Below are 57,671 nucleotides of genomic sequence, written 5' to 3' on the forward strand. Positions count from 1 at the left end.
ATTATGATTTGAGGAGATGCATATGGAGAAAAACACACTAGGTTCATTAATATGGTTACGTCTAGTGCGCTTTACTCACCAGAGCAATCAATTATCAAATGAATTTTTGAAGCAGTTTGATCTAACGACCGCTCAATTTGATGTTCTTGTGCAAATATCGGTCTACCAACCACTGACTCAATCAGAGCTCGCTGAGAAGGTAACCGTAACACAAGGCGGTATTTCCCGCATGTTAGCAAGGCTTGAGAAAGAGCAGTATATCGAGCGTGAGCAACACTGGAAAACGAAGACGATTCGTTTAACTGAAAAAGGGGAAGAGGCACTTGCCAAAGCAATGTCACAGCAAATTGCATTCCAATCGTCCTTTTTTGATGAAGTACTAGATGAAGAAGAGAAGAAAACATTATATCGATTAATGACACGTGTTCATAAACATAGCCAAACTAAAAAATTGCCATGGCGGTAATTTTTTTAACCATCACTTGATTAGTCAATTAATAAAGGAGAGATGATTATGTATACCATTTCAGGCCATCACCATATTTCTATGCTCACAAAAGATGTGAAAGAAAATAATCAGTTTTATACAAAGGTACTAGGTTTACGCAGAGTGAAAAAGACCGTTAATCAAGATGACCCTAGTATGTATCATCTGTTTTACGGAGATGTAACAGGAAGCGCAGGAACAGAACTATCTTTTTTTGAAATGCCTCGCGTGGGCAGTACGATTCGTGGAACGAATAGCATTAGCCAGATTGGGCTGCTTGTCCCGTCCTATGCGAGCTTAGTTTTTTGGAAAAATAGATTCGAGTTACTTGATGTACAGCATGGAGAAATCACCAAATATGCGGGGAAAGATGCGCTGCATTTTGAGGATAACGAAGGTCTCCGAATGGTGCTCTTGAATAATGACGGATTAGAAACTCCTGAATACTGGTCAGCATGGAAAGATTCTATGGTGCCTGTAATGCATCGTATATTGGGGCTTGGTGCAATTGAATTAACCGTACGTTATGCAGATCGATTAGACAAAACCTTAAAGGAACTCCTCGGTTATGTAGAGGCATCTCGTTCGGAGCATGAAGTGGTGTATCAATCCGTAGCCGGGCAGTCCTTTGGAGAGATTGTTGTGAAACAGCAGGATGGCTCTGCGGAAAAACCCGGCAAAGGAAGTATTCATCATATCGCGATCCGTGTAAAGGACGAAGAAGAATTGCGTTATTGGGATAAGGTTATTAACGAACAGGGATTCCGCACTTCAGGGATCGTAGACCGCTTCTACTTCCAAAGTTTATATTTCCGTGAATCGAATGGGATTTTATTCGAAATGGCGACAGACGGTCCAGGATTTACAGCAGATGCAAGTGTGGAGTCGCTTGGAAAAGGATTAGATCTGCCTCCTTTCTTAGAAGAGAGACGTGCCGAGATTGAAGCAAACTTACAACCCATCGATTGATTGCGAAGGAGAGATATAGAGATGGAACAATACCGAATAGACACAAATAAAGGCATTGAATTTGGATTATATTCTATTGGTGAGCACTTAATTGATCCGATGACAGGAAAGCGTATTCCAGCGCAGCAACGTATTCATGAATTGATTGAAGCTAGTCAATTGGCGGATGAGGCAGGACTGGACGTTTTTGCTGTAGGTGAAAGCCACCAAACTCATTTTACGACACAGGCACATACCGTAATTTTAGGGGCGATTGCACAAGCTACGAAACATATTAAAATAGCGAGTTCAGCAACTGTACTCAGTACATCAGATCCTGTCCGCGTGTACGAAGATTTTGCAACGCTCGATTTAATATCAGGCGGACGTGCCGAGATTGTTGCAGGGCGCGGATCAAGAGTGGGAGCGTATAGTCTGCTTGGGTATGATGTTCAGGATTATGAGGAATTGTTCGAAGAGAAAATGGAACTGCTGATGCAACTGAACAAGGAAGAGTTCGTTACATGGGAAGGCCAGTTCAGAGCACCACTCAAGCATGCAGGGATACTGCCACAACCACTTCATGGTCAAATGCCGATATGGCGGGCAGTTGGTGGACCTCCAGCGAGTGCAATGAAAGCGGGGCGTGCAGGAGTCCCAATGATGCTGACGACGCTTGGGGGACCGGCGATAAACTTCAAGCATTCTGTAGATGCTTACCGTATGGCTGCAGAGCAAAGTGGTTTTGATCCTGAGACCTTACCTGTAGCAACAACAAGCTTGTTTTATACTGCTCAGGATTCACAGGATGCACTTCGTGATTATTACCCTTACCTTAATGCAGGAATGAGAACACTGAGAGGTGAAGGCTATCCAAAGCAGCAATTTACACAAGCAATAGATTACCGAGATGCGCTTATGGTGGGCAGTCCGCAGCAAATCATTGAAAAAATGCTGTATCAACATGAATTATATAATCAACAACGTTTTATGGCCGAAATTGATTTTGGTGGAATGCCAATGGATAAAGTGATGAAGAATATTGAGCTGATCGCAACCGAGATTATGCCGGCAGTTAAGAAATATACAGCAAAATGAGCAGGGACAAGAGATAGGAATTGCTGGATTGATCGTGGATTTAAAAGAAGAAGAGCCAAGTCTATTATAGACCTGACTCTTTTTTTATTGGTACTGAGCTTTCGGTTACTCTTGATGAATCAGTGAATAAACAAAAGCGTTATGAGATTCACCCTGATGGACCATGTAATCACGTAACAAACCTTCTTTTTCAAACCCAAGTTTCAATAGCAATTGACCGGACGCATCATTATTGATAAAAGTGACGGCTCCGATTCGGCTGAGTTCCATCGTATTCTGCCCGAAGGTAATCGCCTCACGAATGGCTTCCGATGCATATCCGTTTCTCCAGTGGTCTGGATGAACTTCATATCCAATCTCTGCCCTGCGATGTCTTGGAATCCATGAATGAAAGCCGACCGTACCTATGAACTGTCCAGTGTCTTTTCTTACGATCCCCCAGCGAATTCCTCGTCTTTCTCTATAATTCGTATCAAACAAAGAGACGATTTCTTCTGCTTGCTCAAGGTTCTCCAAGTTTTTTCTTCCATAATAGCGTGTGACTTCTGACATGGAGAGATATTCATAGATAGAAGCAGCATCTTGCATTGTTATCTCTCTCAGGATAAGGCGCTTGGTTTCTAGGATCGGAAACAAGGAATCACTCCTTCTGTTAAAATATGTAATGTTATCTTACCAGAAAGTGTGCCGTAGAAAATCAGTTACTAGGAATTCGAAAAGTTATATTTTAATTAAGACTGTTCTCGAATCCAGACCTGCATCTCTCCAGGAGTGCGGTTCCCCCATAATGTGTATGGAACAGCCAACAGCCGCTGGGCTTCCTGCTTCGGCGGTTCAGTAGAGTAGAGAGTGTCTTTATGTTCTGTATCTTCTTCTTGGCGGATGCCGTCTATTTCAAGGAATACAATCTCATCATTCCATATGCCGGTTACTTCGCGAATCTCAGCATCTGCCGGCAGACGAACGGACGTCAGTGGAGAGACGTTATCCATCTCTTCCAGACAATAAACGAGCGGACCGCGCTGAAGGGCTACACGGCCTGCGTTTGCTCTCACGTTTGAATGAGAATACAGACGCCGTGCTTGCATATCAAAATGAATGGACAACTGATCGCCTTGCTTCCATGTGCGTTTGAAGTAGGCGTATCCATCACGAAGTTCAGCTGTAATTTCTTCTCCATTCACGCGGAAGGAGGTATCCTGAGACCAGGATGGCACACGTACAGCTAGAGTGAATATTCCATCGCCTTCTACTTCTTGAACTTGTAAGCTCGCTAGTCCATTCCAAGGTAATTCACTTGTAAGCGCAATTGTTGCTTTACTAGAGCCAAGTGTGACCTGTGTTTCATTACCGATATATAGATGGGTATAAAGTGTATCTTCGCTTGCAGTAAAGATGTATGAGCCAAGGGAAGATAACAAACGGGCAACGTTTGGAGGACAGCAAGCACAGCCATACCATTTTTGACGAACTGCTTTCACATGATGTTTGCCTGGATTTCCTTTGCTTGCTTCCGGCCATACTTCCATCGGATTCACATAGAAGTAATGTTTTCCATCCTCAGCGATTCCGGCCGTTACCGTATTGTAGAGTGCGCGCTCCATCACATCTGCGTATTCACCTTTCATCTCCGCTTGAAGCATGCGTCTAGCAAAGAAAATAAGGCCAATGGATGCACAGGTTTCGGAGTAATTCGTATCATTAGGCAGGTCATAGTCAAAAGTAAAGGCTTCCCCGTGATGGGTTGAACCGATGCTGCCATTCACATACATTTGCTTATGGACAATGTTATTCCATAATCTTTTACAAACATTCAGCAGTTCCTGATCCCCTTTAAGAATGGCTAAATCCGCCATTGCCGTATACATGTAAACCGCACGTACCGCATGGCCTACCGCTACCTCTTGCTCCCGAACGGGTTTGTGCGCCTGCCAATATTCGAGGCTAGGGAATTGTTTCTGCACCACATCTCCCGTCCAGAATGACTTCCGTCCCCGACGTTCCCATTCTTCGTGGAAGAAACTTGGTTGTTGACCTCTTTCATCGATAAAGAAAGAGCTGAGATTCAGGTATTTTGTATCGCCAGTTACTTGGTACAGTTTAATGAGAGCAAGCTCAATCTCCTGATGACCATCATATCCTCGAATTTGACCGGGCTCCGGCCCATAGGTAAGGCAGATGAAGTCAGCGAATTTCTTTGCTACATCCAAAAGTTTGGTTTTACCTGTACCTTCGTAATAGGCCACAGCCGCTTCAATTAAATGACCAGCCGTATAAAATTCATGACAGTCATGCAGATTGGTCAGTCGTTTATCTGGTGCAGCAACCATGAAATAGGTATTGATGTAACCGTCCTCATCTTGTGCAGCGGCAATCAGGTCAATGGCTTCATCAGCGATCTTGGCAAGGTCCGGGTCTGGGGAAGCGGATAGGGAGAAGCCAACGGCTTCGAGCCATTTGTACAGGTCAGTGTCCTGAAATACAAAGCCATGGAACTCACCTTTCTCAAGTCCGGCAGCAATGCGGAAATTACGAATAGCTCTGCTTGGTTCGGCGTCAGGGATCGCATCATTTAGTGCATCCCATTGGTAAGGGATAACGGTATTTTTAACAAGTTCAACATAAGGAGTCCAATAGGAATCATTAATGGCAATATTTTTTAGCGGTAAAGGTTGAGATTGAAACGAACTGGATACTTTATTCATGGTCTCACTCTCCATTTCATGATCTTTTATTACATCATAGTCCAGAATGATGCCCTTTGTCGGTAGAAGGTAAGGTATAATAGGTGTCAAAAACTGACCTCCTAATGAGAGGGAAGGAGAAGATCGATTTGTTGTCTCTTTATTTGCATCAGCCCTATACTTTTGTGATGGGCGGGCATTTCTTATCGGATGAATCTTGGTCCCATATGGACCGGACTATCGAAGATTATGAACTGATTATTGGCGTATCCGGGGTAATCTTCCTGGAAGTGAATGGGTTGATGTATGAAGTGAAAGAAGGGGATGTTCTGCTGCTTGAACCTGGAGAAAGACACCGTGGGTACAAGCTTTCACAGCCTGGAGTTTCATTTTACTGGTTCCACTTTCTATTACCTGAACAGGCATCCTCTGCTGAAGCAGAATCATACGGACAAATTCCAAGGTATGCAAGATGTCCGAATCCAAACCGAGTGCATATTCTAGCACGTCAGCTTCTACATGCAGGGAGCGGCGGGTATCGAATAGGGAGAGCAGGAGACTATTTTCTGACCACACTTCTCATTGAACTCGCAGAACAGCTCCAAGATGCAGATGAGTATTCAGCACTAAATCCGCAGCTCCCCGAGCTTCTTGAATGGATTCGTCTACATGCACAAAGTGAAGACATTTCGGTAGAGAAAATAGCAGATCATATGGGATATAACAGAGATTATTTATCTCGTATGTTTAAGAAAAGGTTTGGTGTTGGCGTGCTAGGTTACATTCACCGATTAAAGCTGGATGCAGCCAAAGAAGCACTGACGGGTACCAACTTACATATTAAAGAGGTTGCCGCGCTCGTTGGTATAAAGGATGATAAGCAGTTTGCCAAATGGTTCAAGCGCTTGGCCGGTGTGACCCCTACATCGTACCGAAGAGAATTCCGTCTGACCAAGCTGAATAAGGAGTAAGGGAATAAAGCTGCTATCATGAATAGAAACAAATGGACCAGTAATGTGTTAGAATGAATGAAAATCTAGAGTGTTACATGGAATTGAAAGGGAAGATAAAGAATGTCATATACAGCTGAACAGGTCGCCGAATGGATGGTAGAGGAAATTCGTTTTAAGGGGAATTTATATCAAGAAGATGCCATTCGCTATGTGCGGGAACATTTTGGAGAAGAATTCGTATTTGTTAATGAGAATGGGAACGCCTCTTTGGAGAAAGAAGTGAAGAAAGCTTTCCGTAAACTACATAAGGGACGTATCGCCTGGGATCGTGACGGATTTATGTGGGGCTGGACCTAAGGGAAATAAAAACACGATCCGTGTAATGGGTCGTGTTTTTTACTTGCAGACAAGCTTTTTTTCTACTTTTGTCATTGATATAATTAAGATCGTAAGAGTACTTCATCATCAGGTCCACATCGGGATAAAAAAGTGAGGGAACATATTTAAGGGAATTACATATCACTGTTTTTAAAAACAACAGAATCGAGTCAGAAACAGGATGTAAGACCAGCAGGCTCACAGGAAAAAAGTGATAATAGGATTGTTGTTTCATTTTGAATATATAAATGGTAATGAGTTTCATAGTGTCGGTAGCACTAAATCAGGCCATAAAGATTCGGAATCCATACCGGCTTCCTTGGCATGATCTGATGAAGAAACCATTATATAATCTAATGAAGGGTTATAAGTAAGTATTATCTATTATTATAGTGTATACTTTGGGTAGGTTTCATCGCGTCGTATGAAATAGAGGTGAACTATGATCAAGGATAAATCACGTTTCTTTCAAAATTTTGAAGAGGCTGCAAGTCATATTATTGATGTTTTAAAGTCTCTGATTCAAGCGGAGACTATTTTTATAGCTACGAATGATGGTGTAACGAATAAAATATTGAAAGCTTTCAACAGAGCGGAAATCCTCGTACAGGAAGGGGTTTCGCTTCCATACAAGCAATCGTATTGTAGTTTGGTTGGCAGAGAACCTGTTGTGATCTCTAATACTTTGGAGCATCCAATAACGAAGGAACTAGATATTACAGAGCAGATCGGGGATCACTCCTTTGTTGGGGTGCCGATTAGTTATAAAAGCGGAAGATTGTTTGGAACGTTATGCGTTCTTGATAACAGCTCGGCGGTAATTAAAGATGAGGATATACAAACACTATCTTCCATGGCGATGTTCTTGTCTTACATTATTGAACTTGAAAGAATTATCGACCTTGAAGTGAAGCGGAATGAAATGCTATATCGAGATAAGAAAGAATTTGAATTGAAAGTCCAGAAATTACGTAATGAAGTACAAATGGCTGATCAGATGACACAACATAAATCGGAATTTCTGGCCATGATCACTCACGAACTTCGAAATTCAATAAATGGAACGATAGGCATGTCCGATCTACTAGAAACAACGGAGCTTTCGGAACAGCAACAGGAGTATATGGATCTATTGAAGTCTAGCAACAATTCGTTGCTGTCACTTGTAAATAATATTTTGGACTATAGTAAGATTGAAGCTGGCAAAGCTGTACTAGAAGAGGACCCGTTTGACCTTGTTTCTACGGTAGAAGATTCCATTTATACAGTCGCACCTAGGACGTTAGGTAAGCCTGTAGAAGTTATTCTTGATGTAGCTCCAGATATCCCCACTTATCTCCTCGGTGATGCTGAAAAAATACGGCAGATTCTGCTTAATTTCCTTAGTAACGCGGTGAAGTTTACGCATGAAGGTGAAATCCTTGTATGTCTGCGTCTTTTGAATTCTTCGGATGAGGATCAGGTGTATATTCAAATTACCATTCAGGATAGCGGTGTAGGTATTCCGGAAGATAAAATATCTCAGTTGTTTCAACATTATTACCAGGCGCATGAAAACGACCATATTCATCATTACGGTGGAACAGGGCTTGGTCTTGCTATTGCACAAAATTTAGTGAATATGATGGATGGATCTATTGAAGTAGAGAGTACGGTTGGAGAAGGTACGAAAATCAGTATCATTCTTGGATTTAAAGAATACGCCGGCTATGATAATCTACCATTCTCCTCATCTGTTCTTAAACAAATGAAGATCCTGATCATTGATGATAACGAAACAAGCAGGCAATCACTGGGTAGACTTTTGAAGAGCTGGGGGATTGAACAAACAGAAGTAGCTTCTACAGCCGAAGCGATGATCCAGATCCAGTTGGGGTTAACTTATGATTTGATATTAATGGATTTTAGTATCGAAGAATCATCAGATATTAGAACATATCTTGGCGAGGATGTACCGATTGGACTTCTGGCTCCCATTGGGACGACATTAAATGCGGAGCAGAAGAAGAGGTATGAGTTCTTAACATTTAAACCTTTCCGAAGATTGCAACTATATAATGCGCTTATTGCCTTCCAAACGAAAAAATTAATAGCAAACATAAAGATTAAATAGAGAAATCAATGCTCTGAGTTTTCCGTAATGGAAGGCTCGGAGTTTTTTTATATTACTAATAAAGAATAGATTGACAGTGAATAATGAGCTCTATACAATAAGATAGTCATAAAATAAGTAGACCAGTCACTATATTTTATGAGAAATGGGGTGAGAGATTGAATTCAAAGAATGATTCAAGAGATAACATCCTTGCCACAGCAACACGTCTTTTTCACTTGCAGGGTTATCATGCAACGGGTCTAAATCAGATTCTGAAAGAAAGTGGAGCACCGAAAGGTTCCTTGTACTATCATTTTCCGAATGGAAAGGAACAATTGGCTATAGAAGCTGTACATAGGATGGCTGAATTTGTAGAAGCTGATATCCTGAATAGTTTGAATAAAGAGGTCAGTGCGGTAACGGGGATTCAGAATCATATTTTAAAAATGGTAGATTGCTTTAACGAGGTAGATACACTCGAAGGGATTCCCATCGGTATCGTTGCTGCAGAAACGTCGCTGATTAGTGAACCGTTGCGACTCGCTTGTCAGTCGGCTTTTGAAAAGTGGGAAGAAACATATCGCATAAGTTTACTGAAAGAAGGATTTGATCTTGAGCATGCTACGAAGCTATCCATGCTCATTAACAGTATGATCGAAGGGGCCATTACGCGTTGTCTCACCAATAAGAATGGACAGCCGCTGCAGGTGGTCGCCGAATATATACCCATTTTGCTAAAAAAATAGAGCAGAAGTCTCTCAGTTTTTGCAGACATATTATATAGACTGGTCTAAATATAGATAAATAGTGATAAGAGGAGTGTTTTTTTGAGTCAGCATACGATGTCATCTTTAGAAAAACCGGCAATTAGGCCGGTTCCCATTACCATTGCACTGATGATTGGTGCTTTTATTGGGTTACTTAGTGAAACAGCACTCAACATGGCATTTACCGAAATCATGAGTGATTTTGGTATTGAAACCCATGCGGTACAGTGGTTAACTACAGGCTATCTGCTTGTGCTTGGAATTCTTGTTCCTGTCTCTGCTCTATTACTGCAGTGGTTCTCTACAAGACAACTGTTTAGTGCATCATTAGTATTCTCGATTCTCGGTACACTTGTGGCTGCCATGGCACCAAGTTTTGCCGTACTGCTCGTTGCTCGTGTGATTCAGGCCATCGGAACAGGATTATTGTTACCGCTGATGACTACGGTAATTCTTGTTATTTTCCCGGCGCACAAACGCGGAACCGTAATGGGAACCATGGGTCTTGTTATTACGTTTGCTCCGGCTGTAGGTCCGACATTGTCTGGTCTTGTCGTTGATAAACTCAGTTGGCACTGGATCTTCTGGTTCTGTCTGCCGCTGCTTATTTTAACTTTCTTCTTTGGCTTGAAATTCATGCAAAATGTATCTACCATTACGAAACCGAAGATTGATATCCTATCTGTGTTGCTTTCAACCATTGGATTTGGCGGAATTGTATATGGATTCAGTAATGCAGGAGAAGGGGCAGGTTCATGGGGCGATTCACTCGTCATTGTTCCGCTGCTTCTGGGAGTCATCGGACTTACCTTGTTCGCAATAAGACAATTCCGTATGGAAAAACCTATGCTTAACCTGCGTGTATTTAAATTCAAGATGTTTACCTTTGGCGTTATCATCGTATTTATCTGTATGATGCTTATACTGTCGGCTTCCATCTTGCTGCCGTTATACTTAAAAGGTGGACTATTGTTAGCTGCTTTCTCCGCCGGTCTAATGCTGCTGCCTGGGGGAATCGTAAATGGACTGATGTCACCTTTTACAGGCCGACTGTTTGATAAGTATGGACCAAGAGCACTTGTATTCCCTGGATTCATCATTACTACGATATTCACATTCTTGTTCACAAATGTAACGACTGAAACTTCGACGATTGCTGTTATTCTGATGCATACCGGTCTCTTTATCGGGGTGGCGATGATTATGATGCCTGGTCAAACCAACGGTCTTAATCAATTGCCAAAAGAATACTATCCAGATGGAGCCGCGGTAATGAATACGTTACAGCAGATTGCAGGTGCGATCGGTACAGCAATTGCCATTAGTATTATGTCTGCGGGTCAGATGACATATATCGCTGATAATGTTGGTGATGTGAACGATCCTCTCTTTATGTCAGGAGCTCTGACAGCAGGCGTACAAAATGCGTTCATGTTCGCTTTTATCGCTTCCATTATTGGACTCATCGTCTCTCTGTTTGTACGAAGAGTGAAGGTATAAATAAACTCAAGAGAACCTGTTGGCTTATAGCCAGCAGTTTTTTTTGTGCTTTAGTTAATCTAAAGGAAAACTAGTAAACTATTGACACTTACCGATTACAAGTGTAAACTTCAACCAAATACTATCGATTACAATTGTAATTAAATAGATCGGAGACGGTGATAAATGAATGAGGTTCCACGAATTTCAGAAGCGGAGTGGGAAGTGATGAAGGTCTTTTGGAAGCAATCACCTGCTACTGCAAATGATGTAATGAATGAACTGCGTAATGATAAAGAGTGGAAACCCGCTACGGTGAAATCACTGATTAATCGGCTTTTGAAGAAGAAGGCACTTGAATTTCATAAAGAAGGTAAAACGTATTTATACTCTCCACTAGTAAGCGAAGAGGAGTGTGTAAAGGCAGAAAGCAAGTCGTTTTTACGGCGGTTATATGGTGGAGCACTGAAACCGATGTTTGTACAATTCCTAAAAGATGAGAAATTAACAGAAGAAGAAATTAAGGAACTGAAATATCTATTGGATAAAAAATCAGGTGAGAAATGAGCACAGTTCATCTGCTTACGGAAGGGGTTCCTTCCTTCTTATTATGGCTTGGTAAGACGTCACTCATGGCTTCTGTGGTGGTCATTCTCATATTAGGTATAAAAACACTGCTACGGGATCGACTCCCTGTAAAATGGCAATATGCTTTATGGCTGGTTTTGATTGTGAGACTTATACTGCCATGGGCTCCAGAAAGTTCTTTTAGTTTATACAACCTATTTCCTAAGGCAACAAATTCCTCTACAGAAACCATGTTTACAGGTGTGGGTGATTACGAAATCACCTCTTCATCCTTTTTGACTGAAGTGGAAGAGATGAACGGGAATAACCATAGTACGGGAGTTACTGCTTCAGTAGAGAACAAAGTAGCTGGTAATACACAGGGTGAGGAAAATGGGGTTCCGCTCCAGCAACCTCTACTTTCATCAGAAATTCCATGGCTATATGTGAGCGTTTTTCTCGTTTGGGTGCTTGGAGTCAGTGTACTAGCGTTCCAACTATGGAAGGTGAATCGAAAATTGAATAGGGCTCACATTCAGAATGGCCTTAAAGAGGATGCACAAATGCTGCAGTACCTAAAGGAATGCAAGGAATCCATGGGTATCAAAAGAGCAATTGAGCTGAAAGTTACGGATAGGGTAGATGGACCTGCTTTGATCGGTGTTATTCGTCCTCGAATATTGCTTCCCGCTTCCATGGAAGGCACGTTTTCAGCGAAAGAACTGAAATATATTTTCCTTCATGAACTTGTGCATTACAAGCATAAGGATATTCTAGTGAACTGGGTTATGCTATTTCTACTCGTAGTGCACTGGTTTAACCCCGTTCTCTGGTATGCCTATCGCAGAATGCGGGAGGATCAGGAGCTCTCATGTGATCACAAAGCGATTTCATATGTTAAGGACAGCGAAGTGAAGGAGTATGGGTACACGATCATTAAGTTACTGACGAAGAGGTCAAATATACCAAACTCGCATTTGCTGGTTACTGCTAATTTCTCATCAGACAAACTGCAAATCAAAAGGAGAATCATGATGATAACCAAGTTTCGAAGAAAATCGCTCTTGTGGTCTGTCCTGGGATTAGTAGTCGTTTCGGCTTTTATGTTAGTAGCTCTAACGAACGCGAAAGCAGATAGTAAATATGCCGGTTTAGAGAAAGAAATCCTAGAGATGACGAAGCAAAATGCTTCTCTTTTAGATAATGTAGATTCATCCATTCGAGCTGCTGCAGAAGAATCAATCCATGAGATGATGAGACATTTGGGAAAGCCGCTACCTTTAATTGAAGTAGAGACGGTTTCAGAAACGAATCAAGTTTTCTTCAAATTCAAAGGAGACGGGACAGGTATGAATTATATATGGGTAAATGCAGATACTGGAAACCTAGAAAGAGCCATTATGAGTCTCGATATTCCCATAGAACGTCTTGAGCCAGGGATGGTTGAAAGAGCTGAACATACCTTGCAAGAAAAAGGATATGAAAGTGTTGCAGAGTTTGATGTCCCGGTACATCGTCATATAAAATACGACATTAAAGGTTTGGAACACTATACAGGAGGGGAGACATTAGGGATACAGACTGTTTTTAAACAGGGTCAATCCACTGAAGTTATTTTTACGAATGGTGAGGTCTATCGGATTTCATTTAAACTGCCTGTTAACAAGGTTTCAGACGCAAAGATAGAAGCGGCTAGGCAAGCATTATCTTTATTAAATGAGGATGTACTTCAGACCGATGTAACAGATGTTTTCTTTTCCTATGACAACTTTGGTGTAAATAAGAGTCTAACATTGAGATTTGGTGAAGCAGGAGATGTATTTATGCATCCGGATCGGAATGAAATTCAGGGAATCCGGGATGGTTCCATACCTGTTACAGGAACGGAAGGATACTCTAAGCCAAGACTTAGTTATGGTGATGAACAGTTTCGAAGAGAGTTTTCTTACCTTGCCGAACAATTATTTCATATAGACTTGCAGGGATACGATTTAAGCAGAGTAACAAAGTCTCCCGGTTCATTTACGTTTAAGAAGAGCGGGGAGCGTACTGTTCATATGGGTATCAACCCCTATGGCGAGATTATTGGTGTGAGCAGAGATGAATTCTAAGTAAACTCAATTCGTCAGATGATTCGGTTTTCCATTCAAAAAGGCACCCGCTCGGCATCCCAAGAGATGCTAAGCAGGTGCCTTTTATGTATAAAGCAGTTTATTTAGCAGGTTGTATCCATACCGGTATTAGAACGGACCAAAATCTCGTCATAACTCGTCTGATTATCTTCACTGGCTGTTTTCTTGCGAGATACGAGGGTACCAACCACACCGGCGAGAAAACCAAGCGGAATTGAGATGAGTCCAGGAGTGGAGAATGGATAGATGGGATCACCAACGAAAAAGGCTTTACCTGCTTCAGGACTTATTACATTCGGTCCGATGAGGACAAGACCTACAGAAGTGATAAGTCCAACGACCATTGCCCAGATGGCACCATTTGTATTAAATCGCTTCCAGTAGATGGTGTATAGAATGACGGGAAGATTAGCACTTGCGGCAACGGCAAAAGCCAAGGAGACTAAGAAAGCCACATTGAGGTTTTGCGCAACAAGAGCAAGTAGAATGGATAGGATAGAGATCACAATGGACGCATAACGTGCCATGTTCACTTGTTGTTTCTCAGTGGCCTGACCTTTACGCAAAATCTGGTTATAGAAATCGTGTGAGAATGCGGTTGCCGCAGTGAGCACTAGACCCGCAACAACAGCGAGAATGGTAGCAAAAGCGACTGCAGAAATAAAGGCGAACATCAGATCACCGCCAAGAGCCTGGGCAAGCAGCGGAGCTGCCATATTACCGGCTTTATCCTCAGCAATGATGTTGGCATTTCCTACAAAAGCAGCTGCTCCAAAACCAAGGAAGATGGTCATAACGTAGAAAATACCGATAACCCAAGTAGCATAGACTACCGAACTGCGAGCTGTTTTTGCATCTTTTACCGTAAAGAAACGAACAAGAATATGTGGTAATCCGGCTGTACCAAGTACAAGCCCCATCGTAAGTGACAGGGTATCGAGCCCGTCTTTGTATTTCACTCCAGGGTTTAGAAAGTTTTCATTCAGGGGGGTGGCCGTTCTCATCTGCTCGAACATGTCTGTAATACTAAAGCCGAACTTGTAGAGCACCATAATTGAGATAATAAAGGTTCCGCCCATGAGCAAAAATGCTTTTACGATCTGTACCCAACTGGTTGCATGCATTCCGCCGAAAATAACATATACGGTCATCAGAATACCAACGATGATAACCGAAGTCGTAAAATCAATGCCAAGCAGCAGTTTAATGAGCGCCCCTGCGCCTACAAGCTGTGCGATCATATAAAATATAGAAATAGCAATCGTATTAAAAGCAGCGAATCCACGAATACGTTTGGCGTTAAAGCGAACGGCGATCATATCCGCAAAGGTATATTTTCCAAGGTTTCGCAAAGGTTCTGCAACGAGAAAAAGAACGACGAGGTAAGCGACAAGAAACCCGATACTATAGAAAAAGCCGTCAAATCCAGATAGGGCGATCATGCCTGCGATCCCAAGGAAAGATGCGGCTGACATATAATCACCTGCAATGGCAAGTCCGTTCTGCCAGCCTGTCAGACCGCCGCCAGCGGTATAAAAGTCACTGGCTGATGTTGTTTTTTTGGAAGCCCAAAACGTAATAAGCAAGGTAAAAACAACGATCACAAGAAACATCGAAAAAGCAACATAGTTCATAGGCTCGTATGCTCCTTATCTACAATTTGGCGGGACAGCTCATCAAATCGGTTTGCTTTTTTGTAGTAAATCATGCAGAAGGACCATGTCATAATAAATTGCAGGAAGGCGAGTACCCAAGCCCAGGTAATACTGCCGATAAACGGCGTGTTTAGTATGGTGGAATAGGAAGTGAGAATGGGCAGGGCAAAGTAGAAGCAGAAGAAGAAGATCGTGAAGGGGATAATAAATTTTTTCTTTTCATGGAGCAGTTTCTGGAAGGAAGCTGATTTAGCGATCTCGGCATATTCTTCGGGAGATCTTTTTTGAACAAGTTCGTTCGGTGCACCTTTACTATCCATAAGCATCCCTCACATTCTCATTATTGTAAGCGCTTTTAAATAAAAGCTCCATTAAGACATCTTATCCCCACCTTTGTGTAATAGTAAGGTCCATGAGTTTATGACAGGATGCAATTAACGTCATTATACTGAGTGATTTGAGTTATGTAAATATTTAATTTTATGGAATAAATTGTTTAATATTATCGAAAGGAAGCAGTGATTCAAAGTCCGGTCTGATAGAAAAAGAGACCCCAAAGCCCCTTACTATGAAGGGGATAGGGTCTCTTTAAATCAGTTCACTTACTATGATTGATGCTCTTGAATGTAAGCATCAATTCGAGTCATAATATCACTTGTCAGGGCAGCAATTTTGCGCTGAGCATCTTCGTAAGATTCTCCTTGAACGGCGAAGTAGATTTTAATCTTCGGTTCTGTACCGGATGGGCGGAGGCAGAACCAGCTTCCGTCTTCCAGATGATATTTAAGTACGTTTTCTTTCGGTAAGTCATATAGTCCAAGGCTGAAATCTTCCGTTTGCGTTAGTGGAATACCGGCAATCTCTCCAGGAGCCTGCTCTCGCCAAGTACTCATAATTCCGGCAATCAGCTGAACTCCCTCAATTCCTTTGAGCGTACGAGTCTCCAGTTTTTCAGCAAAATAACCATAGGTTTGATAGAGTTCTTGAAGTACTTCGTAAAGTGTTTTTCCTAGCGATTTATAATAGGCACCTGCTTCTGCAATCAGCATAGCTGCAACAACTGCATCTTTGTCACGGGCATAATTACCTGCAAGGTATCCATAACTTTCTTCATAGCCAAAAATATAAGAATATTCGCCGGTATTTTGAAACTCGGTCATTTTTTCACCGATATATTTAAAACCTGTCAGTGTATTGAATACTTTCATGCCATAGGCATCCGCAATGGAAGCTCCCATCTCACTAGTTACAATGGTTTTAATGATAGCACCGTTCAGCGGAAGGGTTCCTTTGTTCTTCATCGATTCAAGTAAATAATGAACCATAATCGCACCAGATTGGTTTCCGCTTAGGATGAAAAACTCGCCTTTATCATCCTTAATGACAGCGCCCATACGATCCGCATCAGGATCCGTTCCCAGGATCAAGTCCGCTCCGCTGGCTTTAGCCTGAGCAATGGCAATTTCAAAAGCAGCATGCTCTTCCGGATTCGGAGATTGTACAGTAGAGAAATTGGCATCGGGCTCTTCTTGTTCTGGAACAACATCTACATGCTGGAATCCTAGACGATCTAGAACAGCGCGAACAGGTACATTACCTGTGCCATGCAGCGGTGTATAGACAATGCGGTAGTTTTCGCTGACTTCTTGAATAACATCGGGATGCTGACTTATGGAAGCAACAGCCTCTACATAAGCATCATCCATTTCTTGTCCGAGCCATACAAGCTTACCTGCTGCTTCCGCTTCTGCACGGTCCATTTTATGAACTTCCTCAAATGAACTTACATTTTGAATGGCCTCGATCACCTTCGCAGCGGATGCGGGTGTAATTTGTCCACCATCCGCTCCATATACCTTATATCCGTTATATTCGGGAGGATTATGGCTTGCAGTGATTACAATTCCTGCTTCCGCCTTCAGATGACGAACAGCAAAAGACAGCTCCGGGGTGGGTCGCAGCGACTCAAACACATAAGCTTTTATCCCATTTCCGGCAAGGACAAGGGCTGCTTCTTGTGCAAATTCGGGTGAATAATGTCTTGAATCATAAGCGATAACGCAAGAAGGGGATGGGTACTCTGCTGTTAGAGCAGCGGCTAGTCCTTGTGTAACCTTACCAACCGTATACAAGTTGATTCGATTGCTTCCAGCACCAATAACACCGCGGAGCCCGCCTGTACCAAATTCCAATTCTTTATAAAAACGATCTGTGATCTCTTTTTTATTATTTGCAATATCACGTAGCTCTTTCTTTGATTGTTCATCGATGATAGAGCTGTCCATCCATAACTGATAGTTTTTTGCTGCTTGTTCCTCTATGTGTGTATTCATGATGTAATAATCCTCCATTTATATATCATTACTAACGACTATGTACCGCTATACGTTAATATATTTCATTTAATCCATCCCGCTAACTGTTGAATCACCTCCCCCATATATAATGAGAATAGTTACGGAATGTAACTGTAATAGATGGAAGATTAGAGTGTGTGAAGTTCTACATTTTTCGTCATGTCTGGAGAATAAGTGATTCGTATGAGCAATAGACTGAAAGAAGTGATGTCGAATGGATAAAATAATTTCTTGATTCTGAGTTGATCATTTCTGGAGGGATAAATAATGGCGGTGTCTTATATGGATTTTACATCTCCCGGTGTGCAGTATTTTTATGATTTGAGGAATAACAGAACCTTCACTAAGGACAGAGGTAACTATATTAATGCACTTGGTGTTAAGCAGCTGAATACACTGGGTGACAATTCTTTGCTCGATATTTTTTTGACGCGTGGCAATATTGTGGAACCTCATATCCATCAGAATGCTTCAGAACTTGTATACTGTATTTCCGGTGCAGCGGTGATTTCCATGATTAATCCTTTCACAAAAGAGGTCATTCAAGTGCCAGTCTCTCCAGGCCAGGTCGGAAACGTGCCGCAAGGATGGTTCCACTGGGAGATGGCGACTGAAGATAACACTCACTTGCTGGCTATCTTTGATGCGCCAACACCGGAATTCATTGCTATATCGGATTTCTTACGACTCGCGCCACCGGAAGCTGTTGCACATACGTATTGCTTGGATGAAGCTACGTATAAAGCTGCCATTGCTCCAATTAGTGATACGGTTGTAATTGGTCCTCCTGCAAATTGTACAAAGTATCACCTGCCCCAGCCTGAGCCACAGCTATATGCCCAAAGTAGACACGGTATGGTTCCTGCAAAACAAGGTGTTTATTCCGCGTATGGTCAGAGGCAAGGAAACTACCCACAGCAGGGACAGCAGAGAAACAGCCAGAGCCAGATACCCCAAGGATATACAAATCAGGGGTCAAACTACGGTGGACCTAGCCCTTATAGACATCCACAAGGTAATAAGGATGGAAACTGACCGTGTTCTTCGGACACGGTTCTTTTTTACGTAGGCGCGATCGTTGGCTCTTAAATCAGAGTAATAAACGATTTATAAACATTCTTTCTCTTTAGATACAAACAGGCTTCGGATACAATAAGTCCAGAACTAGAAGCACCGAATCATACATAGAGAAGGGAATGAAGAAAGAGATCATGGAAGAGAGCTTTATACCTAAAGTGTTACAAGGAAAAAAAGTATATCTTAAACCCTTAAATGCAAGTGATGCAAAAGCATATTATAAGCAGCTTTTTAATGTAGAAACAAGAAGACTGACCGGCACGAAGGCGATTTTTAATTATGAGCAGATTGTAGAATACATAGACAGAAAGCGGGGGGATGACTCTTCCGTAATATTGCTGATTGCCTTGCAGGAGACAGATGAACTCATCGGAGATATTGTACTGCAAGACCTGGACTATACGAACCGGAGTGCAAACTTGAGAGTTGCGATTGACCAATCAGAACATCAAGGGCAGGGCTATGGCACTGAAGCACTGCGTCTTATGCTGGATTATGGGTTTGGTAGATTACAGCTGCACCGGATCGAGCTGAATGTATATGATTTTAATGAACGGGCTGCGCATGTCTATGAGAAGGTTGGTTTTAAGGTAGAAGGGCGCCAGCGTGATGCTTTGTTCTACGATCATGAATATCATGATGCGATTCTCATGAGCATGCTCGAAGGTGAGTACCGGGAGAAATATCGGAATGTAGAATAAAAAAACGGCACGTTTGATAAGCCCTTACGCTGATCAACCGTGCCGTTTTTTTATATGTGATTATATTTAAGCTGAAACAGCAGCCTGTGCCGAACTACTAGAATTCTGTTGTTGATTATGATGATTCTTATTTGCTTGATTTCGTTTCCATAGAAATACAATGACGATAATCGCTGAAAAGAGAAGGAAGAAAGCAGGAACGATGATTAACGCCTTTCCTAGACCTGATTCCATATTACCGTTGTAATAGAGCAATGAACGCATACCTTCAATCATGTACCTGATAGGCATCATATTGCCAAGGACCCGATGGAAATCGGGAAGGTTTGTAACCGGGATCGCTCCACCGCTGGCGAAAATCCCTAAGATGTTGACAGGAAACGCAGCCAGCATGGCCCATTTTCCGAATAACATGCCGATCATTTTGAACATAGCAAACATCGTCATCGTGCACAGCAAAGTAAATAAGAAAATTTGAATGATGCCTGACGAGTGGAAGCTTCCGAAGAGTCCGAACACTGCTGATGGAATTAGTATTGCAACAGCAATCATTAAGATAGCACTCAGTAGAATTTCCGTAGCAAACACTTTTGAATAGGTGAGAGGAACACCATGGCGTTTCAAATTATCGCTAATACCACCTAAATAGCCATTAATCATCTGTGTCCCCATAAGCCCGGTAATGGATGCGATTAGGACAATCATAAACGGGGTCATTCCCTTATTGATATCGGAAGGAAGTCCGAGCACGTTTGTCATAGTGTATTCAATGGGATGGTCAAGCTGAGATGCGGCCATGGGAGATAGAAGTATTTGTTGTTTTGTCATATCTGCTTTTATTCCGCTGCTAACCATATCAGAGATTGATGAGGCTAGGGTTTGTAATACAGTTGTTGAGATGCTGGAAGCCATCTGTGAAGCACCATCATTTAATAAAATTTCAACGGGTACGGCGGTAATATCAGTTTCTCCTGATAAGAACGATTGCTGTAAGGCAGAAGTCTGTTCGCTAAAATTAGCGGGAATGATCAAAGCCCCGTTTGCTTTGTTTTCTTTTATCGCCTGTATAGCGGTTTCCTTTGAACTTTCAATCTGCCACTCAAATGAGTGTCCATCCTGCTGTTTCACAAGATTAGAGATGATCGCCTTACCTTCCGGTGAGTCTGCAAACTCGGAGTCTTCGCTGACCAGGATGAGCGGGAAATCGTGCATCCGCTGATCGGCACCGCTAAATACGGGCAAGTAAATCAGGATCATGCTCAGCATTAACACAGCTACAGACCAGACTGGAAACCACGCAAATTTAATCTTTAATAAGTTTTTCAATTGATGCAAGCTCCTTTAATTACTTCAGTTTACGATTTAGTAAACGAATACTCAGGTATACCATTTCTTTATCCTCTTCATCCAATTGCTCAAATTGTTCCTTGACTGACTGATCCATTTCCGGAATAAAAAGAACGTCATTACCTTTATCCGTCAGCGTAATTCGGTGACTTCGTCGATCCTCTGGATTATCTAGGCGAGTGACATAACCTCTTTGCTCAAGTGAGTCTACCAAATAAGTGATCGAAGCCGCTTTGATTTCTAGATACTGGGCCAAATGTACAGATAGACAAGGTCCTTCTCGTTGAACTTTTGTTAAAATTGCAAATTGATTCAATGTTAAATCGTATTTTCGTAAATGATCTACGAAAGCTTTGATTCGGTAATTCGTCAATTTTTGTTCCAACTGATTATAAGTGTCCATTAGCATGTCTAGAGAAATTTGATGATCCAAAAGTATGGCTCCTATTCGTAAAAATAGTATTAGTGAAGAAGTATTATACTTAGAATGTCCTAAATAGTAAACCGTATTACCGACAATTTAGTTAAAAAAATCGAAATTAATGAAATTAAATATCTTTTTTGTGAACATTATCATTGTTATTAGAGATGAAGTAGTGAGGGAATAAACCCATATAATGGTTAGCTGAAACTAATAGTATGAGGTAATATAAAGGAAAATATCCTAATATTTATCGCAATCATTAATATTTATCGTTTAGGATATAGACGAAAGTGAATGGTGGTGAGCTTTTGGGAAAAACAGTTTCAATGTGGACCATCACAGGGTCCATATTTCTGATCATCTTGTTTGCAGTACTTATTGGGAGAGAATACGATAAACAAGAGCAGCAACAAATTAACGGCAAGGCTTTTACGTACTCCTATGATCTCACTGCATCTTCATTACGTGCGTCAACCTATTATACGGACACTGTCTTGAACAGAGCAGGTGCATTGAATAGGGATGACGCAAGAGAGTTATTTTTAGGGTACACTCGTTTAATCAGAGCGGCAGAAGAGGTCAGACAACTCCGTAGTAATCATTCTGAAGGAGAAGAACTGAGGACGGAAGCTTTAGAGAACAAGCTTAAGGAGCTCGGAGCAGAACTTTTGTTACATTCCTCGAAAATACTTGAAGGGACAGGCGACCGTAGGGAATTAAAGAAAACACGTATTGTAATTCACGAACTGCAGGAGCAAATTCCTGACCTGCCGAGTGATACAAATTATAAAGATTTTCCTGAAGAGCAGAAACAGGAACTTATTCATCTTCTGAATCGCATTTCGGCACAACTGGAGAAAGGGCAGGGTGATGCTTAAGTGAGGAGCTTCTTAACAAAATACATAAAAGGAATAGCGATTATAACGTTAACCTGTGCTCTGGTAGTAGGCGGTTGGTACGTATTTTTACTGGTGGATGGAAAGTCTCTCATCTCGGATGGGGTGGAGGAGAACCAAGTGTACGACCAGTTTCGTACAGAGCTTGTACGTACGAATGAGCTGCTGAGGGAATTTAATGAAAGCGAGCAAACAAGGGCTGATGTCCCTGTACTGTTGCAAGCCTACGCTCACTTTAAACAAGTGGGAGTTCATTTGGATCAATTCTATTCTTACTTTTCATATCGACTCACGGACACCTATGTCTTGCATGAAATACAGTACCAAGGTGAAGATAAGATATTCAATATAACCGTCAATTATATAATGGGAAGAGGCAAAGAGAGTGATATTCTTTACCTTATGGAGTATTCAAGTTTATTACTAGATGTATTTCCCATAGAGTATATGAAGGATGATCGAACTGATTTCTTTATCAATTTAATGACGTAAATGACCAAGTGAATATGCATGATTTTGTGAATAAATATATTTGGCTATAAAAAATAAATCTAAAGGAATCTCTGTAAAACGGGTTAACCGTTTACTCCAGAGGTTCCTTTTCTTTTTGGGAGAGGTCATAGATCACATCAGCGATGGAGACACTCGCAAGCTGATCTTCCATTGCTTTTTGAGCAGAAATAAAGATAGGGGAGATCGCATTCTGGATATTACGCCCTACAACACAGGCAGGATTCGGAGAATCATGTACAGAAAATAGGGCATCTTCTTCCACCGCATTTACCGCCCGGTACACGTCGAGTAGAGTGATATCTGCTGCCTCTTTTTTGAGCCTCGCCCCTGCAACGCCCGGTTTCACATCAACAAGCCCTGCTTTACTCAGCATGCCTGTAATTCGGCGAATGACCACGGGATTGGTACCCACGCTGCCCGCAAGAAAGTCTGAGGTGTTGACTGTATCTTTGTTAATCTCAAGCAGTGATAAAATATGAATGCCAACAGCAAATCGGCTAGTAACCATCTTTACGTTAACTCCTTTATTCTTCTGCTCATAGCAGAGTGATTCTTCTATTAAATAAGTAAATACGTCTCTAATAGTGTAATCTATTGTACCCTGAGTGAACAGTTGTAAACAAAAAGATCCTCCGGGTAGCGGCCCAGAGGATCTGAAAAAACAAGGAGATTATTTTTGCTCACCAACGACAGTGAAACGTTCACCGATATGTGCTGGGTTTTCGATTTCATCCACAATCGCAATGGCATAATCCGCGTAGCTGATGTAGCTGTCACCTTTAGCGTTCAAGATCAAATTATCTTTTCCTTTTTGATAAGAACCACTGCGTGCACCTTCTGCATCAAACATCGCCGCTGGGCTTACGAAAGTCCATTTCAGGTCTGTAGAAGCTTTCAGGTCCTCCAGGTTTTTTCCTTGATTGCTTGCGGTTGGTTTGTAGAGATCAGGGAATTCTGGTGTATCGATCAGTTTCGTCGTTTTCGCTTCATCAACGTACAAGCTTCCTGCACCGCCGACAACGATCAGCCGAGTGCCTTCCACACCGCTCAGTGCCTTAATGAGTGTTTGGCCTGCTTCTACGTGTTTATGCTCTTCACCTGGTGCTGCACCAAAGGCGTTTACAACAACATCATATTTATTCAGATCTTCCGTCGTTAGTGCAAAAATATCTTTCTGGGCGGCAGGAACCCCGCTAACCTTAGACGCATTTCTTACGATCGCTGTGACTTCATGGCCGCGTTTTCCTGCTTCGTCCATAATGAATTTTCCTGCTTTACCACTAGCACCAATAATTGCAATTTTCATTTTTATTCCTCCAATGTTGTTTATAAAGTAAATTCGTTTTTTCAACTTGTAACCATTGTAGTTACAAGTGAGATGATTTGTCAACCGTACTCATGATATAAGGGTAATATCCCTGTAAGGAAAGATACGCTCCACGCTTACCGGATGTAATATCCAGGAGAGAATGACTGAGGTTGGAATTAGGTTCAGTTGTATAATAAAATGAAGTGTAATCAATTTGCATTATAAAGGAGCGAGTCAGGAACCAATGAAGTTTCCCTTTCGAATGATACTGAACACTTTACTTGTACTTCTTATATTTATTGGATTACAGCTGTATATCGGCTGGAATATGTACTTGTTTCTTTCTTCTTATGTTTCTGATATTTCTATTTTCGTATTAGGTATCTCTCTGACTGTGGTATCGCTTGGATATGCGATCGGACGGATCAAGTGGCTTGGACCCGTAGGGCGCTTCATAAAAGTGATCGGTTCGTACTATTTTGCGTTGCTCGAGTTCTTCATCCTTGTACTTCCGGTGATGGATCTGATCGGATGGATATGTCATCTTGCGGGAGCTGATTCTAAGGCATATATTCCGATACTTGGCTGGGCAACGGTAGCGCTTCTAGGGATCTTCCTATTGCGTGGGTCTTATAATGCGTGGAGTCCTGTCGTAAGAAAATATGAAGTAACGGTAGCCAAGAAGCCAGAACCAGGTGCTCCCAGAAAGTACACCATCGCAGTAGCTTCCGATATCCATCTTGGGAACATTGTGGGCAATCGATATTTAGCAAAGCTAACCGGACTCCTCAATGGATTAAAGCCTGATCTGACCTTGCTGGTAGGGGATGTGCTTGATGATTCGATTGAACCTTTTTTGCGAAATAAGATGTCAAATGAGATGAAGAAATTATCTGCTAAATACGGTGTTTTTGCAGTGCTCGGTAACCATGAATATTACGGAGGGCACGTTGATCGTTATGTGAAGGAAATGAGCGAGATTGGAATTCCCGTACTTCGGGACGAGGTAGTCAGCGTAGCAGGCGGAGCTATCTACATTGCGGGACGTAAAGATCTGACAGCAGTACGTATGGATCCAGAAGGACGTTTATCTGTGTCAGATCTGCTTACTCCACTGGACCATACAAAACCGATTGTTTTGCTGGATCATCAGCCATATGCATTTGATAAAGCCCAAGAGGCTGGCGCCGATGTATTGTTATGCGGGCATACACACAGGGGACAGTTTGCGCCCAATCATTTCATTACAAAACGACTTTTTGAACTGGATTGGGGCTATATGCTGAAAGAAAAAATGCATGTTATTGTGTCCTCTGGTTTTGGTTCATGGGGACCGCCTATCCGCCTGGCAAGCAGATCAGAAGTCATTCATATCGAATTGACACTCACCGAAGAATAAGAAAGCGATTAGAAAAAAGACATCTCCTTTTTATGAGGAATGTCTTTTTTATTTGTATCCTATGATTTACATTATTCTGAATATGTTATCTCATGGGGTGAATAATTAATGGGACTAAACTAACTATAATCTAAATGATTTATCTAATTAAACGTTAATCAGTAGAATAACTTAGAGAGTGAAGTGATTACGCTAGGGCTATGTTCTTACTTAGAAGTCTTGATGGTTGTAAACTGCCAGAATTATTGTAAAATGAACAAGGGATTTATGAAAAAGATTACATAAACAGCTAGTATTGTACAAACTGTGCTCTATTATTTTCATCTAATTAAAGGAGAGAACATCCATGACACAAGCTCAGGCGATCCAGGAAGCACCGGATCGTGCGAAGCGGCTTTGGCTGGCGTTTATACTTGGAACACTGTCAGCTTTCGGCCCATTCTCACTCGATATGTATCTGCCTGCACTCACCATTCTGGCAGACGATTTAAACACAACTGCGTCCTATGCCCAGCTTAGTCTTACTGCTTGTATGCTGGGACTTGCGCTTGGTCAGTTAGTAGCAGGACCAATCAGCGACGCAAGAGGACGACGTGGACCGCTACTTATTGGTCTCGGCGTATTTACTATTTCTTCGATTTTATGTTTTATTGCTCCGTCTATAGAAATGTTTGTCGTCATGCGTTTTATTCAAGGAGCAGCTGGCGCAGCGGGAATTGTTATCTCAAGAGCCGTAGTTCGTGACTTGTATTCGGGCACAGAGCTCACGAAATTCTTTTCCTTACTTATGCTCATCAACGGAGCAGCGCCCATCCTTGCACCAATTGCAGGTGGTCAGCTACTCACGGTGACTTCTTGGCGAGGTGTGTTCGTCGTCCTCACCGTCATCGGGGTATTATCCTTGATTGGAGTTATCCTTGGTCTTCCTGAGTCCTTATCAAAAAATCAGCGTACCCAAGGCGGTCTGCAACAGACGTTCCGTGCTTTCGGTACAATCATGAAAGATCGGGTATTCATGGGCTATGCTCTTTGCCAAGGATTTGTAGGAGCTGCTATGTTTGCCTATATATCAGGCTCGCCCTTTGTTCTTCAAAAAATCTATGAAGTCAGCCCTCAAACCTACAGTTTGATCTTTGCTATGAATGGAGCGGGTATCATTATTGCGAGTCAGATTGCGGGAAGACTTGCAGGACGTGTGGGAGAATCAAGACTGCTGATTGTAGGCTTGTCCCTTGCCGGGATCGGCGGAATCAGCTTACTTCTTGCCATCTTAGCAGATGCTCCACTGGTTGGTATATTGATCCCGCTATTCCTGGTGGTTTCTTGTGTTGGTATTGTAAATACCGCAACTTTCGGACTAGCGATGCAGAATCAGAAGAATTCTGCGGGCAGTGCATCGGCTTTGCTTGGTGTTCTTATGTTCCTATTCGGAGGACTGGTAGCACCTCTCGTCGGAATTGGCGGCGAAGATACGGCAGTACCGATGGGGATTGTGATTGCAGCAGCTGAAGTGCTTGCCATTACCTTGTATTTACTCATGGTCATATCAAGTTCTCGGAAATAGGACCATTCAAATCATAAAAAGAAGAGAGGATTCTTGATCCTGTCTTCTTTTTGGTTTAGCCTTTTGTAGTGGACTATTTTAGAACGTGCAGGGATATGATCAAGAATTGAGCATTTTTCGCTCGGGAAAGTTGCTTTTTGTTCATAATTCAACCTGTTTCGCATGTTTTTTAGGAAAAGTATGACCCGACTGGGCTATTCTCTTGCTCTAGAAGGATGGGTTATGCTGAGTCGTAAGTGAGTGTTACATAAAACTGCTCCAAGAGAAAGGATCGATAATGAAAATGATGAAAAAAGGAATTCTTACGCTGGTTCTGTTTTTAATGTTGCTGCCAGGCGCTGCTTTTGCACATACGGGTCTAGAAAGTGCTGTCCCTGGAAATGGAGATACGGTGACTTCTGCACTGGATGAATTAGTCCTTACGTTTGAAACACCGATTGAGCCGCTTAGTGAGATTAAAGTAGTAAATGAAGAAGGCAAGGAAATGGACCTAGCGGATATTGAGGTCAAAGAAAATACGCTTACTGCTAAGTTAAGCGAACCGCTGCCGAATGGAGCTTATAAGGTAGACTGGACGATTGTTGGGGAAGATGGACATACCATTAATAATGAATATGCATTTACAGTAGATGCACCGGTAGAGCCGGAACAGCCGGACAATACAGTTGTAGAGGATGAAACTATAGAAGCGGATACACCTGTAACAAGCGAAGACACAGTAGATGAACAAAATAATACGGCAGCACCTGTAGCAGACGATGTACAAGAAACGGAAGCTGGCAATACAGGAAATGCAGGAATTTGGATTGCACTCATCGTTGTTGTTATTATTGCGGGTGCCTATGTAGCCCTAAGACGTAAAGGGAAAAAATAAAAATGGGCTTTCTTAGCGAAGGTCTGCTATATATCTGTTATGCGTTTCTTATGGGGAGTTTGATTGTTCATCTTGTTCCTGATCATGCAAGGCCGAGGCTCCATATCCCGCGTCAGGCGGTGATATGGAGTATCGTGGGGACCATGGTTTTAGCTTTTGCACCACTTCTCCAGATTATTATTCGTTTTGGTTCAGGTATTGGATATGGAAAAGCGCTGTCCACCGTTCTATTCTCATTTAAAGAAGGGAAAGCATATCTCCTTGTATTTGGACTCTGTTTATTATTACTTCTTACCTTTTTGCTGATAAAAGATGCTCTCCAGAACAAAAAGATACTCTATCCATCTTTGCTGATTGTTCTGTGTATCATTGCAACATTTGGCTATGCCAGCCATTTAGGCGCCATTGGAGGATTTAAGGGAGCTGTCATTCAGACGGTTCATATGCTTTGTATGGCTGTATGGGCAGGAGTGCTTTTTGCTGTTGCGTGGTTTACAGCAGAAGCTCGTAACTGGGATCGTTTTCTGAAATGGTTCACCCCAGTATCGATCGGTTGTGTCGTACTTATCCTGATATCGGGACTGCTTACGATGAGCTACACGGTACCTGAATATGTAAACTCCTGGATTCTGCCGTATGGGCAGGCACTGTTAATGAAACATTTACTGTTTGTTCCGATCATTATTTGTGGGTTCTGTAATGGATTTTTGATTCGGAATAAAATGAAACTGAATCAAGGATTTGCTGTCATTCCTTGGCTCAAAGCAGAAACCATTCTTATTCTGTTTGTGCTCCTGTTCACGGCCTTAATGTCGCAGGAAGCGCCAGCTCACACGGTTGCTGAGACACTGCAGTACAATGATCCATCGGCAGTCTTCATGATGCTTCATCCTGAAGCTAGTGTACCGCTGAACTGGGGCATTACGATCCCAGCGGCTGCTCTTGCAGGGGTTGCTCTTCTTATCCTTGTGGGAATGATAATCTCATTTGTGAACAAAAAAGCAAGCCCCGTCATGTTACTAATTCTCGGATTTGTTTTTGTACTCACAGCTTATGGAAGCCTAATGCTAAGTGTACAATAGCACACACCGAATGGAAGATAGATTGGTTATCGATACCGCCTTTATTGAAGAATAAAGGCGGTATTTTTATTTACAAATAGATAGGAGCATATATAATGAAGCTTATGGAACCTATAATGATTCATAAAGTGTTGTCGAATGAGACAAGGCGGGATATTCTTGAATGGCTCAAAAACCCGGAAAAACATTTCGGTGACCTATATCATACTCCCCCTAATGGAGATCGGACAAAAGGAGTATGTGTAGGAGATATTCAAGCGAAGGCAGGGCTTGCACAATCCGTTATTTCGAATTATTTATTATCGATGCAAAAGGCCGGCCTGCTCTTGTCAGAACGTGTTGGTCAGTGGACATATTACAGACGAAATGAAGAGGTAATTCAGCAGTTTTGTGATGAACTCAAAAAAAATCTATAAGAAAGGAGGCTTTTTTTCTTTATAATTATCTAGATTCCTAGATATAAAGATACATACGAACAGCAAAAACTCCTCTTCCTATTTATGATACAATGACAAAAAACGAGAAGAGACAAAGAGGAGGGGTAACGTGGTACGCTTTGGTATTATTGGTACAAACACGATTACAGAGCGTTTTCTGGAGGCGGCAAGCACGCTCACCGATTTTAAGCTTACGGCTGTTTATTCACGGACGGAGAAACGTGCTAAGGAATTCGCTGAAAAGCATGGTGCGGAATTTATTTATACGAATTTGGAACATATGGCTGCGAGTGAAGAACTTGATGCTGTCTACATTGCCAGCCCGAATTCATTACATAGTGAACAAGCCATACTCATGATGAATCATGGGAAGCATGTTTTGTGTGAGAAACCGATTGCTTCTAACAGTAAACAGCTACAGGATATGCTGGACGCGGCTGCAGCAAATCAGGTTGTGCTGATGGAAGCGATGAAATCAACACTTCTTCCCGGTTTCGCGAGAATCCAAGAGGGGCTGCCTAAACTGGGAACGGTTCGTAAATTTAATGTGAACTATTGTCAGTATTCATCTCGTTATGATGCATATAAAGAAGGTAAAGTTCTTAATGCTTTTAAGCCGGAGTTCTCTAACGGCTCCCTGATGGATATTGGAGTATATTGCATCTACCCGATGGTCGTTCTGTTCGGACAGCCTGAGAATGTCAAAGCGACCAGTGTAATGCTTGATTCGGGTGTAGATGGTGAGGGAAGTATTGTCTTGCAATATAAAGAGATGGACGGGGTTATTACGTATTCTAAAATAACGAACTCCTATCTGCCATCCGAAATCCAGGGTGAAGAGGGAAGTATGGTCATTGACCATATTAGTACGCCTGGAAAAGTGCAGATCCATTATCGACAGGGTGTAACAGAGACGATCTCGGAAGTATCGAATGAACCTGCAATGAAGTACGAGGTAGCTGAGTTCATCCGTCTTGTACAAAGCGGAGAGCTGGAATCACCTGTGAATTCACATCATCATTCCAGTGTAACGATGGCGATCATGGATACGGTTCGTAGACAGATTGGGCTTGTCTATCCGGCGGATCGCTAAAAAATATAGAACAAAAAGATACCCGGTACGCTGAACTAAAGGCGGCCGGGTTATTTGCATGCTTTTTTATTAAGGAATAATTAGTGTACCGCATGAAGGGTGTTATCGAGCAGGAGAGCTGCTTCTTCAGGTGAAATATTTCGAGCAGTTATGAGTTCGCTGATGACAAGTTTACGTGCATTGTTCAGCATGTTTTTGTCAGTCCAGCCCAGTGTTTTTTTTGAACTCAGATGACTCAAATCGCGGATGACTTGCAGCTCCATATTGAGTTCACCTGTTTTGAGTTTATTCAGCAGATTTTGCTGTCTTGCCGTAGGATTGGAGGGGAGTTCTGAACATTGTTCCAAAAGCACGGATCGTGCGCTTTCCAGCATTTCCTCATCCGCAATATTCCGGATGCCAAGCGATTCAGCATTATGGATAGGAAATGAGACTTCCATTACCGGATGCTCAATGGTCACCTGGTAATACCACTTTTTCTCCCCGAGAAATTCCTTCTCTTCCATAGCCTCAATATGACCTGCACCGTACATAGGGTAGAAAATATAATCGCCTACTTGAAACATAGATAAAACTTCCTTTCCGAAGACCTTGAAATGAAAAAAAGACCCTGATTTAGTTAGGTGTTCGCCGTGAGTTCTACTTCTAGTATAGCATACGTTTGAATTCGGCCTGGTTTCAGTGAGGTTGGAGTAGGGGGATGGCAGTGTTTCCAAGCTCTCTGCTCCGCTTGTTTTGTCTGGACAAAAAGTGGATTCGAAGAAGTAATGGTCCAGCCAAAGCCAAAAGTCGCAGCGATCTAGGAAACACCTAGATCCCCGGAGTCCAAGCACAACTTTCAAAAGGTCGAGTTCAAAGTTACGCGGTTGGACGTAGGTAGGACGACAAAAAACCGGCTGAACGGTTTTGGAAAACCATCCAGCCGGTACGGAGGATATTTAATTAGAGGGGGAGGTTCGATTTTTTGATTTCTGCGGAGAGTTGCTCTGGGTATCCATAAGTTCCGTGTTCACTCATATCAAGACCAACCAGCTCTTCCTCTTCGGATACGCGGATACCTATCGTTTTTTTCATGACCCACAATATTGCGAAGGATACTGCGAAAGCGTAGATCGCACAAGTAACGACACCAAGTGCTTGAACTCCCAGCTGACCGAAGCCGCCGCCATAGAATAACCCGGGGTTACCTACCTGTAGTTTTTCGACTAGTTCAGGAGTAGCGAAGAAACCAGTGGACAATGTACCCCAGATTCCCGCAGTACCATGAGCAGACAAGGCTGCGATGGGATCATCAATTCTCATTTTCTCGAAGAAGCGGATACTGAAGAATACGAGGATGCCGGCAATCAGGCCGATTACAATGGCAGCCCAGGAATCTACATAAGCACAAGACGCGGTGATGGCAACGAGTCCTGCAAGTGCGCCATTTAACATCATGCCTACATCAGCTTTACCCATAAAGGCCCAAGCAACGAGGAGAGCAGCAACAGCACCGGCAGCGGCACCAAGCTGTGTATTGATGGCAACAAATCCGAAGAAACTTCCATCTTCCACGGTTAGCGTACTGCCTGCGTTAAATCCGAACCAGCCTACCCATAGAATCATCACGCCGAGTGTCGTAAAGACTTGGTTATGACCGGGCATATGGTTTGGTTTACCATCTTTATTGTATTTACCAATACGCGGTTTTAACAGGATTGTTGCTGCTAAAGCTGCACAAGCCCCTGTTAGATGAACTACAGTGGAACCAGCAAAGTCTTGGTCTCCATGTTCAGAGAGCCAGCCGCCGCCCCAAATCCAGTGAGCAATGACAGGATATACAAGTACGGAGAAGAGTACAGCGAAGATGAGATACGCGGATAATTTCGCTCTTTCGGCAAAACCGCCCCAGGCGATGGACATGGATACGGCAGCAAAAGCGAGTTGGAAGATAAACATAACGCTTGGAGCTACGGTGTCATCTGCAGAAGAACCTGTGACATTAAATGCGAAGTAATCGCCCCAACCAATAATTGCATTCCCTTGACCGCCAAAGATCAGTGCATAACCAACTGCCCAAAATACGATCGATACGATACCGACTGTAAAAATCGTCTTACCTGCAACGTGACCGGCATTCTTCATTCGAGTTGAACCTGCTTCAAGGAGGATGAATCCTCCTTGCATGAACAATACCAAAATGGCCCCCAGCATGACCCAAACACTGTTTATTCCGATGACCTCCATCTTGAACCACTCCTTGTTTGTATAAAATGACTTGCATCACGCTGCTGACTGTAATTTGAGAACGAGGGTTTCACCTGCTAATTCTCATAAATGGTAAAGTTTGTTTTTAAGGCTTTGACCGTATTGTAGAGGCAAAACCATACTTTGTCAATATATCTAACATAAGAAGTTTTAATTTTTATTTTGCGCACACATTAATTGTAATATTGTTTGCACTTTATTACATATATAATAAGTTAATCACATTTTATTAGCAAAAATGAATAGATATTAGGTTTGGAAAGCATGAAAAGAAGGGTTTGTACATAGAAGCGATAATATATAACACAAACATAACATAATATTTTTTTATAAAACTTTGGTTTTTTGAAACGAAGAACTTAGAAAAACGTATGAAAATTGGGCTTTTTTCATTAATATATAGATAGGAGCTATTGGATCGTAAGAAAGGGATGCATATATGGAACAAGAGAGAGTTTGGCCAGACAGATTTAAGCGTTTATTTCTCAATAATAAATTTGTTCTTTTTTTGTTGATCATCTTATTGATCGGTCTCAATATTATGGTCTTTACCAAAGTTTCATTTGTTTTTCGGCCTTTAGAAGTTTTGCTGAGGACCATTGTGATACCGATTTTATTAACAGGTGTAGTGTATTATTTACTGAATCCGCTGGTGGACATATTAGAGCGCCGAGGTTTAAAAAGGGTATATTCGATTCTGATCTTATATCTTCTAATTGCAGCTATTATTACGATTGTAATTCTTGCAGTCGTTCCCGTTGTACGGCAACAGATTGAGGACTTAATTCTTAATTTTCCAAGATATTATGAGAATGTAGCCTTTCAGTTTGAACAGTTTATTGGAAGTCAGTACCTGACACAGATTCAAAGCGCTGTTAATTTCGATTTGGATAGCATGATTCAGGACTTATCTAAACAGGCAAGCACTATTCTGGATACCACTTTTTCAGGAATTGGCGGTTTCTTAGGAATCCTAACAGAGACCGTGCTTACCATTGTCACCGTGCCGTTTATTCTTTTCTATTTATTAAAAGACGGCAAAAAACTGCCTAATTATCTGTTGGCCTTCCTGCCAACAAAGATGCGGCCAGGGACAACTCGAATTCTTTCGGAATCCAATCATCAGATCAGCTCGTATATTCGCGGGCAGATTATCGTGAGTTTCTGTATTGGTGTTCTGCTGTATATTGGCTATGTCATTATCGGTCTTGATTACGCGCTCATCCTTGCTGTGATTGCTGCCTTTACGAGTATTGTTCCATATCTCGGACCTGCAATCGCGATCACACCTGCGCTTCTCGTTGCCGCCTTTACTTCGCCGGTGATGCTGCTGAAAATGATCGCCGTTTGGACGATTGTTCAACTGATCGAAGGAAAATTCATATCCCCGCAGATTATGGGAAAATCACTTAAAGTGCATCCCATTACCATTATCTTTGTCATTCTGACTGCAGGAAATTTGTTTGGAGTGGTGGGGATCTTGCTGGCCGTACCCGGTTATGCCGTTCTCAAAGTGCTCTTCACCCATCTATTCCACTGGTTCAGGGATGGTTCGGGGCTCTACGATCAGGATATAAAATAAAAAGAAGCATTCTTGCAGACTTTAACTGCATGAATGCTTCTTTTTATTTTTGAAGAAAGGTAAACCGATGTTACTCGTGTTTAATATGCTGAAGAGTCTGGATGAAGATTTGTTCAATATGTCCATCGTCGAGCGAATAATATACGGTTTTCCCTTCTTTTCGCCGCTTCACGATACGCATGTTGCGCAGGGAACGAAGCTGATGAGAAATGGCGGATTGTCCCATATCCAAAAGTACTGTGAGATCATGAACGCATAATTCTCTCTGTAATAATGCATCAATAATACGAAGGCGGGTCGGATCACTGAATGCCTTAAACCAGTCAGCCATTTGTACTGATGTTGTTTTATCAAGCAAAGAGTTTCTGAGGTTATCTAGTGATGTATCCGAACCAGAGCATGTTGCATCACAATCTTCGATAGGTATTATTTTTTGATTTTCCATGTGTATCACCGCCTCTTATATAGTTTTATTATAGCCAAAATAAGGGGAAGTGTATAAATATATATTTTTTTGTTCCAAGTATCATTGACTTCATCTTTGGCAGGTGCATATAATAAATCCATAAACATATGAATAGTTGCTCATATATTACTTTTAACAATTTCCATGGGAAGTCAGAGGAGATGACAGAGCGTGAGTAATGAAACCAAACAAGTGAAATATGAACTGCTTTTGGATGGTCTTGACTGTGCGAACTGTGCAATGAAGATTGAGAATGGGGTTAGTAAACTGCAAGGAGTTACTTCTGCAACGGTTAATTTTGCAACATGTAAAATGATTCTTACTGCAGAAGATGAGACAAAAGAAGATGTCATTACAGAAGCAAAACGTAAAATTAAACAGCTCGATTCACATATTAAAGTTTCCGTGGTAGGAGAGAGAAGCCGTCAAAAAGAGAGCGGAAAAGATCATCATGCCCATGATCACCATGGACACGATCACAACCACGGCGAAGCAGGCGGGCATGAAGGACATAATCATGATCATAGTTCAGCCAAAATGCGCAAAGTTGCTGTACGGCTTGGTGCAGGGACGGTACTTGCTGTCCTCGCAGCACTGCTGCCGATGGATAGCTGGGCCGAGATCGCCCTGTTTGTGCTTGCTTATTTGCTGATTGGCGGTGATGTTTTATGGCAGGCAGTTCGCAATATAGCCAGAGGTCAGGTATTTGATGAATTTTTCCTGATGTCCATTGCTACTCTGGGTGCGTTTGCAATTCGGGAATATCCGGAAGCTGTCGCTGTCATGTTGTTTTATCAGATTGGAGAGATGTTTCAGAGTCTTGCTGTGAACCGTTCACGTAAGTCCATTCAGTCACTAATGAACATTCGGCCGGACTATGCAAACGTGGAGACGGACCAAGGTACTCGTAAAATATCACCAGAGCAAGTCGAAATAGGGAATATCATAATTGTGAAACCCGGAGAGCGGGTTCCGCTTGATGGAATCGTAATATCAGGGAACTCTATGCTCGATACCTCTGCGCTGACAGGAGAGTCTCTTCCTAGAGAAGCAGAGCCGGGTAGTGAGATGCTGAGTGGTTTTGTTAATCTGAATGGTGTTCTAAAAATAGAAGTAACCAAATCTTACGGTGAGTCAACGGTTTCGAAAATTCTGGATCTTGTCCAAAATGCATCGAACAAAAAAGCACCTACGGAGACCTTTATTAATAAATTTGCAAGGGTATATACTCCGATTGTCGTCATTGTAGCTCTGCTGTTAGCCATCATCCCGCCGCTTGTAATTAGTGGTGCTGAATTCTCAGACTGGCTCTACCGAGCGCTGATCTTTCTTGTTATCTCCTGCCCTTGTGCACTTGTTGTTTCCATTCCGCTCGGATTTTTTGGAGGCATTGGAGCGGCGTCCAAAGCAGGTGTACTTGTGAAAGGTGGGAATTACCTCGAAGCTTTGAGTCAAGTAAAAACGGTAGTGTTTGATAAAACGGGGACTCTTACCGAAGGGGTTTTTGAAGTATCCGGAATATATCCTTCTCGTCAGTTACTTGCATCTGCTGGTTCGGAAGAGGAAGCAAAACAACAATTACTAGAACATACGGCTTATACAGAACTGCATTCCCATCATCCAATCGCGGCATCTATTCGGAAAGCATATCAAGAACCGCTTCAAGAAGAGCGGGTTACAGATTATGAGGAATTATCAGGTTATGGAATTAGGGCCAAGGTGGATGATCATATCATCTTTGCAGGGAATACGAAACTCATGAAACAGCAAGGGATTGCCTATGAGGATGCAGTACTGTACGGAACGGTCATTCATGTAGCTGTTGATGGTACTTATACAGGACATCTTGTTATCTCTGACCGGATCAAGGCAGATGCTGCCCGTGCGCTGGATGACCTTCGTTCCCTCTCGATCCATAAGACAGTGATGCTTACTGGCGACGTTCGCTCCGTTGCCGAATCCGTTGCGAGGGAACTTGGAGTAGATGAGGTGCATGCAGAACTGCTTCCACAGCATAAGGTGGAACAGATGGAACGCATTACGGCTTCGAAAGATTCGAAAGAGAAAGTGATGTTTGTTGGTGATGGCATTAACGATACGCCTGTTCTTGCTCAGGCTGATGTGGGTGTTGCGATGGGAGGTCTTGGGTCGGATGCAGCCATCGAAGCTGCTGATATTGTCATTATGACTGATGAACCATCTAAGATCGCAACGGCGATTCGTATTGCGAAGCGGACCCGAGCTATTGTGTGGCAAAATATCATCTTTGCACTGGGTGTTAAGGCGATTTTCCTCATCCTCGGTGCATTTGGGATAGCAACCATGTGGGAAGCTGTCTTCTCTGATGTGGGTGTGACTGTTCTTGCTGTACTGAACGCTATGCGTATCTTGCGATACAAAGAACCTGCTTGAGAAGTTATATAGCAACCTATTTACACTTTAAAATGAAGCCTCATCCTTTTTACTGGATGAGGCTTTTTTACGGTTTGTTTTATGTTTGTCTATTTACTAAATTATGGTTCCGCCGCAGATTTCATGAGATAATTCATATTCTACACACAGGAACATGGGCGAAAAATGTTAGTAATTATTGTTTTAATTGCTGTCAGCGGGATATTTACTTTATAAGAGATAACAATTTATACAAGTCTTTTTTTCATAGATCATCTTAACTACTAATTCGACTGGAGGTCATACGATGTTACTACAGCATTTATATATTAACGGACAATGGAGAGAAGCAAAATCCTATACAACACTACTTTCACCTTACAGTGAAGAGACGATCGCACAAGTTGCTATTGCATCAGAACAAGATGTAGAGGAGGCTGTTGAAGGTGCAGTGGAAGCCTTTAAAGTGATGCGTAAAATGCCTGCACACGAACGTTCTTCTATCCTTGCTAAAGTTGCAGAACTTCTAGAAGAACGGAAAGAGGAAGCTTCAGAGCAGATCGCTAAAGAGGCTGCCAAACCCCTTAAGGCAGCAAGGGCTGAGGTGGATCGGACGATTGAAACGTATCGTTTTGCAGCAGAAGAAGCAAAACGAATCCAGGGTGAGACGATCCCTATGGATGCAGCAGCTGGCGGTGAGGGAAGAATTGCTTACACGGTAAAAGAACCTGTCGGTGTGGTCGGAGCGATCACGCCATTTAATTTTCCTATGAATCTGGTTGCGCATAAGCTTGGACCTGCCATCGCAGCTGGGAATACGATCGTGTTAAAACCTGCAGGACAGACACCTTTGTCTGCCTACCTGATTGCGGAACTGTTTGAAAAAGCAGGCTTGCCCAAAGGTGCGCTTCAGGTGGTAAGCGGAAATGGGAAAATGATTGGGGATAAGCTGGTTGCTGACCCACGTGTGAAGCATATAACGTTTACGGGGAGTCCGAAAGTCGGCACTGGAATACGAGAGAAAGCAGGATTAAAAGGAGTGACACTTGAACTTGGTTCGAACGCTGCGGTCATTATTGATCAAGAAGCCGGGGACTTAGAAGCGATTGCAGAGCGGGTGACAGCAGGAGCTTACTCTTACCAAGGTCAGGTATGTATCTCGGTACAGCGAGTGTATGTGCATGAAAAGGTTGCCGAACCCTTTACCAAGCTTTTAGCTGAGAAAGTCTCAAATCTGCGTACAGGCGATCCTTTGGACCCCAATACCGATGTATCAGCGCTCATTACTGAGGAGGATACACAGCGAGTGCAGGATTGGATTCAGGAAGCGAAGGCAGAGGGGGCGAAGGTAGTGATTGGCGGAGAACTAGAAGGGCGGGTGCTCCAGCCTACCATTTTAACCAATGTACCTCGTTCTGCTAAAGTTTCCTGTCAGGAGGTATTTGGACCGGTCTTGGTAGTTCATAGTGTGAGTTCTATAACAGAAGCTACCCAGCTGGTGAACGATTCCATGTATGGACTTCAAGCTGGTATTTATACACAAAACATAAATGATGCCATGGAAGCAGCGGATAGGCTAGAGGTGGGTGGCGTTATGATTAATGATATTCCTACGTTTCGTGTAGACCATATGCCTTATGGTGGTGTGAAACAGAGTGGATTTGGCCGAGAAGGGATTAAATATGCTTTGGATGCAATGACTGAACTTAAACTTGTCGTTATTAATCGAAACTAAGGTTTTTTTTCTACTATTTTCTTGTATTTCGGTTCATCCTAAGCAGAATGGGTAACTAACCATATATAGTAAAATGGGAAGCTTATACGTTCAAATGTACCTATCTATAGAACTTCAGATAAGAATAGACTTTTTTACAAATCAAAAAAACAGCAGGAAGGGGGTGTGAGCATTGCAGTATACATTAGATGATCTTTCCTCTTTTACAGGGGTGGATCAAGATACGTTAACTTCCTATGAGGAAGAAGGTTTACTTGAATCACACGGCGACGTAGATCATTCACCGAAATATGGATATGACAGTTTGCTTGCACTTCAGCAGATTATGTTATACCGGGAACAGTCTTTGTCAGTCAATCAAATTAAAGAACGAATGCAATCGGAACCAAAGGAATTGCTTGGCAGATTGCATGATCACCGCCTGTATTTACTCAGGGAATCTTCTCGAATTCATACATTAATTCAGTCTGTAGATGAGACGATTGAGTCTTTGGAACTCGATAAGGAGATCGAACCTGATCATTTATTCCAAGGTTTCGGCAAGGAGAAACAGAGTAGCGCTTGGTCGCTGAACCACTCCCCAAGGGAAATCGAATCAAGTAACGCTAGTGCTCAGATGAAGGAAGATTATTTATCATCCCAGGAGACGCTGGATATGATTAATGAACGGCTTCAGCATGCGATGGAGAGGGGACTCACTCCGGCAAGTGAGGAAGTACAGAGCACAGTACGAATGCATTTGGATTGGGTGAGACAATTTTATACTCCGACGGCTACGATATATAAGGGCCTAGCAGATCTTTATGTGGACAAGATACAGTATAGGGAGATATACAATCGTTATCATCCGGGGATGGCAGAGTATATGCGCGATAGTATGCTCGTGCTGGCGGATCGGGAACTGGAGTAATGAAAACAGGCACCTTGAGATCAGTCTCGAGGTGCCTGTTTTTTAACGCTCTATTTATCTTATAGCTGTGCTGATAAAATTTCCACGAACTGTTCCAAAAATTCCTGATCTTCTTGGTCAAAACGAGATAAATGAGGGCTGTCTATATCCAGTACACCGAATAATTCACCGTTTTTCACAATAGGAACAACAATTTCACTTTTGGTTGCCTCATCACAAGCGATATGTCCAGGGAATTCATTCACGTTTTCCACTCGTAAAGTGCGGCGTTGCTCAGCGGAAGTTCCGCATACGCCCCTTCCTATTCCAATACGAATACAAGCAGGGAGACCTTGGAAAGGACCCAAGACGAGTTCCTTACCATCATATATATAAAATCCAACCCAGTTGATATCGTGTAAGAACACATTAAGCAAAGCAGAAGCATTTGCCATATTGGCTATTGCATTAGGTTCATCATAGATTAAGCCTTTTAACTGACTGAGGACGGTATTGTATTGTTCTTGACGTGTTCCTTCATAGGCAGTGGTTTGAAATGACATGTGTTATCCCCTTTCAGATAAGTCGCTAGTATTATGTTTCGCATGTGTTTATTGAGTAAAAATGGTTGTTATATCTAATTAATTGTATGTGATTGATCTCACGTAAGCAAGGGTAATGATGAAGTAAACGATGAAAGTTTTATAAATTAGACAATCGATATGTTTCTATGTTGGTAGCCAATCTTAATCAGAGAGAGGAGTTATTATATGCTCGCAGACACACAAAATTTATTTATCCGTATTCACATGCTTCACATGGCTCAAAGTGAAGATTTAACAGTAACGGGCGTACTCACGGAACTTGAAACACAAGGTTACAGAGTAGGTGAGCGTGAAGTGAAACAAGAGTTGGAGAGACTGACACAAGAGAATTTCTTAACTTCTCACGATGATAAATTCAGTATCACAGGAGCAGGAATCGCAGAATTTAAAGAAGTTCGTACAATGCTCGGATCGATGACGGCAGAGGTTGTTGAAACAGAAACCGCATAGTCCGTTACAATCATAAGATGAGAAAAAGAAAAAGCACGTGCACCTTTATGAACTAAGGGGCTCACGTGCTTTTTCTTTTTTGATTCATGAATTGAGAAGGATGATGCAAAGGACGTATTAAGCTTCTAGTGGAGTAAGTGAATCTACTCCCTTAACTGATTCGGAAGAAAAAGCGGGATGAGTCTCAGGGGTTGTTTCTTTACATACGAGATTTTCTTCTCTATACAAAATCTCATTAACAAAATGCGTAACTTCCGTACGGTATAAGGACGGATTAGTCATATAAGCATTAGCGTGCTCTGCTTTTTCCACTAATAATAAACGTTTGTATCCGATTTTATGGGAGAATAAATCTTCGCTCATATAGGTAGGAACAAATCGATCCTCTATGCCATGAATAAACATGACAGGGAGTTCATTTTCTTCTACAGCGCGTAGCGGCGATACCTGTTCTATCCGAAAACCGGCTCTTTTTAGTACTCGTCGATGCATGATCGAATAAAACCAGGGAAAAGCTTGAAGTTTCACTCGTTTAATCTGATACTTCATAAGTTCAGTTAAATCGGAGTAAGGACAATCGGCAATCACAAATTTTACACAGGGGTTTGCAATGGACAGATATTCGAGAACCGTACCGCCGCCTAAAGATTGCCCATGCAGACCAATGAGGCAGTCCTGACCAACGCGTTCGTTTAAAAAATCGACCCAAGCTGCTACATCATACTTTTCTTTGTACCCGAATGTTGTATAGATGCCTTCACTTTTTCCATGTCGTCGCTGATCAACGAGCAGTAAATTAAACCCTAATTCGGAGAACATCGTAATGTACTGCGTTGATATGGAGTGAGAAGCGGTGTAACCGTGCACTATAATAATCCAGCGATGGGAAGAAGGGTTGGGTTCGATAATGACGCCATGGAGCTTAAGACCATCTTGGCTTTTAATCCATACATCTTCTTTAGCCAGTTCATCATAGGCGGAACGGTGATAGACACCTGCCTTTTCAAGCATAGAGAACAAATAATCTTCACTCCGTACCTTCATACGTATCATTTTTCGAAAAGTATACGTAAGAAGTCCTTCAACTAAGAGTAAGAAGGAAAGTAAAATGAAAGCAATTTGATACATAGTGGGTCGTTCCTCCTTCCATGGATACTGACCGTAGTATTCCCCCTGATTAATGTCCGATATCCCGGTACCTATGATTAACCACTTGTCTTCTTTTTCTTCCTGTGATTAGATGACTAGAGCAACAAGCCGATTTGATTTCAGAACAGGATGAATAGGAGGATTTACCATGTATAAATGCGCAGGGCATCTCCCTGAATTACATACAGAACGATTGTGGTTGAGAAAGCTGCAGAAGCAGGATAGCGCGGCAATTTTCCAGGTATGGTCTGATCCAGTCGTCACAAAATATATGAATATCGAATCGATGCACAGCAAAGAGGATGCTGAGGAAATGATTGAACTCCTGGATGAGTGCTCGCAGAATGAGGAGGGTTTTCGCTGGGCAATTATTGAAAAGAGCAGTAATAAAATGATTGGCAGCTGTGGATTTAACCATTGGCAACTGAAAGGAGCATTCCGTGGTGAGATTGGATATGAACTGGCATCTTCACACTGGCGGCAAGGACTCATGACAGAAGCGGTAACGGCAATGCTGAATTTCGGTTTTACTACAATGGAATTAAACCGTATAGAGGCTTTAGTTGATCCTCGAAATGAAGCTTCTGCCAAGCTGCTTTCATCCCTGTCATTTTCCTGTGAAGGGATTCTTCGACAGCTGCAATATACATCTACAGGTTATAAGGATATGCAGATGCACTCCCTTTTGTTTGAAGAATGGAAGTACCTGAGAAAATAAAAATATAAAAACACTTCAAAGTATTACCGGTAAATAAATGAAGATCCTTCCTTCCATGGGAAGTAAGGTGATGGTAATATGGAATAGGTTTGCGTAAAAAGCGAACAAAGGAAAGAAGGTATTAATTTTCATGACGAATACAAGTAACATAAATGGCCGTGGCCTCATCTTAATCGGTGTGCTGCTGGCCACATTTTTGTCTGCAATTGAAGGGACCGTGATTGGACCAGCAGGACCGACGATTGTTAGTGATCTTGGTGATGTTTCGCTGTTAAGCTGGATATTTACGTCCTATTTACTGACTATGGCAGTGAGTACCCCGATCTTTGGTAAAATTAGCGATCTGTACGGCAGGAAACCGGTGTTTCTAATCGGTGTAGCTTTGTTTTTATTAGGCAGCATCTTATGTTGTTTTGCTGTAAATATGGAAAGTTTGATTGTTTATCGTGCCATTCAGGGGATTGGAGCGGGGGCTGTAGTTCCTGTGACTTTTACTATTATCGGTGACATTTACAGCATTGAAGAACGCGGCAAGGTTCAGGGATTGATTAGTTCGGTATGGGGAGTTTCTTCATTAGTCGGACCCTTGATCGGCGGTTATTTTGTTGATTACCTCGGCTGGCAGTGGATATTTGGATTTAATATTCCTTTCGGTCTTCTAGCGATGTGGTTTGTTGCGAAGTACTTTAAAGAAGAAGTAGTGAAACGAAATACGAAAATCGACTTTGCTGGTGCTATTACCTTTATTATTGGGATTACGTCGTTATTGATTGTACTAACGCTCGGCGGTCAGTCTTACGCATGGACCTCACCGTTCATTATTCTTTTACTCATTGGTGCTATATGTTTTCTTATCTTATTTGTTTATATCGAGAGTAAAGCAGAGGAACCGCTTGTTCCGCTAAGTCTATTCCGTATTCGGGATATCACCTTATCTAATATTTCTGGCATGCTCATAAGTGCTTTGCTCATTGGTCTGTCGAGTTACCTCCCCCTATGGGTTCAAGGAGTGCGCGGAGGGAATGCCACTTCTTCCGGTTTAATGCTCGCACCGATGTCAATTGGATGGTTAATTGGAGGAATAATTGCAGGCAGACTTCTTGTGCGGCTTGGCTCACGTAAAACGACATTGATTGGACTCACGGCTATTGTTATTGGTTCGATTGGTTTACTATTTACGACAGCCAGCACACCAGAATGGGTGATGTATGTATATACTTTTATCTATGGTATTGGGTTTGGATTTTCTTTTACCGTGTTTACGATTATTGCACAGTCTTCTGTGGGTCACCGTCAAAGAGGAGCTTCTACTGCACTGAATACTTTTACGCGGACGTTAGGACAAACCATCGGAGCTGCAGCTTTTGGTACTTGGTTAAATGTGCGAATCGCCGCCCTTTCGGATGAGAAGAATTTGACCGAGCAAGGCATCACACAAGCGGATATTAATCAAATCCTTGCTCCGCATGGTACGGCTTCAATGCCAGATCATTTGAAGATGATGCTGCAAAATGTACTCGAACTCAGTTTACATTCGCTTTTCGTTATTATGATGATCATTTCCGTTATTGCTTTTCTCGTTACTGCCGGTCTGCGGAATACAGCGCCTGAACCTGTTTCTGACGAAGAGTAGTAAGGGATTTATTTCTCTGGAACTAAACTTCCTTGATCTATGTAAATTATTTTTCTCTTCATTTTTTTATAAATAGACTCTTACCTTGGCATACTAAGAACAGCGTGACAGGCATTCTTGAAGTCTAGATAAGATGAAGAGAGGATGAGCGACGTGGAAAGACCTGCAATCACGATTCTGTTTCCTGATCAGACAAAAGCTCGTGGGGCGTTTGAAACCTTACTAGAGCTAGGATATAAACCAGAAATGCTCGGATCAGGTCTTATGGATGTGAAAATAGAGCAACAAGACATTACTACAGCTCTTGAAATTGTCGAAGTATTTGAAGGAAAGATACAGGACGAGAATGGCAATAGAGAGGGGATTATCCCTAATTCCGATGCTAAACATGATACAGAGTTCGCATACCTGTCCATTCCGGCCCATACGGTAAATGAAGATTTAGATGAAGCTTATTTATCTGGACGGAGCGACAATCCGTTTGGAGATAACTTTTTGGAAGAGGACCGTAATTACAGTAATGACCATGATGATTTTGGGGCAGCTTACGGCGGTTTTTCTGGAAGTGTAAAAGCGTAACTATACAAAAAAGCGATCATTCCGTAATGATCGCTTTTTTTATATGTGCACAGGTCAATAATAGATCGTTTACTATCAATTATGCTCCAGTCGTTTGTTCAGCGGCGTGTTTGCCTGCGGTGTATCCGGTGGAGAAGGCAGCGGTGATATTATATCCTCCGGTGTAACCGTGAATATCAAGAATCTCTCCGCAAAAATAAAGACCTTGCATCAGCTTGGATTCCATTGTTTTAGGGTATATTTCTTTTAAATTTACTCCGCCTCCCGTTACAAACGCTTCAGCAAGAGAACGAGTTCCCGTTACGACAATAGGAAAGCCTTTTATTAAATTCGCAAGAGTTTCAATCGCGCCTTTAGGAAGGTGATGATATGTCGTATCTTCTTCAATCTCTGCCTTTGTCAGGAGGACGGGGATAAGCCGCTCAGGAACGATTCCCTTCAGCGAGTTTTTGATCGCTTTTTTCGGTTCTTGTTCGAGTTTATACTTGAGTTCTTGCGTCATTTCCCCAAGAGATTTGGAAGGATACAGATCAAGCTTCATCGTTACCTGGTGTGAACCTGTTTTCTTCTGTACTTTGCGAATGAACTGACTGCATCTTAGAGCTACGGGTCCAGACAAACCGAAATGAGTGAATATCATGTCACCTTCATGACGAATTACGACTTTATCCTTAGCATCATGAACGAAGAGGGCAATGTCGCTCAGAGACAAACCTTGTAACTCTTTGGACTGAATGAAACGCTCACCTGAAACAATAGGCACCTCGGTAGGATACAGTTCGGTAATGGTATGACCCGCAGCTTCAGCCCATGGGTATCCATCACCTGTAGATCCGGTTTGTGGTACTGATTTTCCTCCTGTCGCGACAATGACCGCATCCGAATGAATCATTTTACCGGATGTAAGTTTCACCCCAGCAACCTTCTGATCTTCATACACAATTTCAGATACGGGACTATCTGTATAAATCTTCACCCCGAGCGCTGTTGCTTTTCCGATGAGTGCATCCACTACGGTTTTGGCCCGATCGGACACGGGAAACATTCTTCCATTGTCTTCTTCTTTTAAAGCAATGCCCAGATCCTCAAAGAATCGCATAATTCCTCTGTTATCCAAATGTTGAAAAGCACTATACAAAAACTTGCCGTTTCCTGGTATGTGGCGGATCAGCTCGTCTGGTTCTTTGGCATTGGTTACATTACAACGACCTCCGCCGGAAATCCCTAGCTTCCGTCCAAGTTTATTTCCTTTATCTATAAGTAGAACGGAGGCGCCATGTTCCGCTGCAGCGACAGAAGCCATTAGTCCGGATGGACCTCCGCCAATCACAATTACATTCACATTCATTGTATGAAATAACCTCTTTCTATTCCTTATTACGAATTCATAATTCCTGTTGTAGGTCTCAGGGTGGATCTCTTATCTATCGTATCAGAACCAAGACTTGAAGTCGAAACGATGTCGTAATTTGTTTTTATTTTAAAATAAAGAGAAAAGAACTTGAAGATTAACGCTAATCTTGCATATCTACACACAGAAAATATTGTAAAATAATGCCTCCTATGTTTTAATCAGGTTACATAAGGATGTGCCTTGGTAACGGGCGAGAAGGAGGAATAACAGCCCATGTTTGCGGTCAAAGGTATTTTGTTGCAAGTCCTGCTTGCTGGTATAACTCCGCTTTTATTTTTTCTGTTTTTAGGTCGACTCGGGACCGAATTTCAGGAGATGAAAAAAGCATCGTCGTCAGTGCAGATCCAGCGTAGTTTACTGCTCTCTTGTCTAATTACGCTTTGTTTATGTTTTCTATTTTCATCTGTCTTATTAGAAATGATCTATCTGAATTTAAGTCTAGTTCCCGTCACCTTATCGATCTTGTATGGGTCCTATCCGATTGGGATTTTAGTCTCGATCATCTCAATGTTAGCCTTCTTTGTTATCTCCGACTATTGGACAGAACCTGCTATCTTTTTAGGATCAGGCGCTTTACTTTATCCTATATTGTTATTGTTCGTAAAACATTTCAAAAAAGCAAGTCTATCCAGTAAAAAGAAAATATTCTCAGTGATCTGGTTTGCTTACACAATACCTTGTTATGGGATTGTTTTGTGGAAATATAATTTAGGGCGGACAGAACAGATTGAATTTGGGCTCTATTCATCGCTTTACATTTCTTCCTCACTGCTTGTCCTTCTAGCTGCAATTCATTTAATGGAAAAAATTCTGGTGTACCACAGCTTTGCTTCTGAACTTGAAATACGCTGGAAAGAATATCGTCATCAATTAGATATGAATGAACATTTATTAAATACGGTACCTGTGTCGGTCGTTGCATTTGACACGGATGGAAATATTGTCAATGCCAATACACGAATGCTTACTCAGATGAAGACGAAGGAAATTTCGCCGAGTTCACCTGAAGAAATGATTGGAAAACGCATAGAAGCTATCATCGGAGTTGAACATGCGATGCGTGTAACCGAGCGAATTCAGAGTGCGAGCCAAACCGGAGAGGTCACGTCTGAATATTTGAGAGTAGGAGTTAACACCTACTTCACGACCATATCGCCTGTTAAAAATCCAATTAGCGGAAGAGTGATTGGCTCATCCATGGTTCTTCAGGATATAACGGAACTAGAGACGCTTCGAAATGAGCTTGCTCATGTAGAAAGACTAGGTGTTGTCGGTCAAATGGCAGCCAGTATTACACATGAGGTGCGTAATCCGATGGCCGTAGTCAGAGGATTTCTTCAGTTGCTTCGGGAGAAAAGTCCCGGGTCTCTTGATCATTATTACCATATTGTGATGGATGAATTAGATCGTGCAAACAGTATTATTAATGACTTTCTTTCTCTGGCTCAGAATCATGCTTCTGAAAAAGAAGAAGTCCATCTCCATCATATCATTAAGGAACTGACCCCTTTGCTGCTCGCAGATGCGAACATGAGAGGTCAAACGATAGAGGTTAAATTAAATGAAGATATTCCGAGCAAGTTTATTGATCCAAAGGAGATCAAACAGCTGATTTTAAACTTGGCCCGAAATGGAATGGAAGCGATGGGAAATAAGGGAACGCTGATCATTAGTACAGCATTGGACGAGGGAAATGTGAGACTCAGTATAAGTGACAGTGGCCCGGGGATATCCCTTGAAACGCAGAATAAACTTTTCGAACCATTCTTTACAACCAAATCAGAGGGGACGGGGCTAGGACTATCACTATGCCAAGGTATCGCCGAAAGACATCATGCAACCATCAGGATCGACTCGGAAGAGGGAATAGGCACTACTTTTCATGTGATTTTCATGAATCAATAAAACCGGTAACCTGTTTAATCTAGGGCAGATTCGTGTATCAATACATAAGAACTTAGGGGCATAAGTTAAGAGGGGATAGAAATCCTTATTCAGAGTCATAATAAGTTTGCCATCAAGCTTTAGTTGTGTGGCTTACGCATAATAGTTAACTTTGTGACGAAGAAAGGAGGGATTCCCTGTGTCAAAAAATGATTCTAAACAACAACAGCTACAAAAGGAATCCAACAAGAAAAGCCATTCTAAAGGTCAAGTAACTGACAAGAAGCTGCAAGGCGACAATTTCCCAGCAACCTAGGTTGCAAAAAGATTCAAATTCTTTTGTAACTATGAAGGAGATCCTTGGTTTCGTGAGCGTTCTTCCTCCCTTGCGTTCACAACTTATGAATGTATAATAAGGTTAGCATCGATTTTTAGAGTGATTAATCTAATATACAGGAATCCATAAGGAGTGAATAAAACATGTCTATGTCTTTTGATCAATACATGAGAGATATGGTTCAGCCAATGAGGGATGAACTTACAAACCTTGGAATAAAAGAACTTCGCACTGCTGAAGAAGTAGAAGCGAATTTGCCAGAAGCGAAAGGAACTACCTTGGTTGTTGTCAATTCTGTATGCGGATGCGCAGCAGGTCAGGCACGCCCTGGAGTTGCTCGAGCACTGGAAAATGAGGTGAAACCGGATCAATTATTCACCGTGTTTGCAGGGCAAGATAAGGAAGCAACTGCAAAAGCACGTGAGTTTTTTGCTCCGTATCCACCATCATCTCCTTCTATAGCTCTGCTCAAGGATGGGGAACTTGTACACTTTATCGAACGTCATCAGGTGGAAAACCGTTCTGCAGAAGAGATTGCAGCTGACCTGACAGACGCTTTTAACCGTTACTGTAAATAGTCAGTTACATAACGCCCCTCTGTTTTCGGTTAAAACCCGAACGCATTTGGGGCGTTTTGGCTTTTTCTTTTCTTATTCCCTGTACAATTACTATGGAGAAACCGAGGTGTGAATGATGAGTTTACAAGAACAGATCATTGCTGAGTTAAAGGTGAAGAAAAGCATTAACCCGGAAGAAGAAGTACGCAAACGTGTAGATTTTCTGAAAGACTATGTGAAACAATCACATACGAAGGGACTACTCATTGCGATTAGCGGCGGACTTGATAGTGCAGTTGCAGCGGGATTATGTAAACAAGCTACGGACGAACTCACGAAGGAAACGGGGGAAGAATACAAAACGCTTGGCGTATTTCAACCTTACGGGGAGCAAGTCGATATCGAACATAGTTATGCTACAGCGAAAGCATTTGACCTTAAATATACAGTGGAAACCAATATTGAAGAAGCCGTTAATGAAATTGCGCTTGAAGTAGAGCATGGTTTCAAAAATATGGGGATGTCTCGTCATATGTCACCGCAGGGCAAAGGAAATGTAAAAGCAAGAACGCGCATGGTCATGCAATATGCATTATCTTTTGAAATGAATCTGCTCGTTGTGGGTACAGATCATGCGTCAGAGGCGATTACCGGATTCTATACAAAATGGGGCGATGGTGCGGTTGATATCACTCCGCTAGCAAGTCTGAACAAACGTCAGATTCGCCAGGTTGCTGCTCATATTGGTGTACCTGATCAAATTATTAATAAGGCGCCTACAGCAGGACTTTGGGAAGGTCAAACAGATGAGGCTGAACTCGGGATTTCCTATGAGGATAACAGCGACTATCTGGAAGGCAAAGAAATTTCAGCTGAAGCAAAAGAGAAGCTCGAAGCAGCTTATCTACGCACTAGCCACAAACGTAACCCAATTCCAGGTATTTAATACAATACGAATGAGAACGATACAGAGCGTTTTGAGTATCTGTAACCCCCGTTATTTCTGGCTTATGCCGGAAACGGGGGGTTTTGTCATTTCTCGAACATAGATTCTAGTGAGTCAGACTGGTACAATAGATGGGACCTAATCTAGAAGGGTGGTGATCTCAGATGATTTATGGGATCGGCAATGATGTACTGGAAACGAAGCGAATCCAGCGTATTTTAGCAAGTGATCGGAGGACTTCATTTATTAACCGGCTTCTAACAAAGAGAGAGCAGGATCTTTTATTTTCACGAAATAAAAATGAGCTGGCTTATGTCTCAGGGCGTTTTGCTGCTAAAGAAGCCATAACAAAAGCATTTGGCTGCGGAATCGGAAAAACGATTGGATTTCAAGATCTCGAAATTTTGCCGGATGAGAAGGGAAAACCTATCGTTTCATTAACTGCGGATGCTTGGCAGCGTCTTGATCTCACCGGGGAACAGGAGTATCGTATTCATCTGAGTATTTCACATCAACCCGCTGTAGCAGCAGCTTTTGCGATCGTGGAACGAATAGACAAAACGGTAGAATAATGTAGCTTACTATAGATGTAGAAACAAGGATGGGAGAACAAACAGGAAATGGATCAACGCATGGCAAAACAATATTTCAGCACCGAGTTGCTGAATTGGTATATGCAGAATAAACGGGATTTGCCTTGGCGTCGCCATCGCAACCCTTATTATATTTGGGTATCTGAAATTATGCTTCAACAAACCAGGGTAGAAACGGTAAAGCCTTATTTTGAACGGTTTATTACTCGTTTTCCAACTCTGATGGATCTGGCCGAAGCACCAGAGGAAGATGTGCTGAAGCTCTGGGAAGGGCTTGGTTATTATTCTCGTGCACGCAACCTACAAGCGGCAGCAAAGCAAGTACTTGAGCTTCATGGGGGAGAGGTTCCCAATGAAAAGGATGCCGTCTTTAACCTTAAGGGAGTAGGTCCGTATACAGCGGGTGCAATTCTCAGTATTGCTTTTAATCAGCCGGAACCTGCTGTGGATGGAAATGTCATGCGGGTATTGTCGCGGTACTTTTTAATTGAAGACGATATAATGAAAGGCAGTACTCGGGTGAAAATGGAGACTTTGGCAGGGGAGCTCATTCCGCAAGGACGAGCAGGTGACTTTAATCAAGCGCTGATGGAACTGGGCGCTCTTGTGTGTACACCGAAATCGCCGCATTGTCTTACTTGTCCTGTGATGGAGATGTGCAAAGGACGGATTGAAGGCAGAGAAGATACTTTGCCTGTGAAGAAGAAAGCAAAACCTCCTCGCCCAGAGCAGCGCATTGCAGCCTTAGTGACAGGAACATCAATAAACGAAGGTAAGATTCTCGTTCGTCAGCGGCCGCAAACCGGGCTGCTTGCTAGAATGTGGGAGCTGCCGCATGTACTTGCTTCTGAGCCAGGCGGACTCGCCTGTCAGGTGCCGGATGAGCCAGCGATGGACATGATGAAAGGTCATCTACTAGAAGAGGGTTACGCCGTAAATCCGAAAGAGTTCTGGAAAATCGCGGAACATACATTTAGTCATATTCATTGGAATCTTCAAGTGTATCGCTGTGAACAAGCAGATCACATGGTAAGCCCTGCTATGGTGGCAGAACAGATCGAAACTTATAAGGCCGAAGGGTATGTGTATAAGTGGATTGGACCGAATGATATGGAAACCATGGCTTTTCCCAATGTATTCTTAAAACTGCTTAAAGAACATTTTGCCTTATAAAATACAAATATTTCTTACGCTAAGCCTGCTTCGTTGAAGCAGGCTTTTTCTTCATATATTCACAACAAAATAAATTAATTGAATAATCTGGAATTAAATGTTATAAAAATAAGGTGAGTATACTCCATATGGAGTATAAATTTAGGAAAAGAGGAATTTCCGCGATGAATGATCAAGATAAAATCGAGAAAGTAACCGTAAATGTTGGGATTGTAGACTTGGGTCAGATGGATCTGTTGGTAGATCAAGCCTTTTATTCAAATCGGACTGATTTTATCCGGACAGCCATACGGAATCAGCTGGAGTCACATCGGAAGGATATCCAGGATTATGTGACACGAAAAATAACAGCGGTCGGTGTGGTAATTTATGACCGGCGTGATCTAGAAATGTTACGGGAGTCCAACACAAAGATCGAGATTCGTCTTATAGGCCAACTCGTATTTACTAAGGATGTCGATGCAGAACTCCTACGTGACACAGTGAAGCACATCCAGCATTTTGGAGTACTAAAGGCAAGCAAAGAACTTAAAGAAGTGATTAAGGAAATCCAAACTTCAGGATAAAAGGAGCTGTATAGGTGGCTGTTTTTAAAGGTCTAATCCGCAAATATTGGTATTTCTATGTTGTGCTTGGTCTAGTAACCATGATTGATATCTCGATGAATTTATCCATCGCATGGCTTTTTGGCAACTTAACTGAAACGGCTGTATCCCGTAATACGGCGAAATTTCTTCCTCTGCTATACGCTGGAATTGCACTAATTCTCATCATGGGTATTAATCAATATGTGAATGGATATTTAAAATCTCGTGTATCTGCAAACGTACAGGATGAGCTCCGTACCCTGACTTTTCGTAAACTACTGGCGCTTCCTGAGTCCTACTACGATAATCACCATTCTGGTGACCTGCTATCCCGAATTACAACAGACAACAAGACGATTGGCGGCGCACTCGGTCATACCCTTATTGAATTGATCAAAAATCCGCTTATGGCTCTCTGTGCTTTTATCTACCTCGTCATCATTGAATGGCGGCTGGCATTAATCTCCTTGCTGATTGGACCGACCATTTTATTATGTGGTTTGCTGCTTGGGCGCAGTATTCGTGAGAGATCAACTGTATCACAGCAAAAGTGGGGAACCATGACCTCCTTTGTACAGGATGTGGCAGGCGCGAGTATGATTTTCAAGGTGTTTCGACTGGAATCCATTTTTAATCAAAAATTCAGCACCCAGTCTAAGGCAGTAAGAGAGCAGGAAATAAAGCTGGGTGTGACGACTAGTATTTTGCAATCTTTATCCAATATGATCGGCTTTTCGGCTTTTGTCCTCGCCATTACATACGGAGCCTATCTTGTAGCTGAAGATGTAATTACGATCGGAAGTCTCATGACTTTTGTTCAGCTGATGAATTACGTCATTATGCCATTCACGACATTTGCTTCTACCTGGGGAGAACTGCAGGTTTCATTAGGAGCAGCGGATCGAATACAAGAAGTGCTTAAAGAGCAACCAGAAGAGGAGGAGAACCGAGATCTCTTATCAAGGAGTATCCTTGAAAAGAAGGAAGTCCATGTTACCCTCCAACAAGTTGATTTTGCCTACTCAGATCGTAAAGTGATGGATCATTTCAGCATGGAGATCGAACATGGGAAATTCACTGCGGTAGTAGGAGCAAGCGGCAGCGGAAAAAGTACTTTGTTCCGATTGTTGCTCGGATTTTATAGTCCTGATCATGGGGACATTCGTGTAAATGGGGTAAACTACTCGGATATGTCTTTACATGAAATACGAGCTCTTTATGCACTGGTACCGCAAGAGCCTCAGCTCTTTACAGGGACCATTCGTGAGAATATCCTTTATGGAAATCTGGAGGCTTCTGAGGAAGAGATAAGAGAGGCAATGGTACATGCGAATGCTCATTTATTTATAGAACAGTTTTCAGAGGGACTGGATACGCAGGTAGGGGAGAAGGGAAGCCAGTTGTCTGGAGGACAACGTCAACGGATTGCGATTGCTAGAGCGATTTTAAAGAATGCCCCTATTCTTCTTTTGGATGAAGCAACGGCTTCTTTGGATAATGAATCGGAACATTTGGTGCAGGATGCGCTTCGTCAGCTTATGATTGGTCGAACTACAGTAGCGATAGCACACCGATTGTCAACGATTCAGCAGGCCGATAAGATTGTCGTTATTCATGAGGGAAGAATAGTAGAGACCGGTACTCATGAGGAATTGATGCAGTTATGTGGTCATTATTATGAGTTATACCGAACCAGGCAGGATAATGAACTTATTGAGGCAGGATCAACAGCTTAGATTATCATTATAAAAAAACAGCCGCCTTGTCATAAGACAAGGCGGCTGTTCCTAAGTCAAGAAACTACTTATTTCGCAGCTTCGAAACGTTTGTTAACTTCATCCCAATTGATTACGTTCCAGAAAGAAGCGATGTAATCAGGACGTTTGTTTTGATATTTCAGGTAGTAAGCATGCTCCCAAACATCAAGACCAAGAACTGGAGTCAGTCCTTCCATAATAGGGCTGTCTTGGTTAGGTGTGCTTGTAATTGCAAGTTTGCCGTCTTTACCTACAACGAGCCATGCCCAGCCGCTGCCGAAACGAGTTGTTGCTGCTTTAGCGAAATCTTCTTTGAATTTATCAAAACCGCCAAGCTCGCTGTCAATCGCTGCTGCGATCGCACCTGTTGGAGCGCCGCCGCCGTTAGGTCCAATAATTTCCCAGAACAGGCTGTGGTTATGATGTCCGCCGCCGTTATTACGAACGGCTGTACGAATGCTTTCAGGTACGCTGTCAAGGTTAGCGATCAGATCTTCAAGTGATTTACCTTGAAGTTCAGGAGCGTTTTCCAAAGCTGCGTTCAAGTTAGTTACATAAGTATTGTGATGACGATCGTGGTGGATTTCCATTGTTTGAGCATCGATATGTGGTTCTAGTGCGTCGTTTGCGTAAGGAAGTGCTGGTAATTGGAATGCCATAATGAAATTCCTCCTAATAAAATAGTTTTAAGTGAAAGGTACAGTCTCTATGTAAGAATTACCCCTCGTCAATTCTATTAAACCGTATTCAGCGTATTTAATCAACATTTTTGTTGAATAAGTTGTTATATAAGGATTTATAATTCACATTAAGTTTACATTGTAAAATTATCATATGCTAGATAACTTGACACGGATAACAGATGTTGGGCAAAATGGAAGGCTAAAAATGTAAACGCTACAAATGAAGCGCTTTCAGAAAAAAATTGCGTGTTTTCTGTAATAAAATGTGGTTTAATGGACCAAGAAGTAAATACTTTTCGTTTTTTGTCGTAATTATATTTCCTGAACATTTCTAGTTGGCCTTTATGGGCGTGACAGATGTTCCAGCCGGCTCTTTGCCGGTTTTTCTGCCTGTATTTAAATACATTCTATGCTGTTTGTGTCTGAATACATACAGAAAAGTGATCATCGGGTTTTGGGTAAAAAGGGATGCCTTTTTTGTAAAACCTCACTAAAGTTAACGAAAAGGGAGATTAACAGATGAACATTCGTTCCTTTCAGTTGAGTGACGCAAATCGCGTGACGGAGCTGCTGCAAGTTGCTTTGTCGGAAGATTGCTACGAGAACACGATAGGGCCTTTTGCAAGACAATTATCCTGGGACTCGGACCTAATCATGGTTGCTGAGAAAGACGGGGAACTTGTAGGTGCATTAATTGGGACTATCGATCAGAACCAAGGTTATATTTATCGTATTGCCATTCATCCAGATGCTAGACGCCGTGGAGTGGGCAAAGCTTTGGTCAAAGCTGTGGAGAAACGTTTTCAGCAGCGCAAAGTAACCCGCGTATGGGTTGCCGGTGATGAACATAACAAGGCTGCGATGCCTTTGTATGAAGCAATGGGATATGGTGCTAACCAGATTATGAAAGCTTTTCAGAATCTGAGCATTCTGGTCCATAACTAACTAGAGAATCAGGCATAAAAGATAGACATAAATAAATAGAAGTAATATTCATCATATCAGGCATATCTTGGCTTCCGTTGCAAATGGAACCGAGATATGCTTTTCTATTCATATGGCATTTATAGAATATAGATAAAAATGGCACTTACAGATGATAGAGGTGACTTAAGGGATGAATCGTAATGTACCGCAAAAAAAAGATCGTCCGGTGAAACCATCTCCCTCGGGCTTTTCTATCGCAAGGGAGCTAAAGGAATGGTTTAAAACAATTGCCGTCGCTTTAGTCATTATGCTGCTTCTGAACCTATTTGTATTTAACATTTCCATCGTTAAGGGTGAATCCATGCAGCCTACTCTTATCGAACAAAATCGACTTTTTATAAACAAAATCATATATGAGTTTGAAGAGCCGCAGCGACAAGATGTGGTTGTGCTTCATGATCCAAGCAATGGACCTGACCGTAAGGAGTTTCTTGTGAAAAGAGTTATTGGGATTCCCGGCGATCTTATTGAGATTCGGGATCATGTATTATATGTGAATGGTGAAGCCCAGCAAGAATCTTACACGGATACAATCATTGAAGATCCAGATTTTGGACCGATCAAACTCCAGGAGGATCACTACTTTGTAATGGGTGATAATCGCCATGCAGGGATGAGTAAGGATAGTCGTTTATTCGGAAGTGTTATAGCAGATGAGATTGTAGGAAAGGCTGAATTTATTTTTTGGCCTAAAGAGAGTATGAAAAGACTCTGAACGATACAACGTATGACAGAAACATACATTATATAACCAAGAGGTGAGAGTATGATTAGCGGACAGTCAGTACCGAGCCCAGATGGGCGTTACGAATGGTTGAAGCAAGAAATTATTGCCGCAGCGCCGTCACTCGGTATTGATGATATCGGGTTTGCGGCCGCTGATCCTTTTGTTTCTTTACGTTCAATTTTAGAAGAGCACCGGGCAAAAGGTTATGAATCAGGGTTTGAAGAGCGAGATATAGAGAAACGGGTCAACCCTGCTTTAGATGATGCGAAACCAGCTTCACTGATTGCGATCGCCATTGCGTATCCATCGAAGATGAAAGATCCACCAAAATCAGAACCGGGAAAATATAGAGGGATTTTGGCGCGTTCATCTTGGGGACAAGATTATCATCATGTCCTTCGAGCTGCCATGGATAAACTTTCGGATTTTATTAAGGAAAGAGTGCCAGAAGCTCGCATTGAAAGCATGGTTGATACGGGAGTTTTGGTAGACCGTGCTGTTTCACAGCGAGCGGGTATCGGATTTAGCGGCAAAAATTGTGCGATCATTTCTCCTACACTCGGTTCCTGGATTTTTCTTGGGGAGCTTGTGACAAACATTCCTTTCACACCGGATGAGCAGGTTACGGAAGGATGCGGGGAATGTACGAAATGTATTGATGCCTGCCCTACCGGCGCTTTGGTCGGACCAGGTCAGCTCAATGCTCAGAAATGTATATCTTTCTTGACACAAACCAAAGGATTTTTGGATGAAGAATATATGAAAAAAATCGGGAATCGGCTTTATGGATGTGATACATGCCAGATTGTGTGTCCTAAGAACAAGGGCAAAAACTGGAATCACCATCCTGAATTTGAGCCAGACCCGGAGGTTGTAAAACCGTTATTGTTACCGATACTTGATTTAAGCAATAAAGAATTCAAAGAACGATTTGGTCACACCTCTGCCGCTTGGCGAGGTAAAAAACCAATTCAACGTAATGCAGTTATTGGACTGGGCAATTTTAAAGATAAGTCGGCTGTACCGAAATTAAGCGAAGTGCTCCTGCGCGATCCGCGGCCTGAGCTGAGAGGAACCGCCGCATGGGCGCTCGGCCAAATAGGAGGGGACGAAGCAATGAACACACTAACAAAGGCATCTTTAAGAGAAGAACATGAGACCGTCCTGACGATGATCCAAAGAGCGGGAGAACGTTTGTCTGCTGGACTTCCTGCAAAAACAAATAGTGAAACTGTACGAAGTAGCAGTTCTAGTGAACAACATGAC

At 42.3% G+C, this 57,671-nt stretch carries 54 protein-coding genes (1 of these 54 only partly in view); 38 read left to right on the top strand and 16 right to left on the bottom strand.

The annotated features are described in order from the left end of the window. Nucleotides 1–22: 22 nt before the first annotated feature. From H9647_RS12085 to H9647_RS12095, 3 genes are read left to right on the top strand one after another with little or no spacing between them, the layout of a single operon-like run. On the top strand, nt 23–466 hold the full coding sequence (locus tag H9647_RS12085) for a MarR family winged helix-turn-helix transcriptional regulator (RefSeq protein ID WP_191800165.1): 444 nt from the start codon (nt 23–25) through the stop codon (nt 464–466). A 48-nt stretch (nt 467–514) separates the two neighbouring features. Next, nucleotides 515–1,456, top strand: coding sequence for a ring-cleaving dioxygenase (locus H9647_RS12090; protein WP_191800167.1), 942 nt, complete (start codon nt 515–517; stop codon nt 1,454–1,456). A 21-nt stretch (nt 1,457–1,477) separates the two neighbouring features. Further along, nucleotides 1,478–2,533, top strand: a complete 1,056-nt coding sequence (locus H9647_RS12095; RefSeq protein ID WP_191800169.1) for an LLM class flavin-dependent oxidoreductase — start codon at nt 1,478–1,480, stop codon at nt 2,531–2,533. A 105-nt stretch (nt 2,534–2,638) separates the two neighbouring features. Here the strand turns inward: H9647_RS12095 and H9647_RS12100 are convergent, their stop codons facing one another. Next, on the bottom strand, nt 2,639–3,169 hold the full coding sequence (locus H9647_RS12100; RefSeq protein ID WP_191800171.1) for a GNAT family N-acetyltransferase: 531 nt from the start codon (nt 3,167–3,169) through the stop codon (nt 2,639–2,641). Nucleotides 3,170–3,264: 95 nt separating this feature from the next. After that, nucleotides 3,265–5,238 (bottom strand): glycoside hydrolase family 127 protein, encoded by a 1,974-nt coding sequence (locus H9647_RS12105; RefSeq protein WP_191800367.1) that lies wholly within the window; start codon nt 5,236–5,238, stop codon nt 3,265–3,267. A gap of 104 nt (nt 5,239–5,342) precedes the next feature. Here H9647_RS12105 and H9647_RS12110 point away from each other — a divergent pair, with 104 nt between their 5' ends. The 7 genes from H9647_RS12110 (at nt 5,343) to H9647_RS12140 (ending at nt 13,567) form a co-directional block, all read left to right on the top strand. Continuing rightward, a complete protein-coding gene (locus tag H9647_RS12110; RefSeq protein WP_191800173.1) occupies nt 5,343–6,188 on the top strand; it encodes a helix-turn-helix domain-containing protein in 846 nt (281 codons plus the stop codon). Nucleotides 6,189–6,290: 102 nt separating this feature from the next. Continuing rightward, nucleotides 6,291–6,527 carry a DUF6953 family protein gene (locus H9647_RS12115; protein ID WP_160035186.1) on the top strand — a complete coding sequence of 79 codons (237 nt, stop codon included), beginning with the start codon at nt 6,291–6,293 and terminating at the stop codon, nt 6,525–6,527. 463 nt (nt 6,528–6,990) lie between these two features. After that, entirely contained in the window at nt 6,991–8,661 is a 1,671-nt protein-coding gene (locus H9647_RS12120) for an ATP-binding protein (protein WP_191800175.1), read from the top strand. Nucleotides 8,662–8,819: 158 nt separating this feature from the next. Continuing rightward, nucleotides 8,820–9,389: a TetR/AcrR family transcriptional regulator gene (locus H9647_RS12125; RefSeq protein ID WP_191800177.1), complete on the top strand. Its 570-nt coding sequence runs from the start codon at nt 8,820–8,822 to the stop codon at nt 9,387–9,389. Between the two features lie 96 nt (nt 9,390–9,485). Continuing rightward, nucleotides 9,486–10,910, top strand: a complete 1,425-nt coding sequence (locus H9647_RS12130; protein ID WP_191800369.1) for a DHA2 family efflux MFS transporter permease subunit — start codon at nt 9,486–9,488, stop codon at nt 10,908–10,910. 165 nt (nt 10,911–11,075) lie between these two features. After that, entirely contained in the window at nt 11,076–11,456 is a 381-nt protein-coding gene (locus H9647_RS12135) for a BlaI/MecI/CopY family transcriptional regulator (RefSeq protein ID WP_191800179.1), read from the top strand. Beyond that, on the top strand, nt 11,453–13,567 hold the full coding sequence (locus H9647_RS12140) for a M56 family metallopeptidase (RefSeq protein ID WP_191800182.1): 2,115 nt from the start codon (nt 11,453–11,455) through the stop codon (nt 13,565–13,567). The genes H9647_RS12135 and H9647_RS12140 overlap by 4 nt, the downstream gene beginning before the upstream one ends. Before the next feature lie 104 nt (nt 13,568–13,671). Here H9647_RS12140 and H9647_RS12145 read toward each other — a convergent pair whose 3' ends face one another. The 3 genes from H9647_RS12145 to H9647_RS12155 all read right to left on the bottom strand — a co-directional run bounded on the left by H9647_RS12145 (nt 13,672) and on the right by H9647_RS12155 (nt 17,576). Continuing rightward, nucleotides 13,672–15,222, bottom strand: coding sequence for a solute symporter family protein (locus H9647_RS12145; protein ID WP_191800183.1), 1,551 nt, complete (start codon nt 15,220–15,222; stop codon nt 13,672–13,674). Then, nucleotides 15,219–15,563 (bottom strand): DUF485 domain-containing protein, encoded by a 345-nt coding sequence (locus tag H9647_RS12150; protein ID WP_191800185.1) that lies wholly within the window; start codon nt 15,561–15,563, stop codon nt 15,219–15,221. The genes H9647_RS12145 and H9647_RS12150 overlap by 4 nt, the downstream gene beginning before the upstream one ends. 285 nt (nt 15,564–15,848) lie before the next feature. Continuing rightward, nucleotides 15,849–17,576, bottom strand: a complete 1,728-nt coding sequence (locus H9647_RS12155; protein WP_191800186.1) for a phospho-sugar mutase — start codon at nt 17,574–17,576, stop codon at nt 15,849–15,851. Between the two features lie 291 nt (nt 17,577–17,867). On the opposite strand from H9647_RS12155, the gene H9647_RS12160 reads away from it, so the two are divergent. After that, nucleotides 17,868–18,635, top strand: coding sequence for a cupin domain-containing protein (locus H9647_RS12160; RefSeq protein ID WP_191800188.1), 768 nt, complete (start codon nt 17,868–17,870; stop codon nt 18,633–18,635). Between the two features lie 161 nt (nt 18,636–18,796). Further along, nucleotides 18,797–19,378: a GNAT family N-acetyltransferase gene (locus H9647_RS12165; RefSeq protein WP_191800190.1), complete on the top strand. Its 582-nt coding sequence runs from the start codon at nt 18,797–18,799 to the stop codon at nt 19,376–19,378. Between the two features lie 66 nt (nt 19,379–19,444). Here the strand turns inward: H9647_RS12165 and H9647_RS12170 are convergent, their stop codons facing one another. Beyond that, entirely contained in the window at nt 19,445–20,704 is a 1,260-nt protein-coding gene (locus tag H9647_RS12170) for an ABC transporter permease (protein WP_191800192.1), read from the bottom strand. Between the two features lie 19 nt (nt 20,705–20,723). Continuing rightward, on the bottom strand, nt 20,724–21,158 hold the full coding sequence (locus H9647_RS12175) for a MarR family winged helix-turn-helix transcriptional regulator (RefSeq protein ID WP_191800194.1): 435 nt from the start codon (nt 21,156–21,158) through the stop codon (nt 20,724–20,726). A 299-nt stretch (nt 21,159–21,457) separates the two neighbouring features. Here H9647_RS12175 and H9647_RS12180 point away from each other — a divergent pair, with 299 nt between their 5' ends. Together H9647_RS12180 and H9647_RS12185 are read left to right on the top strand one after the other, a co-directional pair. Beyond that, complete coding sequence (locus H9647_RS12180; RefSeq protein ID WP_191800196.1) at nt 21,458–22,027, top strand: hypothetical protein; 570 nt, start codon at nt 21,458–21,460, stop codon at nt 22,025–22,027. Beyond that, nucleotides 22,028–22,537 carry a hypothetical protein gene (locus H9647_RS12185; protein ID WP_191800198.1) on the top strand — a complete coding sequence of 170 codons (510 nt, stop codon included), beginning with the start codon at nt 22,028–22,030 and terminating at the stop codon, nt 22,535–22,537. 91 nt (nt 22,538–22,628) lie between these two features. Here the strand turns inward: H9647_RS12185 and H9647_RS12190 are convergent, their stop codons facing one another. Beyond that, nucleotides 22,629–23,066, bottom strand: a complete 438-nt coding sequence (locus tag H9647_RS12190; RefSeq protein ID WP_191800200.1) for an Rrf2 family transcriptional regulator — start codon at nt 23,064–23,066, stop codon at nt 22,629–22,631. Between the two features lie 162 nt (nt 23,067–23,228). Further along, nucleotides 23,229–23,864 carry an NAD(P)-dependent oxidoreductase gene (locus H9647_RS12195; protein ID WP_191800202.1) on the bottom strand — a complete coding sequence of 212 codons (636 nt, stop codon included), beginning with the start codon at nt 23,862–23,864 and terminating at the stop codon, nt 23,229–23,231. A 265-nt stretch (nt 23,865–24,129) separates the two neighbouring features. On the opposite strand from H9647_RS12195, the gene H9647_RS12200 reads away from it, so the two are divergent. From H9647_RS12200 to H9647_RS12225, 6 genes are all read left to right on the top strand, one after another. Further along, the gene (locus tag H9647_RS12200; protein ID WP_225229247.1) at nt 24,130–25,266 is read left to right on the top strand and encodes a metallophosphoesterase; all 1,137 of its coding nucleotides are present in this window, start codon (nt 24,130–24,132) and stop codon (nt 25,264–25,266) included. 346 nt (nt 25,267–25,612) lie between these two features. Continuing rightward, nucleotides 25,613–26,830, top strand: a complete 1,218-nt coding sequence (locus H9647_RS12205) for a multidrug effflux MFS transporter (RefSeq protein ID WP_191800206.1) — start codon at nt 25,613–25,615, stop codon at nt 26,828–26,830. A gap of 283 nt (nt 26,831–27,113) precedes the next feature. After that, a complete protein-coding gene (locus H9647_RS12210; RefSeq protein WP_191800208.1) occupies nt 27,114–27,704 on the top strand; it encodes a copper resistance CopC family protein in 591 nt (196 codons plus the stop codon). 50 nt (nt 27,705–27,754) lie between these two features. Continuing rightward, on the top strand, nt 27,755–28,786 hold the full coding sequence (locus H9647_RS12215; RefSeq protein ID WP_191800210.1) for a copper resistance D family protein: 1,032 nt from the start codon (nt 27,755–27,757) through the stop codon (nt 28,784–28,786). A 104-nt stretch (nt 28,787–28,890) separates the two neighbouring features. Next, complete coding sequence (locus tag H9647_RS12220) at nt 28,891–29,202, top strand: ArsR/SmtB family transcription factor (protein ID WP_191800371.1); 312 nt, start codon at nt 28,891–28,893, stop codon at nt 29,200–29,202. 130 nt (nt 29,203–29,332) lie between these two features. After that, nucleotides 29,333–30,316: a Gfo/Idh/MocA family protein gene (locus H9647_RS12225; RefSeq protein ID WP_191800212.1), complete on the top strand. Its 984-nt coding sequence runs from the start codon at nt 29,333–29,335 to the stop codon at nt 30,314–30,316. 80 nt (nt 30,317–30,396) lie between these two features. Here the strand turns inward: H9647_RS12225 and H9647_RS12230 are convergent, their stop codons facing one another. Together H9647_RS12230 and H9647_RS12235 are read right to left on the bottom strand one after the other, a co-directional pair. Further along, nucleotides 30,397–30,882, bottom strand: coding sequence for a CarD family transcriptional regulator (locus tag H9647_RS12230; RefSeq protein ID WP_191800213.1), 486 nt, complete (start codon nt 30,880–30,882; stop codon nt 30,397–30,399). Nucleotides 30,883–31,258: 376 nt separating this feature from the next. Beyond that, entirely contained in the window at nt 31,259–32,542 is a 1,284-nt protein-coding gene (locus H9647_RS12235; RefSeq protein WP_191800215.1) for an ammonium transporter, read from the bottom strand. A 460-nt stretch (nt 32,543–33,002) separates the two neighbouring features. Here H9647_RS12235 and H9647_RS12240 point away from each other — a divergent pair, with 460 nt between their 5' ends. Continuing rightward, nucleotides 33,003–34,145, top strand: a complete 1,143-nt coding sequence (locus H9647_RS12240; protein WP_191800217.1) for an AI-2E family transporter — start codon at nt 33,003–33,005, stop codon at nt 34,143–34,145. 70 nt (nt 34,146–34,215) lie between these two features. On the opposite strand, the gene H9647_RS12245 is transcribed toward H9647_RS12240, so the two are convergent. Beyond that, nucleotides 34,216–34,590: an ArsR/SmtB family transcription factor gene (locus H9647_RS12245; protein ID WP_191800219.1), complete on the bottom strand. Its 375-nt coding sequence runs from the start codon at nt 34,588–34,590 to the stop codon at nt 34,216–34,218. A 192-nt stretch (nt 34,591–34,782) separates the two neighbouring features. On the opposite strand from H9647_RS12245, the gene H9647_RS12250 reads away from it, so the two are divergent. From H9647_RS12250 to H9647_RS12260, 3 genes are all read left to right on the top strand, one after another. After that, entirely contained in the window at nt 34,783–37,023 is a 2,241-nt protein-coding gene (locus H9647_RS12250) for a heavy metal translocating P-type ATPase (protein WP_318245298.1), read from the top strand. A 286-nt stretch (nt 37,024–37,309) separates the two neighbouring features. Further along, nucleotides 37,310–38,737 (top strand): aldehyde dehydrogenase family protein, encoded by a 1,428-nt coding sequence (locus tag H9647_RS12255; protein WP_191800221.1) that lies wholly within the window; start codon nt 37,310–37,312, stop codon nt 38,735–38,737. A gap of 172 nt (nt 38,738–38,909) precedes the next feature. Then, a complete protein-coding gene (locus tag H9647_RS12260) occupies nt 38,910–39,647 on the top strand; it encodes a MerR family transcriptional regulator (RefSeq protein ID WP_191800223.1) in 738 nt (245 codons plus the stop codon). A 59-nt stretch (nt 39,648–39,706) separates the two neighbouring features. Here H9647_RS12260 and H9647_RS12265 read toward each other — a convergent pair whose 3' ends face one another. After that, entirely contained in the window at nt 39,707–40,189 is a 483-nt protein-coding gene (locus H9647_RS12265; RefSeq protein WP_191800225.1) for a GAF domain-containing protein, read from the bottom strand. 207 nt (nt 40,190–40,396) lie between these two features. Between H9647_RS12265 and H9647_RS12270 the strand changes: the two genes are divergently transcribed. Further along, on the top strand, nt 40,397–40,681 hold the full coding sequence (locus H9647_RS12270; protein ID WP_191800227.1) for a hypothetical protein: 285 nt from the start codon (nt 40,397–40,399) through the stop codon (nt 40,679–40,681). A gap of 117 nt (nt 40,682–40,798) precedes the next feature. Here the strand turns inward: H9647_RS12270 and H9647_RS12275 are convergent, their stop codons facing one another. After that, nucleotides 40,799–41,809, bottom strand: coding sequence for an alpha/beta hydrolase (locus H9647_RS12275; protein ID WP_191800229.1), 1,011 nt, complete (start codon nt 41,807–41,809; stop codon nt 40,799–40,801). Nucleotides 41,810–41,978: 169 nt separating this feature from the next. Between H9647_RS12275 and H9647_RS12280 the strand changes: the two genes are divergently transcribed. The 3 genes from H9647_RS12280 to H9647_RS12290 all read left to right on the top strand — a co-directional run bounded on the left by H9647_RS12280 (nt 41,979) and on the right by H9647_RS12290 (nt 44,760). Further along, nucleotides 41,979–42,548, top strand: coding sequence for a GNAT family N-acetyltransferase (locus H9647_RS12280; protein WP_191800231.1), 570 nt, complete (start codon nt 41,979–41,981; stop codon nt 42,546–42,548). A 130-nt stretch (nt 42,549–42,678) separates the two neighbouring features. Further along, the gene (locus H9647_RS12285; protein ID WP_191800233.1) at nt 42,679–44,181 is read left to right on the top strand and encodes an MDR family MFS transporter; all 1,503 of its coding nucleotides are present in this window, start codon (nt 42,679–42,681) and stop codon (nt 44,179–44,181) included. Nucleotides 44,182–44,325: 144 nt separating this feature from the next. After that, nucleotides 44,326–44,760, top strand: a complete 435-nt coding sequence (locus tag H9647_RS12290; RefSeq protein WP_191800235.1) for a hypothetical protein — start codon at nt 44,326–44,328, stop codon at nt 44,758–44,760. Between the two features lie 79 nt (nt 44,761–44,839). Here H9647_RS12290 and H9647_RS12295 read toward each other — a convergent pair whose 3' ends face one another. After that, a complete protein-coding gene (locus H9647_RS12295; protein ID WP_191800237.1) occupies nt 44,840–46,108 on the bottom strand; it encodes a BaiN/RdsA family NAD(P)/FAD-dependent oxidoreductase in 1,269 nt (422 codons plus the stop codon). A 279-nt stretch (nt 46,109–46,387) separates the two neighbouring features. Between H9647_RS12295 and H9647_RS12300 the strand changes: the two genes are divergently transcribed. The 7 genes from H9647_RS12300 to H9647_RS26155 all read left to right on the top strand — a co-directional run bounded on the left by H9647_RS12300 (nt 46,388) and on the right by H9647_RS26155 (nt 53,987). Further along, nucleotides 46,388–48,079, top strand: a complete 1,692-nt coding sequence (locus H9647_RS12300; protein ID WP_191800239.1) for a two-component system sensor histidine kinase NtrB — start codon at nt 46,388–46,390, stop codon at nt 48,077–48,079. Between the two features lie 459 nt (nt 48,080–48,538). Beyond that, a complete protein-coding gene (locus H9647_RS12305) occupies nt 48,539–48,973 on the top strand; it encodes a BrxA/BrxB family bacilliredoxin (protein WP_191800241.1) in 435 nt (144 codons plus the stop codon). Nucleotides 48,974–49,088: 115 nt separating this feature from the next. Beyond that, nucleotides 49,089–49,898, top strand: a complete 810-nt coding sequence (gene nadE, locus H9647_RS12310) for an ammonia-dependent NAD(+) synthetase (protein WP_191800375.1) — start codon at nt 49,089–49,091, stop codon at nt 49,896–49,898. Nucleotides 49,899–50,062: 164 nt separating this feature from the next. Beyond that, entirely contained in the window at nt 50,063–50,470 is a 408-nt protein-coding gene (acpS, locus tag H9647_RS12315; protein ID WP_191800243.1) for a holo-ACP synthase, read from the top strand. A 48-nt stretch (nt 50,471–50,518) separates the two neighbouring features. Further along, complete coding sequence (gene mutY / locus H9647_RS12320) at nt 50,519–51,664, top strand: A/G-specific adenine glycosylase (protein WP_191800245.1); 1,146 nt, start codon at nt 50,519–50,521, stop codon at nt 51,662–51,664. A gap of 164 nt (nt 51,665–51,828) precedes the next feature. Beyond that, nucleotides 51,829–52,230 carry a CopG family transcriptional regulator gene (locus tag H9647_RS12325; RefSeq protein ID WP_191800246.1) on the top strand — a complete coding sequence of 134 codons (402 nt, stop codon included), beginning with the start codon at nt 51,829–51,831 and terminating at the stop codon, nt 52,228–52,230. A 14-nt stretch (nt 52,231–52,244) separates the two neighbouring features. Continuing rightward, nucleotides 52,245–53,987 (top strand): ABC transporter ATP-binding protein, encoded by a 1,743-nt coding sequence (locus H9647_RS26155; protein WP_191800248.1) that lies wholly within the window; start codon nt 52,245–52,247, stop codon nt 53,985–53,987. 68 nt (nt 53,988–54,055) lie between these two features. Here H9647_RS26155 and H9647_RS12335 read toward each other — a convergent pair whose 3' ends face one another. Beyond that, nucleotides 54,056–54,667 carry a superoxide dismutase gene (locus tag H9647_RS12335; RefSeq protein ID WP_225229248.1) on the bottom strand — a complete coding sequence of 204 codons (612 nt, stop codon included), beginning with the start codon at nt 54,665–54,667 and terminating at the stop codon, nt 54,056–54,058. Between the two features lie 543 nt (nt 54,668–55,210). Here H9647_RS12335 and H9647_RS12340 point away from each other — a divergent pair. The 3 genes from H9647_RS12340 to queG form a co-directional block, all read left to right on the top strand. Continuing rightward, nucleotides 55,211–55,636: a GNAT family N-acetyltransferase gene (locus tag H9647_RS12340; RefSeq protein ID WP_191800250.1), complete on the top strand. Its 426-nt coding sequence runs from the start codon at nt 55,211–55,213 to the stop codon at nt 55,634–55,636. A gap of 172 nt (nt 55,637–55,808) precedes the next feature. Continuing rightward, a complete protein-coding gene (gene lepB / locus H9647_RS12345; RefSeq protein ID WP_191800252.1) occupies nt 55,809–56,393 on the top strand; it encodes a signal peptidase I in 585 nt (194 codons plus the stop codon). A gap of 51 nt (nt 56,394–56,444) precedes the next feature. Continuing rightward, nucleotides 56,445–57,671 carry the 5' portion of a tRNA epoxyqueuosine(34) reductase QueG gene (gene queG / locus H9647_RS12350; RefSeq protein ID WP_191800254.1) on the top strand. 597 nt of this gene lie beyond the right edge of the window, so only the first 1,227 of its 1,824 coding nucleotides appear in the window; its start codon is at nt 56,445–56,447; its stop codon lies beyond the right edge, outside the window.

The organism is Paenibacillus gallinarum (assembly GCF_014836635.1).
Classification (GTDB): Bacteria; Bacillota; Bacilli; order Paenibacillales; family Paenibacillaceae; genus Paenibacillus; species Paenibacillus gallinarum.

Excerpts from the sequence above, each read along its gene's own strand:
- H9647_RS12095 (WP_191800169.1), top strand. The coding sequence starts at position 1,478 with ATGGAACAATACCGAATAGACACAAATAAAGGCATTGAATTTGGATTA.
- H9647_RS12325 (WP_191800246.1), top strand. The coding sequence starts at position 51,829 with ATGAATGATCAAGATAAAATCGAGAAAGTAACCGTAAATGTTGGGATT.
- H9647_RS12270 (WP_191800227.1), top strand. The coding sequence starts at position 40,397 with ATGCTCGCAGACACACAAAATTTATTTATCCGTATTCACATGCTTCAC.
- H9647_RS12230 (WP_191800213.1), bottom strand. The coding sequence starts at position 30,882 with ATGTTTCAAGTAGGCGATTATATTTTCTACCCTATGTACGGTGCAGGT.
- acpS (WP_191800243.1), top strand. The coding sequence starts at position 50,063 with ATGATTTATGGGATCGGCAATGATGTACTGGAAACGAAGCGAATCCAG.
- H9647_RS12120 (WP_191800175.1), top strand. The coding sequence starts at position 6,991 with ATGATCAAGGATAAATCACGTTTCTTTCAAAATTTTGAAGAGGCTGCA.
- H9647_RS12265 (WP_191800225.1), bottom strand. The coding sequence starts at position 40,189 with ATGTCATTTCAAACCACTGCCTATGAAGGAACACGTCAAGAACAATAC.
- H9647_RS12290 (WP_191800235.1), top strand. The coding sequence starts at position 44,326 with ATGAGCGACGTGGAAAGACCTGCAATCACGATTCTGTTTCCTGATCAG.
- H9647_RS12200 (WP_225229247.1), top strand. The coding sequence starts at position 24,130 with ATGATACTGAACACTTTACTTGTACTTCTTATATTTATTGGATTACAG.
- H9647_RS12205 (WP_191800206.1), top strand. The coding sequence starts at position 25,613 with ATGACACAAGCTCAGGCGATCCAGGAAGCACCGGATCGTGCGAAGCGG.
- H9647_RS12300 (WP_191800239.1), top strand. The coding sequence starts at position 46,388 with ATGTTTGCGGTCAAAGGTATTTTGTTGCAAGTCCTGCTTGCTGGTATA.
- H9647_RS12140 (WP_191800182.1), top strand. The coding sequence starts at position 11,453 with ATGAGCACAGTTCATCTGCTTACGGAAGGGGTTCCTTCCTTCTTATTA.
- H9647_RS12235 (WP_191800215.1), bottom strand. The coding sequence starts at position 32,542 with ATGGAGGTCATCGGAATAAACAGTGTTTGGGTCATGCTGGGGGCCATT.
- H9647_RS12285 (WP_191800233.1), top strand. The coding sequence starts at position 42,679 with ATGACGAATACAAGTAACATAAATGGCCGTGGCCTCATCTTAATCGGT.
- H9647_RS12335 (WP_225229248.1), bottom strand. The coding sequence starts at position 54,667 with ATGGCATTCCAATTACCAGCACTTCCTTACGCAAACGACGCACTAGAA.
- H9647_RS12210 (WP_191800208.1), top strand. The coding sequence starts at position 27,114 with ATGATGAAAAAAGGAATTCTTACGCTGGTTCTGTTTTTAATGTTGCTG.
- H9647_RS12275 (WP_191800229.1), bottom strand. The coding sequence starts at position 41,809 with ATGTATCAAATTGCTTTCATTTTACTTTCCTTCTTACTCTTAGTTGAA.
- H9647_RS12195 (WP_191800202.1), bottom strand. The coding sequence starts at position 23,864 with ATGAAAATTGCAATTATTGGTGCTAGTGGTAAAGCAGGAAAATTCATT.
- H9647_RS12090 (WP_191800167.1), top strand. The coding sequence starts at position 515 with ATGTATACCATTTCAGGCCATCACCATATTTCTATGCTCACAAAAGAT.
- H9647_RS12110 (WP_191800173.1), top strand. The coding sequence starts at position 5,343 with ATGAGAGGGAAGGAGAAGATCGATTTGTTGTCTCTTTATTTGCATCAG.
- H9647_RS12305 (WP_191800241.1), top strand. The coding sequence starts at position 48,539 with ATGTCTATGTCTTTTGATCAATACATGAGAGATATGGTTCAGCCAATG.
- H9647_RS12135 (WP_191800179.1), top strand. The coding sequence starts at position 11,076 with ATGAATGAGGTTCCACGAATTTCAGAAGCGGAGTGGGAAGTGATGAAG.
- H9647_RS12115 (WP_160035186.1), top strand. The coding sequence starts at position 6,291 with ATGTCATATACAGCTGAACAGGTCGCCGAATGGATGGTAGAGGAAATT.
- nadE (WP_191800375.1), top strand. The coding sequence starts at position 49,089 with ATGAGTTTACAAGAACAGATCATTGCTGAGTTAAAGGTGAAGAAAAGC.
- H9647_RS12160 (WP_191800188.1), top strand. The coding sequence starts at position 17,868 with ATGGCGGTGTCTTATATGGATTTTACATCTCCCGGTGTGCAGTATTTT.
- H9647_RS12255 (WP_191800221.1), top strand. The coding sequence starts at position 37,310 with ATGTTACTACAGCATTTATATATTAACGGACAATGGAGAGAAGCAAAA.
- H9647_RS12085 (WP_191800165.1), top strand. The coding sequence starts at position 23 with ATGGAGAAAAACACACTAGGTTCATTAATATGGTTACGTCTAGTGCGC.
- mutY (WP_191800245.1), top strand. The coding sequence starts at position 50,519 with ATGGATCAACGCATGGCAAAACAATATTTCAGCACCGAGTTGCTGAAT.
- H9647_RS12215 (WP_191800210.1), top strand. The coding sequence starts at position 27,755 with ATGGGGAGTTTGATTGTTCATCTTGTTCCTGATCATGCAAGGCCGAGG.
- lepB (WP_191800252.1), top strand. The coding sequence starts at position 55,809 with ATGAATCGTAATGTACCGCAAAAAAAAGATCGTCCGGTGAAACCATCT.
- H9647_RS12340 (WP_191800250.1), top strand. The coding sequence starts at position 55,211 with ATGAACATTCGTTCCTTTCAGTTGAGTGACGCAAATCGCGTGACGGAG.
- H9647_RS12165 (WP_191800190.1), top strand. The coding sequence starts at position 18,797 with ATGAAGAAAGAGATCATGGAAGAGAGCTTTATACCTAAAGTGTTACAA.
- H9647_RS12245 (WP_191800219.1), bottom strand. The coding sequence starts at position 34,590 with ATGGAAAATCAAAAAATAATACCTATCGAAGATTGTGATGCAACATGC.
- H9647_RS12280 (WP_191800231.1), top strand. The coding sequence starts at position 41,979 with ATGTATAAATGCGCAGGGCATCTCCCTGAATTACATACAGAACGATTG.
- H9647_RS12150 (WP_191800185.1), bottom strand. The coding sequence starts at position 15,563 with ATGGATAGTAAAGGTGCACCGAACGAACTTGTTCAAAAAAGATCTCCC.
- H9647_RS12155 (WP_191800186.1), bottom strand. The coding sequence starts at position 17,576 with ATGAATACACACATAGAGGAACAAGCAGCAAAAAACTATCAGTTATGG.
- H9647_RS12295 (WP_191800237.1), bottom strand. The coding sequence starts at position 46,108 with ATGAATGTGAATGTAATTGTGATTGGCGGAGGTCCATCCGGACTAATG.
- H9647_RS12145 (WP_191800183.1), bottom strand. The coding sequence starts at position 15,222 with ATGAACTATGTTGCTTTTTCGATGTTTCTTGTGATCGTTGTTTTTACC.
- H9647_RS12190 (WP_191800200.1), bottom strand. The coding sequence starts at position 23,066 with ATGGTTACTAGCCGATTTGCTGTTGGCATTCATATTTTATCACTGCTT.
- H9647_RS12240 (WP_191800217.1), top strand. The coding sequence starts at position 33,003 with ATGGAACAAGAGAGAGTTTGGCCAGACAGATTTAAGCGTTTATTTCTC.
- H9647_RS12220 (WP_191800371.1), top strand. The coding sequence starts at position 28,891 with ATGGAACCTATAATGATTCATAAAGTGTTGTCGAATGAGACAAGGCGG.
- H9647_RS12105 (WP_191800367.1), bottom strand. The coding sequence starts at position 5,238 with ATGAATAAAGTATCCAGTTCGTTTCAATCTCAACCTTTACCGCTAAAA.
- H9647_RS12130 (WP_191800369.1), top strand. The coding sequence starts at position 9,486 with ATGTCATCTTTAGAAAAACCGGCAATTAGGCCGGTTCCCATTACCATT.